The organism is Caviibacter abscessus (assembly GCF_001517835.1).
Taxonomy (GTDB): Bacteria; Fusobacteriota; Fusobacteriia; order Fusobacteriales; family Leptotrichiaceae; genus Caviibacter; species Caviibacter abscessus.
Genome location: NZ_LOQG01000027.1, coordinates 56,815 through 114,485 on the forward strand (window position 1 = coordinate 56,815; position 57,671 = coordinate 114,485).

Here is a 57,671-nt window from a genome sequence, read left to right on the forward strand (position 1 = left end):
TGCATCTTGATACAACAATAAAATGCTTGACTACAAACGAAATACATATAATAAACGCTATAGGTCAAGATAAAGTTACTATGAATGACTTAGCAGATAGACTTGATATAACAATGGGAACTATGTCTGTTTCGGTAAATAAATTAGAAAAAAAGAAGTTTATTTATCGTGAAAAATCTGTTGAAGACAAAAGAAAAATTTATGTAGCTTTAACTAAAAAAGGGGAAATTGCATATAATTTCAGCGGAGATTTTAATGCTTCTATTATAGAAAAAGCAGCTGAAAATATAAATAAAAAGGATTTGAAAATTTTTTACGATGTTTTTAAGAAAATGACTATAAATTTATATGAAATAAGAAGAAAATTACAACCGGAAACATTATATAAGTTTAAAGAAAAAGATATATTAATTATTGATGAAGTTCGTGGAAACGAAGTAATGATAAAATATTTTGCAGAAAAAGGTTTTACTATAGGTAAAAATATTACGGTTATTGAAAAGACAAAAAATTCAATGACTGTTGAAATTGACAAAAATTTAAAAACTATTGGAAGTGAAGATGCACAATTAGTTTATGTGATAAAAAAGGAAGTATAAAATGATATATTTAGATGGAATTGGATTTAGTTTTTTAATAAAGGAATTAAAAAATGAAATTCAAAATTCAAGAATTTCAAAAATTAATGTTTATGATACAAATTCATTTTCTATACAATTATTAAAGCACCATTTATATTTTGATAATAAAAACGAACCTATAGTATATTTAAGTTATAATAAAATGCAAAATACACAATATGAAAATCCGTTTGTTTTATCTCTTAGAAAATATATTTTAGGTGCGTTAATAAGAGATGTTTACGGATATAATCAAGATAGACTTATAATATTTGATATAGAAAAACTTAACATGCTTGGAATTATTGAAAAATATAAATTAATATTTGAGCTTTTTCCTAAATCATCTAATGTGATTTTAGTAGATGAAAATGATAATATTAAAGCAGTAATGTATGTAAATATTAAAATGAAAAGAAAACTTGTAACTAATGCTAAATATGAGTATCCTGAAAGTGTAAGTCCTTATGGAAAATTTATGAAAGAATTAAGTGATGAAAAAAGACAAGAATTTAGTACTAGTTATAAACCATTACTTTTTTCAAACAACGTTTTTACATATAATAAATTTTATAACTTAGATTATACTGAATTTAAAACTTTAAATGATGGTTTTAATGAATATTTTAAAAAAATAAATGAAGCAAGTTCTATACAAAATAAGAAAAGACCATTAGTAAAATTTGTAAATAAAAACTTAAAAAGACTTGAAAAAATACTTGAAAAAAATAAACAAGATATTGAAAATAACAAAGATTATGAAAAGTATAAAATAATGGGAGATTTACTTGCAGCAAATATATATAAAATAAAATATAAAGATGAAAATATCAGAGTTTTAAATTATTACACAAATGAGGAAATAACAATAGAGCTTGATAAAAATTTGTCAGCTTCTAAAAATGTTGAAAAAATGTACTCTAAATATGCGAAAGCAAAGAGAAGAGAAGAAAATTTAAATACCAGAACAAAAGATGTATTATCTGAAATTTCTTATTATAATGAACAATTACTTTTTATAGATAAAGAACAAGATTTAATAGGTCTTGAAGAAATAGAAAAAGAGTTAGGTTTGTTAAATAATAAGATAAAAGTTAATAAGGATAAAAAAAGAGAATTACAAAAAATTGAATACATGGGATATAACATATACATAGGAAGAAATAATATAGAAAATGATAAAATTACGTTTGAAATTGCCAATAATTTAGATTTATGGTTTCATGCAAAAGATGTTCCTGGCTCTCACGTAATTTTATCAGGTAAAAATCCAAGTAATGAAGTGATAATGTATGCTGCAACATTGGCAGCTAAGAATTCAAAGTCTGATGGAAATGTTTTGGTTGATTATTGTTTAAAAAAATATGTAAAAAAAATAGCACATGCAAAAAAAGGGCAAGTAATTTATGATAATTATAAAAGTATAAAAGTGTAATTAGCGAATATTTACACTTTTTTTTTATATAAATTTGAATAATGGTTCATTTTTAAAGTTGTTTATATTATTTTATGAATTTTAAATCTTTGATGCCCATAAATATTGACTTTAAGAAGTTTAGCTATATAATAGTATAAATTAGATTTTGTTGTTTTTTAGATAACATGCAATCATATCAATTACAATTAATAGCGGCAAAATTTTAGACGTTTTATTTGTAAATGAAGGTGCAGTTATAAAATAGTCTGAAAAATTTTTTAAAGGAGCAATTTCATTAGAACTAATACTCAAAATTGTTGCTTTATTTTTTTTAAATTTAGAGGCAATATCAATTATATCATGATTTTTTCCTGAAAGTGATAAACATATCAGTAAATTTTTATCATTATTAATTCCTGCTTTTAAATTTTGATTATATGTATCAGTTAAAGCTTCAACATTTGTTATATTGCAATTGTTTAATAAATAAGCAAATTCTATTGCTACAAGATTACTTGATCCTATACCTATTATGTATATTGAATGAAAACTATTAAATTTTTTTATAAGTTCTTTAATATTTGTAGTTAGGATATGAGTATTTGATATGGTTTTTAGGTAATTTGAATAAACAAAGCTATTGTTGATATTTATGTAATTGTTATTACTGTTTACATCATCTTGATTTATTTCATTTATTTTATATTTTAATTCACTAAAACCACTAAAGCCAAGTTTTTTTGAAAATCTTGTTATAGTAGCTTTAGATACATAAGAAATTTTTGCCATTTCTTCAATAGTGTAATTAAATTTAGTAAAATTTGTTTTTTCAATAAAAGATAAAAAAACAGTTTCATTTCCTGTAAGACAAATATTTTTTGTAATTATTATATTTTTTACCATTGATATAATATGCTTATTCATTATTACCTCCATATAATAGAATTATATCACAAGGAATATAGGAGGACAATATGTTAAAATTTCCGGATAATTTTTACTGGGGAAGTGCTACAAGTGCAACTCAAAGTGAAGGAACTTTTGAAGGCGATAATAAAACAGATAATATATGGGATTTTTGGTATAAGTTGGAACCGTTTAAGTTTCATAATGAAATAGGTACAAAGAAAACGAGTTCTGTTTATAAGTATTATAAAGAAGATGTAGAACTTATGAAACAAATCGGACATAATTCATTTAGAACTTCTATATCATGGTCAAGACTTTTTCCTACTAAAGATGGAAAAATTAATGAAAAAGCCGTATCATTTTACACTGATTACTTTAAAATGATAAAAGATGCAGGGATAAAGCTTTTTATTAATTTATATCATTTTGATATGCCCATGTATTTACAAGAACAAGGTGGTTTTGAAAGTAAGACGATTATAAATATTTATAAAAAATATGCAAAAACATGTTTTGAAATTTTTGGAAAATATGTTGATAGATGGTTTACTTTCAATGAACCTATAGTGCATGTTGAGTGTGGGTATTTGTATTTATATCATTATCCAATGGAAGTAAATCCTAAAAAAGCAGTACAAGTTGCATTTAATACAATGGTGTGCTCAGCAGCAGCAATAAGTGAATTTAGAAAACTTAATTTAAATAGTAAAATTGGAATTATATTGAATTTAACTCCAGCATATCCCAGATCAAATAATCCTTGTGATATAAAGGCAGCTAGAATAGCAGAATTATTTGCTAATAAAAGTTTTTTAAATCCATCAATTTTAGGAGAATATCCTAAAGAACTTATTGAAATAATAAAAAAACATGATTTAATGCCTTGTTATACACAAGAGGAATTAGATCTTATAAAAAACAATACAGTTGATTTTTTAGGTGTAAATTATTATCAACCGCTTAGAGTAAAGGCAAAAGAACATATTTATTCAGATACAGCTCCATTTATGCCTACGTATTATTATGATATATATGATATGCCAGGTAAAAAAATAAATCCTTATAGAGGTTGGGAAATATACCCTCAAGCAATTTATGATATTTGTGAAAATATTAGAAAAAATTATAAAAATATTGAATGGTTTATCTCAGAAAACGGTATGGGTGTTGAAAACGAAGAAAGATTTAGAAAAAATAATATAATTGAAGATGATTATAGAATAGATTTTATAAAATCACATCTTAAGTATTTACATAAGGGAATTGAAGAAGGTAGTAATTGTATAGGTTATCAAGTTTGGACTTTTATTGATTGTTGGTCTTGGCTTAACTCATATAAAAATAGATACGGGTTAGTAGAGCTAGATTTAAATACTAATAAAAGAATAATAAAAAAATCAGGATATTGGTTTAAAAATTTAAGTGATAATAATGGATTTAAGGAGTGATAGTATGTTAAACATATTACTTGTATGTACTGCTGGTATGTCAACAAGTGTTTTAGTAGAAAAGATGAAAAGCAAGGCTGAACAAATCGGAAAAAAAGTCAATATAAAGGCAATAGGTGATACAGCTTTATCAGAACATGTAAATGATTATGATGTTGTTTTATTAGGACCTCAAATTAAGTTTTTATATTCAAAAATAAGAAATGAAGTTCCTGCTGAAAAACCTGTAGAAGTTATTAATATGATGGATTATGGGACTATGAATGCAGAAAAAATATTAGAAAGAGCATTTGAAATAACAAAATAGGAGGATATATAGTTTATGAGTTTTAAAAGTTTTATGTCATGGATAGAGGAAAAATTTGTTCCTGTAGCTGCTAAAATAGGTTCTCAAAGACATTTAGTAGCTGTAAGAGATTCATTTATTGCAATTATGCCGATAACAATGGTTGGTTCGATAGCAGTATTATTAAATGTATTTTTAAGAGATTTACCAAATAATTATGGATTACCTGAGTTTGCAAAATTTATGAGTCCCATTATTAATATAAATGGTAATGTTTGGTTTGGTTCAATAGCAATATTATCATTAGTTTTTGTATTTGCATTAGGTTACAATATTGCACAAGATTATAAGACAAATCCTATTGCTGGAGGTTTAGTTGCGTTTGCTTCTTATGTAGTTTTCTTACCTCAACAAGCATCGTTTGAAGCTGAAATAAATGGAGTTAAAGGGATAGTTGAAAATTGGGGATTTATTAATGTAAATTATCTTGGAGCATCAGGACTATTTACAGCTTTAATAACAGGTATGATTTCAACATTAATATATGTTAAATTAATGAATAAAAAAGTAACAATAAAATTACCTGATAGCGTTCCGCCTGCTGTAAATAAAGCGTTTGCTTCTATAATTCCAGGAGTTGTAGCTATTTATTTTGCAGCAATAGTATCATATTTAATATCAAGATATGCTAACACTACATTAAATGATTTAATACAAACATATATACAATTACCACTTTTAGGACTTTCACAAGGAATATTTTCAGTAATATTGCTTTCATTTTTAGTACAATTATTCTGGTTTTTTGGATTACACGGTCACAATGTGTTAGCTCCAATACTTGATGGTATATATCAACCAGCATTAATACAAAATATAGATCATTTCACAAAAGGAGGTTCTGTAGATACATTACCATATTTATGGACTAGAGGTTCTTTTGATGCATTCTCTCAAATGGGAGGTTCAGGAGTAACAATAGCTTTAATAATAGCGATATTCTTATTTTCTAAAAAAGAACAACCTAGAGCGGTTGCAAAATTAGGGGTATCAATGGGTGTATTTAATATAAATGAACCTGTTATATTTGGAATGCCTATAGTATTAAATCCTATTTATATAATACCATTTTTAATAATACCTCCAATTTGTTGCATTATCGGATATGTAGCAACAGCTTTAGGTATTATTCCACCTGTATTTGTTGCAGTTCCTTGGGTATTACCTCCAGGTATATATGCTTTCTTTGCAACAGGTGGAAGCATTATGGCAGCGATCATTTCTTTACTTAATGTATTTATTGCTTTCTTAATATGGACACCATTTGTTTTAATTGCAAATAGAATGAAGGAGAATTAAAATGAGTGAAGAAATGGAAGAAGTTTGCTTTTCACTTATTAGCACTGTGGGAATGGCAAAGTCATTATTTATAGAAGCAATTAATGATGCAAGAAAAGGTGAATATGAACTTGCTAAAGAGAAAATAGAAGAAGGAGAGCAAATATTTTCGAAAGGGCATGATATTCATTTAAATTTGGTTCAAAAAGAAGCACAAGGTAAAAATGTAGAAGTATCGCTACTTTTAATTCATGCACAAGATCAACTTATGAATGCAGAAACATTTAAGATATTAGCGTATGAGTTTATAGAATTATATAAAAAGGTTAATGAAAATAATGAAAAATAAATGGGCAATTATGTTAGTATCAATAGGTGGACTACTTATATGTACATCTCCTTTATTAAATAAACAAATAATAAATATTTTAATGGGATTAACATTTATAATTTTAGGTTTTATATTATCACAAAGAGGTAAATAAATGAAAATACAAAGACATTTAGAAGTAACTCCGCAAGAATTTTTTGATGTATTGAGTTTTTCAATTACTCATGATATAAAAGAAAACGGTAAATTAGGTGAAATAAAAAAAGGATTTTGTTATACAAAGAAAATTTCAAATGGAATAACAGCTGATATTGAAATATTAAATTATAAATATCCTACTTTATATGAAGTTAAGATAAGTACATATATGGGTTCTAACATAATAAAATATGAAATAAAGGATAAAGAAATAATATATACGGAATGTTATTATCCCAAAAATTTATTATACAAATTAAATTATTTTTTAACATATTTATTCTTATATTTAAGAAATAAGAAAAATATTAATATGCAAATAACGCAAATGCAAGAGTATATTAAGCAAAATAGAATATGATATAAAGGCGGATTAATGTCCGTCTTTTATTTTGCATTTTTTTGTTTTAAATAGCACTTTACTTCTTTTTTTATCAATGAATATGTGGTATTATTTAATATAAATTACATAAAGAGGAATAATTATGCTAAAAAAACAAATAACTGATGATTTGAGTATAAAAATAAATTCGTTACTAGACGAAATGGGAGCTAAAGTTGATTTAGATTTACCAGAAGTTGATAAAAATAAGACTTTAGAAAATTTACTTAAACATTTAGAGATTGAAGGAGAAGAAAAAATGAGAAAAGCTGGAATATTACTTCATCCAACATCATTACCTGGAAAGTATAGAGTAGGAACTTTAGGAAAAGAATGCAAAAAGTTTATTGATTTTTTAGAAAAATCAAAACAAAGCTTATGGCAAGTTTTTCCACTTGGTCCAACTGGTTATGGTGATTCACCATATCAATGTTTTTCAGCATTTGCAGGAAATCCTTATTTAATAGACTTAGAAAATCTTGTAGAATTAGGATTACTTAGTGAAGAGGATATTAAGGTATGTTATAGTGAAGATGATAACTACGTAGATTACGGGAAATTATATGAAATAAAAAATCCTTTACTTGAAAAAGCTTATGACAAACACGAACTTTTAAATGATGAGTTTGTTGAATTTAAGAAAGAAAACAGTTCTTGGCTTGATAACTACACACTATTTATTTCAATAAAAAATTATAATCAAGGAGCTTCTTGGGACGTTTGGGATAAGGATATTAAATTTAGAGAACCTAAAGCTATTGAAAAATATGAAAAATTATTAGCTGAACAAATAGATAAACAAAAGTTTATACAATTTTTATTCTTTAAACAATGGAAAGAGATTAAAAAGTATGCAAATAGCAAAAATATACAAATAATAGGAGATATACCTATTTTTGTTGCTTTTGATTCTGCTGATGCTTGGGCAAATACAGATATATTCTTATTTGATAATGATTTAAAACCATGCTGTGTTGCCGGAGTTCCGCCTGATTATTTCAGTGCAACTGGGCAATTGTGGGGAAACCCTTTATACAACTGGGATAAAATGAGAGAGACAGGATATAAATGGTGGATTGAAAGAATAGGTGCAAACTTATCAGTTTGTGATATTATTAGAATAGACCATTTTAGAGGATTTGAATCATATTGGGAAATACCTTATGGTGAGCAAACAGCAATTAATGGTAAATGGGTAAAAGGTCCTGGCATTGATTTTTTCAATAAATTAAAAGAGACTTTTGGTGAATTGAATATAATAGCAGAAGATTTAGGTATACTTACAGATGAAGTTGTAAAATTAAAAGAAAGTGCTGGATTACCAGGTATGAAGATTTTACAATTTGCATTTGATGGAGATATGACAAATGACTATCTTCCACATAATTTTGAACAAAATTGTGTAGTTTATACAGGAACACATGATAATGATACAACTCAAGGATGGTATAATTCATTAAATGATGAAGAGCGTAATAGAGTAAAAAGTTATATAAATAACTGGGACGACGCAGGTATAGTTTGGAATTTAATAAGACTCACACATAACAGTATTGCAAAATTTAGCATAATACCTATGCAAGATTATTTATGTTTAGATAGTAGAGCAAGAATAAATACTCCAGGAGTTTCATCAGGAAACTGGATGTTTAGAATAAAAGAAAATGCAATGTCAGATGAACTTGCAAATTCAATAGCAGATCTTACAAAAAATTCTGGTAGATAATATGGAACAATTAGGATTTTTTTCAAGTGAGAAAAATAAACCTTTGGCTTATAAATATAGACCCAAGGTTTTTGCTGACTTTATAGGGCAAGAAAAAGCTATATCAGTTTTGAAAAAGTTAATAGAAAATAATGAGATGATTAATACCATAATTTTTGGACCACCAGGTGTTGGTAAAACAACTTTTGCAAAACTTATAGCAAATCAAATAGATTATAATTTTGAATATTTAAATGCTATAAAGTCAGGAGTTTCAGATATTAAAGAAATATCTAGAAAAGCAAAAGAAGAACTTTTATTAACAGGCAAAAAGACTATACTTTTATTTGATGAAATTCATAAATTTAATAAATCGCAACAGGATTCTTTGCTTCAAGATTTAGAAGACGGGAATATAATATTAATTGGAAGTACTACTGAAAATCCTTATTATAGTTTAAATAAAGCTATTATATCTCGTTGTCTTGTGGTTGAATTTAAAAAATTAAGTAAAGAAAATATTGAAAATATAATAAAAAGAATAGCAAAACTTGAAAATATAAATATAGATGATGAAATAATGGAATATATACACAGTGTTTGTGCAGGAGATGCCAGATCTGCAATAAATATATTGGAAGTTTTAGCAAAAACAGATATAGATGCTGTAAAACAAGGTCTAACAATTGCAAGAGCGTATGATGACAGTGATAAATATGATAGAATATCAGCGATGATAAAAAGTATAAGAGGTAGTGATGAAAATAGTGCTGTATATTGGTTAAGTTCAATGCTAATTGATGGAGAAGATCCGATGTATATTGCAAGAAGACTTGTAATATCAGCATCAGAAGATATTGGACTTGCAAATCCTAATGCACTTAAGTTGGCAGTTGCAGCAATGCAAGCTGTTGAAAAGATAGGAATGCCAGAATGTAGAATAATACTTTCTCAATGTGCTATATATCTTGCATTATCTCCCAAAAGTAATAGTGCATATTTAGCGGTAAATAAGGCATTTGAGAATATAAATACAGAAGGCGTTCAAAAAGTACCTTTTCATTTAACAAAAGCAGGAGCTACTAAATACAAATATCCACACGATTATGAAAATCATTATGTTAATCAAAAATATATGGAAAAAGAAATAAAATTATACGAGCCTTGTAATAATAAGATTGAAAAGGCGTTAAAGGAGAATAAATATGGGAAATAATATAATATATCCGTTACTTGCAATAGTAGCAGGGATATCTGTAACTCTTCAAGGTCCAATAAATACGAGCCTTGGGAAAAGTTTGAAAAGTCCTGATTTGGCTACTTTTTGGGCATTTTTTGGAGGAACAGTTTTAATTGGGATATATCTTTTGGCAAAAAAAGAACCAGTACCTGATTTAGCACAAATAAAAGAAATACCAGTTTGGTCTTATTTAGGTGCAGTAACAGGAATAATATATGTTGCTTTAGTAATACTTGTAACTCCTAAACTTGGAGTTGGGACAACAACAGTTCTTTTACTTTTAGCACAAATAATTACGGCTTTAGTTTTAGATCATTTTGGAGTTTTTGGATTTATTGCAAAACCGATAAATTTAGTAAAAGTTGCTGGAGTAGTACTAATGACAGGAGGAGTGTTTTTAATAAGTAAATGATGAAAAAAATAAGTATAGCCCCTATGGTAGACAGAACAACAAATCATTTTAGAGATTTTATAAGACTAATAAATAAAGATGTTACGTTATATACCGAAATGATTACAGATAAGGCAATTATTAACGGAGATGAAAAAAAATTGCTTGAATTTAATGAAAAACAGCAACCTCTTGTTTTACAAATTGCTACAAGCAGTGAAAAAGACATTTCTCTTGCTATGAAAAAAATTAACAAATATGATTATAGTGAAATAGATGTTAATGCGGGTTGCCCATCAAATAGGGTTTCTGACAATAAAATGGGAGCTTATTTAATGTCAGATATTGAGTTTCTTTGTAAAATAGTTAGAGAAATAAAAAATAATACAGATAAACCTGTTACAGTAAAACACCGAATAGGAATAGATGGTACCGGAATACTTAAAAATGATAAAAAAATAGTTAGTTATGAAGAGCTTTTATATTTTATAGATAAGCTAAATGAACAAGGAGTTAATAAATTTATAATTCATAGCAGAATAGCTATATTAAAAGGTCTTACTCCAGATGAAAATAGAAAAATACCAAAACTTGATTATGGTATGGTCTATAAAGTAAAAAAAGATAGACCGCATCTTAATATTGAAATAAATGGTGGAATTAAAACAATGGAAGAAGTACATGAACATTTAAAGTACGTAGATTCTGTTATGATAGGTCGTGCTGCATATGATAATCCAATGTTACTTAATGTGAAACAAATTAGTTATGAACAGATTTTAGAAGGAATTATTAGGGATATTTCAAATTTAAAAGGAAAGCCATATCATTATTTAATGCACACTTTAGGTTTATTTTATGGCACGAAATACAGTAAATTATGGAAAAATTGTGTTGCAAGAACAGATGTTTGTGAAAAAAATGTACAAAATTTCCTTAAAACCTATTTTAAAAATTAAAAAATATGATATAATGTAAGTGTAAAAAGTAAAGTTATATATGGAGGTTATTTCATGAAAGTTGTTGTAGTAGGAGCAAACCACGCGGGGACAGCTGCTATAAATACTATGCTAGACAATTATACAAATGTAGAAGTTACAGTATTTGATAAAAATTCAAATATAAGTTTTCTTGGTTGTGGAATGGCATTATGGATTGGTGGTCAAATATCAGGACCTGAAGGATTATTTTATTCTTCAAAAGAAAAGTTAGAATCTAAAGGTGCAAATATACATATGGAAACAGAAGTACAAGAAATAGATATTAACAATAAAATTGTATATGCTAAAGGAAAAGATGGTAAGGAGTATAAAGAATCTTATGATAAATTAATACTTTCAACAGGTTCATTACCAATAGATTTACCTGTAAAAGGAAAAGAATTAGAAAATGTACAATTTGTAAAATTATATCAAAATGCAGCAGAAGTAATTGATAAATTAAAAAACACAGAAATTAAACATGTAACTGTTGTCGGAGCTGGATATATTGGTGTTGAACTTGCAGAAGCATTTAAGAGAAATGGAAAAGAGGTTACTCTTATAGATGCTTGTGGAGATTGCTTATCTTCATATTATGATGCAGAATTTAGAGCTGAAATATCAAAAGTGTTGGCAGAAAATGGAATAGAGTTAAAATTTGGAGAAAGATTACAAGAGATAAAAGGAACAACAAAAGTAGAATCTATTGTAACTGATAAGGGTGAAATATCAACAGATATGGTAATACTTTGTGCAGGATTTAGACCTAATACGGATTTATTAAAAGATAAATTGGAATTATATAAAAATGCTTACAAAGTAAACAGAAAACAAGAAACATCTGTTAAAGATGTATATGCAATAGGAGATTGTGCTACTTTATATGATAATTCAATTAAAAATATAAATTACATAGCACTTGCAACAAATGCAGTAAGATCAGGAATTATAGCTGCCCATAATGCTTGTGGAACAGAAATAGAATCAATTGGTGTTCAAGGATCAAATGGAATATCAATATATGGACTTAACATGGTTTCAACAGGTATAACTGAAGAAAATGCAAAAATCCTAGGTATGGACGTACTATCAACAAGTTTTAAAGATTTACAAAAACCTGCGTTTATAACTTACAACAATGATAATGTTATGATAAAAATAGTTTATGAAAAAGAAAGTAGAAGAATAGTTGGTGCACAAATAGCTTCAACTCAAGATATTTCAATGGGGATACACTTATTCTCACTTGCAATACAAGAAGAAGTCACTATTGATAAATTTAAATTACTTGATATATTCTTCTTACCACATTTCAATCAACCGTATAATTATATAACAATGGCTGCGTTATCAGCTAAATAAGGAGGAAAACTATGAGCAAAGTAATATATTATGGTGGAGAAAATAAAGTAGATGTTATGTTAGAATCAGTTGTAGCAAAGGAAGGTTTTACTTTAGTAAACTTTTTTGCAACTTGGTGTGGACCTTGTAAATCTTTAGCACCGGTTCTTGAAGAATTATCTGAAGAAGTTAATTACAGTATTATTAAAATTGATGTAGATCAATATACTGATTTAGCTGCTTTTTATGGTGTAAGAAGTATACCAACTACTATAATTTTTAAAGATGGAAAACCTGTGGAAACTTTAATTGGTGGAAGATCAAAAGAAACTCTTGTTAAAGAAATGCAAGAAATAATGAGTAAATAAATAAAAAGGAACAATCCAAAATATTTGGAAAGTTCCTTTTTTATATAAACTATCTATTCATAAGATTTTTGTGACATTTAATTAATGCTTTTTTTATTTCTTCTTCATCAATACAAGTTATTTTCCCGTTTTCCATTACAATATTACCGTTAATAATACTTGTAACAACTTCAAATCCGCTTACAGAATAACTCAACATTGAAATTAAATTGTTTTTAGGAAGCAGATGAGTTTTGTTTATATCAATTAAGATTAAATCTGCTAATTTATTAGCTTCAAGTGTTCCTAATTTATCTTCCATTTTTATAGCTTTTGCTCCGTTTAATGTTGCCATTTTTAATGCATCAAATGCACATATAGCTTTTGGATCATTTTCAACAGCTTTATTTAAGATACTTGCAAGATGAATTTCACGAAACATATTAAGACTATTATTTGAGGCAGCACCATCTGTACCTAAGCTAACATTTATACCCATATTTTTCATGTCAAAAACTCTTGCAAAGCCACTTGCTAGTTTAAGATTACTTGTAGGATTATTTAAAACATTTACATTTTTTTCTTTTAGTATTTTTAAATCTTCATCAGAAGTATTAGCACAATGAGCTGCTAAAGTATTAACTTCAAACATTCCTAATTCATTAACATATTGAATTGGAGACAAGCCGTTTTCTTCTATAGAGTTCTTAACTTCTGATTTTGATTCATTAAGGTGTATATGAATAGATAAATTGTTTTTCTTTGCAGCATTTATACATTTAGTCAAAAAGTCTTTATTACAAGTATATACAGCATGTGGAGCTATCATAATTTGTAGCATATCATTATTTTTATATTTTTTTGAAAGTTCAATCACTTCATTTAAGTTATTTTCAGCATTTTCTCCACTTGTAAGTCCTCTGCAAATCGCAGCTCTCATTGGCAATTTTTCTAATGCTTTTATTGTTTGGTCTACAAAAAAATACATATCTACAAAGGTTGTTGTTCCTGTTTTAATCATTTCAATCATAGCAAGCAATGAGGCATAGTATATATCTTCAGGAATAAGCTTGTTTTCAATAGGGAAAATATTATTAAATAACCAATCTTCCAAATTTACATCATCTGCATAATTTCTCATTAATACCATTGATATATGTGTATGTGTATTTATTAGTCCTGGAAGAGCTAATAAATTTTCACCATCTATAATTTTATCGGCGACAAAATCACTTAGTTCATCACCAATATGTGTTATATATTTTCCTTTAATGTAGATATTGGAGTTATTTAAAATTTCGTTTTCGTTTCTCATTGTTACAATAGAAACATTTTTTATCAGAATATTCAAATTCCCACCTTCTTTTTTTTGGTCCTATGATATCACATTTTTTTTCAATTATCTACTATAAATCTAAAAAAAGACTTGACATATAAATTTGATTGCTGTATTATATATCTATAATAGCAATTAATGAAGGAGGGTTTTATGGAATATGATAAAAGAATACCAATATACATTCAAATATCAGATTTAATTGTTTCAGAAATATTAAATGGATATTTGAAAGCAGGAGATCCTGTAATTTCAGTAAGAGATGCCTCTAAAAAATATCAAGTAAATCCAAACACTATATTAAATGCTTATAAAGAACTTGAAAATAGAGGACTTCTTTATACTAAAAGAGGAATTGGTTTTTTTGTTACAGAAGAACAAGGACAATTGGAAGAGCTGAAGAAATACAAATTTGAAAAAATCGTTGAAGATTTTCTTACTACTCTATATAATATGGGTTATAGTAATAATGATTTAACAAAAACTCTTATTGAAAGGGGGATAATAAATGAATAATATCCTTGAAATAAAAAATCTTAATAAAAAAATATACAAAAAAGAAATTTTAAAAAACATTAATCTTACTTTAAGTGAAGGAAAAATAATGGCTTTATTAGGACCTAACGGTTCAGGTAAAACATCACTTCTTAAGATTATAGCATCACTTTCTCATCAAAATTCTGGAGAAATACTTATAAATGGTGAAAAACCTGGATTAAATACAAAAAAATATGTTAGTTTCTTATCAGATATGGAGATTTTACCTACTCAATTAAATATTAAACAAGCTATAAATTTATATAAATCATTTTTTGAAGATTTTGATGTAGAAAAATCAAATAAATTATTAAATGACCTTAACTTAGATATGAATCAAGAAATTTCTACATTATCAAAGGGAATGAAAGAAAAATTTTATTTAATACTTTGTCTTTCAAGAAATGCTAAATTATATATATTAGACGAGCCGATAGCAGGTGTTGATATATTAACCAGAGAAGAAATATTAAATATTATAATAGAAAATATACATGAAAATGCAGGTGTGATTATAACAACGCATTTAATTGATGATATAGAACATATATTTGATGAAATAGCATTTATAAATGATGGAAATATAATAGGTGTTCATAACGCAGAAGATATAAGAATAAAAGAAAAGATGACAGTATCAGAGTTTTATAAAAAAGTGTTTAGAAATGGAGGGAATTTAGATGTTTAAATATTTTAAATATGAATACCTTTCTCAATTAAAGTTTAATTTATATATATTTATTAGTGTAGTTATAATAAATGTATTATTAGTAGCAAAAGTTGGTAATATCTTGGGATTTGATTATAATGCAGCATTTAGTTTTGATGTATTTTTTGGATTATGTCTTGCAGGTGTGCATGGAATATTTTTCTATAATTGCATAAAATCATTTATAACAGATTTATACGATGGAAGAGCATATTTAGTATTTTCTTTTCCTGTAAGTGTATATAAGATAGTTATTACAAAAATAGCAGTGGCAACTATAAATTCATTTACATTGTTTTTATGCTATGTATTAGTACAGTATTCTAATGTTAAGGATTTCATAATATTGTTCAATTCACCTAATATGCTGGAAGTGATACTTAATACTTTCTTATTTACGGTATGGATGTTTTCAATAATTTATTTTTCTATAATTGTAGTACATACTATTACAAAAAGTAGAAAATTTATACCACTATTTGTAATACTTACTATAATAATATTTTGGACAGTTGAAACTATAGTATCTTATATATTTCATTTTATACCTGTAAATCATGCAGAAATGTTTACACAAGTATTCGCAGTAATACAAATAATATTGTTTATGTTGTTTAGTGGATATATACTTGATAAAAAATTAGAATTATAATAAAAATCCGTTGATAAATTTCAACGGTTTTTTTATTTAAAAAGTGTCAAAATTTTAATTTTGACACTAAATATATATATATTAATCACGAATAAACTATTTAACTTTGTATGATTTATTAAATAATAAATCTACTCCAATAGCAGGGAATATTACATTTTTTAGTTTAGCATTAACTAAATAATTTCTTCTTGGTTGATGTAAAACTCCTATAGGCATGTCTTCTTCGAGTATTTCTTCTGCTCTTTTCATAGCTTCAAATCTAACTTTTCTATCAGCTGTAGATTTAGCTATTTTTATAACTTTATCATATTCAGGATTTGAATATCCAGTATGATTATTTCCGCCATTAGTTACAAATAAATCTAAGAAAGTCATAGGATCTTGATAGTCAGCTCCCCAACCTGAAAGAACAATATCAAAATTATTATTAGACATTCTTGCAAGTCTTTCTTTAAATGCCATTAATTCAATTTTAATTTCAACACCTAAATTTTTTCTTATATATTCTTGGATAGCTTCACCAAATAATTTATTAGCACCACTATCATTTAATATTAATGAAACTACAGGAGCTTTTTCCATTCCTAGTTCTTTTAAACCTTCAGCAAGTAATTGTTTAGCTTTTTCAACATTAAATTTAGGAACTAAATCTCCAACTTCAGCAACGAAATCTCCACCATTTAATCCTGACATCCCGACATTTTTTGGAGTTAATGTATATGCTGGAATATTTATACCATGTGATACAATTTCATTAAATTCTTTTTTATCAATTGAAAGTAATAATGCTTTTCTAATTTTTTTGTTACTTAAGAATTTATTATTTACGTTATATTCTAAATACCAAGTAGTTGCAAGTAATACTTGCTTTACTCTTTCATCATTTTTAAATTCTTGGTATTGAGCAGGTGTTAATTTAGCAATATCTATTTCTTCATTTTTAAAAGCATTAAGTTCAGCAGAAGAATCTTTTATAAATTTAATATTAACAGTTTCTAATTTAATATCATCTTTGTCATAATAATTTTCATTTTTTACAAGTACCATATTTGAATTATGAGTCCATGATTTTACTGAAAATGGACCTGATGAAAGAATTTTGTCAGCTTCTAATGCATAATTTTCTCCTTGTTCTGTAACAAATTTTTCATTTGCTGGAGTATAAGTTATAAATGCTACTAATGAATCAAAATAAGGTGTAGGAGCAAATAAAGTAACTTTTAATGTTAAATCGTCCAAAACTTCAATTCCAACCTCTTCAGCCTTTACTTTACCTGCATTGTATTCTTCAGCATTTTTTATAGGAAATAACATATATGCATATTCAGAAGCAGTCTCAGGCTTTAAGGCTCTTAACCAAGCAAATTTGAAATCATGTGCTGTTAATTTATCTCCATTTGACCATTTTAAATTTTCTTTTAAATGAAAAGTCCAAGTAAGTCCGTCTTCACTAATATCCCACGATTTAGCAAGAGCTGGAACAGGTTTTAAATGTTCATCTAATTTAGATAGTCCTTCTTGTAAGAATGAAAGTATTTGTATGCTACTTTGAGATGTAGCTAATTGTTGATCTAAAGTTTTGCCTTCCTCACTTGCGTTATAATTTAATGTAGTAAGATCTGAGCTATTACTGTCACCGCAAGATATAAGCATAAAAGCTAAAAATATTGCAGTCATCAATTTTTTTATCATATTTAATTCTCCTTCTAAATTTATATCATTATTTTTTATCAGCTTTTAAAAAATGAATATCTATTCCTATTGATCCTATTTTTATACCACTTACATTTTCATTTACTAAGTGTAATTGAGTATCTTTATAAATAGGGATTATAGGGTATTCTTTTGCCAGTAGTTTTTCTGCATTTTGTAATGCTTTAACTCTTCTTGCTTTATCAGTTGATGATAAAGCTAATTTTATATAATCATCATATTCTTTTGATTTATATGCCGGATGGTTATTACCGCTTGTAGATGTAAATAAATCTAGGAAAGTTATAGGATCTTGATAATCTGCTCCCCAACCATCAACTACAATATCAAATTCTCTTGAAGTAATTCTTTTTAGTCTTTCCTTAAATGTAATAACTTCAACTTTAACATCAATGCCTAAGTTAATTCTGAATTGTTCTTGTAAAGCTTCAGCAAGTTTATTATTAAGTCTTATTTCATCTGCAAGTAAAACTATATTCGGGAATTTGTCAATTCCTAATTCTTTTAATCCTTGTTGAAGTGCAGCTTTTGCTTCATCTTGATTAAAAGTTTTAAATGTATTTCCCATTTCTTCTACAAAATCATTTTTAAGTCCTAACATACCTACATTTTTAGGTGTAACAGTATAAGCAGCTAATTTAGTGTTATCAAAAACACCTTTAATTATCTCATCTTTATTTATTGAAAGAGACAAAGCTTTTCTTATATTTTGATTTTTAAAGATATCTTTATCAAGATTAAATGATAAAAAACTTGTTCTGGCAAGTGAATTTTTTTGAAGTGTTTTATCATTTACAAACTCTTTATATTGACTTGCCTCTAATTTAACAATATCAAGTTCTCCATTTTTGTAAGCATTTAATGCAGCAGTAGGATCAGCAATATATTTGATAATATATTTATCTATTTTAAGTTTGTCATAATCATAATAATTTTCATTTTTCACTAAAATCATTTCTGAATTATGTTTCCAGTCTTGTACTTTATATGGTCCTGAATAAAGAATAGTATCAGCTTCTAAAGCATAAGAATCTCCTTTAGATTCAACAAATTCTTTATTTGCAGGCATATAAGTTACAAATGATACTAGTGAACCAAAATATGGTGTAACATTTTCCAATTTAACTTCAATGGTTTTATCATCTATTGCCCTAAATCCGACTTCTTCTAATGAAACTTCAGATTTTGTGTATTTTTCTGCATTTTTTATAGGAAATAACATATAAGCATATTCAGAAGCAACTTTTGGATCTAATGCTCTACTCCAACCATAAATAAAATCATTTGCAGTTAAAGGTCTACCGTCTGACCATTTTAAATTATCTCTTAAATGAAATGTCCAAGTAAGTCCGTCTTTACTAATATCCCAAGATTTTGCAAGAGCAGGTATAACTTCTCCATTTTCTTTGGTGTAAGTAAGACCTCTTGAAACAAGTCCATGTATTGTCATTGTTTTTCCATCGTTTAGTATTTGTGGATCAAACGAAATACCTTCTGTTTCAGCATTCCAAGAAATTATTTTTTCACCAGATTTATTGGTAACATTGCACGATATTAAAAATATGGCTAATAACAAAGAGTAAAGTATTTTTTTAATCATAAAGTACCTCCAATAATACTTTTTTTCAGTTTATAAAGTTTCTAAATAGTTTTTTTCAACATAGTGTCCTTCACTATATTCTACAAGTCCTGAATCTTCTTGAATATTAGGGATTTCATCATAAGTTCCTATAGGACTTCTAAGATACGATTCATCAAGTTTAACTTTTTCTTTTTTTACATATTCTGGATCAGGGATTGGCACCGCAGAAATTAGGGATTTAGTGTAAGTATGTACCGGATTGTTGTAAACAACATCAGGATTCCCTAATTCTACGATTTTACCTCTAAACATTACCGCAACTCTGTCAGAGATATATTTAACCATTGACAAATCATGAGCTATAAATAGCAAAGTAAGTTTTCTTTCTTTTTGTAATTTTTTTAGTAAATTTACAACTTGAGCTTGTATAGACACATCAAGTGCTGAAATTGGTTCATCACAAATTAACATTTTAGGATCAACTGCTAAAGCTCTAGCAATTCCTATTCTTTGTCTTTGTCCTCCTGAAAATTCGTGTGGAAATCTATTTGCATGCTCCCTATTAAGTCCTACAATTTCAAGTAATTCATAGATTTTTTCTTGTCTTTCTTTTCTTGTTTTATATGTTTTATGTATATCCATACCCTCAGCTATAATATCACCAACTGTCATTCTTGGATTTAGTGATGCTTGTGGGTCTTGAAATATCATTTGTATGTCTTTTGTAAGCTCTGATTTAGGTATAGTTTCTAGCTCTTTACCATTATATTTTATACTTCCAAAAGTTTTATTATATAGTTTACATATAGTTCTTCCTAAAGTAGTTTTACCAGAACCTGATTCTCCAACTAAACTTAGTATTTCACCTTTATAAATATCTAATGTTACATCATCAACAGCTTTTAATACTGAATTTGATTGTAGAGGAAAATATTTTTTTAGGTGTTTTATTTCCATAAGTTTTTCCATTAATTATCCTCCTTGATATTTGTAAATTTCTTACCTTCTTTAGACATTTGTGTTTTTATGATTTTTTCCTCTCCATTATCAAATCTCATTCTTATATCACCATCAGGTAAAAACTTAATATCAGGTGCACCGTCAACGTAAGCCCAAGATTTTACAAAATGGTTATTTGGAAGCTCTATCATAGGTGGTTTCTTTTCATATTCAATTTTTAGTGCAAATTCAGATCTTGCAGCAAATGGATCTCCTTGTGGAGGATTTAATAAATCAGGTGGAGTTCCTTCTATTGAAAATAGTGCTTCATTTGCATTTGTATCAAGTCTTGGCAATGATTTAAGAAGCCCCCAAGTATAAGCATGTTTAGGATCTTTAAATAGTTCTTTTACTGGAGCTTCTTCTAATTTTTCCCCAGCATACATTACTATAACCTTATCAGCAGTTTCAGCAACTACTCCTAAATCATGTGTTATTAATATTACTCCTATGTTTAAGTCTTTTTTTAGTTCATTTATTAAATCAAGTATTTGTGCTTGAATTGTAACATCAAGTGCTGTTGTTGGTTCATCACAGATTAATAAATCTGGTTCACAAGCAAGAGCTATAGCTATAACAACTCTTTGACGCATACCTCCTGAAAATTGATGTGGATATTGTTCAAATCTCTCTTCAGGTTTAGGAATACCTACTTTTCTTAACATTTCAATTGCAAGTTCTTTAGCCTTAGCTTTTGAAACATTTTTATGTATCATTATTCCTTCCATTATTTGTTTACCGATTTTAATTACAGGGTTAAGCGATGTCATCGGATCTTGAAATATCATTCCGATTTTTCCACCTCTGTATTTTCTCATTTCTTTATCAGAAAGTTTTAACAGGTCAACACCATCAAAAAGTATTTCTCCGCTTTTTATTTCTCCTGGTGGCATAGGTATTAATCTCATTATTGTTTGAACAGTAACAGATTTACCTGAACCTGACTCTCCTACTATTGCAAGTGTTTCTCCTCTTTTAACTGAAAAATTAATATCTCTTAATGCTTTAACTTCTCCTGCATAGGTATTAAAAGAAACACTTAAATTTTTAACTTCTAAAATATTTTTAGTTTCCATTTTAATCCTTTCTATTAATCTCTTAGTTTAGGGTTTAGAGCATCGCTTAGAGCGTCTCCTATAATATTAAATGATAATGTAATAAGTGAAATAGTTACAGCAGGTATCATAAATAAGTACATGTATGAATTAATTTCTTTAAATCCGTCAGCTACTAAATTACCCAATGAAGCTGCGGGAATTGGAACACCAAGTCCTATGAAACTTAAGAAAGCTTCAGAGAATATTATTGATGGAATATCCATAGTCAACTTAACTATTATTACACTTAATGTATTAGGAATTAAGTGCTTTCTTATTATCCACCAGAAATTTGCTCCAAGTGCAGCCGAAGCCATAACATATTCGTTTTCTTTTATTTTTAATACTTCTCCTCTAACAAGTAGAGCATATCCTAACCAACGAGTAAGAGAAAGTGCGATTATTATTGTTTTTATACTGTTACCAAGGATAACCATAAGTAAAATTATATATATCATTGATGGGATAGATATGATTATTTCGATAAATCTAACCATTATCATATCAATATATCCGCCAAAATATGCAGCTATTGAACCGTAAATTGTTCCTATAATTACACAAATTGCTGCAACTATTACTGCAAGTTGCATTGAAACACGTATACCTTGAGCTATTCTTGCAAATAAATCACGCCCAAGAGAATCTGTTCCTAATATGTGACCTGATGAAAATCCTTTTATGGGATTTAAAAATCTCATTGATGTATTTTGTTCAAAAAATGTATATTTTGAAAAAAATTGACCAAATAATGCTATAAATAATCCAAAACCTAAAAATATTAAGAAAGCCATTGCAAGTTTGTTCTTTTTAAGCCTTCTAAACGCATCTTGCCAATATGTGATACTTGGTTTAAATATTGTTTCACTTTTGGCTCTGTCAGGACCTACGAAAGTAAAGTCTTCAGGACTTGTTTTATATTTTTCTCTGTCATATATTGCACCAAATCTGTTTTCCATTAGTTATTACCTCCTCCAAGTTTAATTTTAGGATCAACCAATGCGTAAACAAGATCCATAACAAGTATCATAAATATTAAGAATGCAGAGTAGAATACTGTTACTCCAAGAACCATAGTGTAATCTCTGTCAATTATACTACCTATGTAGTATTTACCAAGACCTGGTATACCAAACATCGTTTCAATAACGAAAGATCCTGTAAGTACTCCGGCAATTGATGGAGTTATTGTTGTAACAATAGGAAGTATTGCATTTCTTAATGCATGTTTTATTATTATATTAATTGGACTTACACCTTTTGCAATTGCAAGTCTTATATAGTCTTGTTCCATTATTTCTATCATTTTACTTCTCATAAGTCTTGCTATTTGTGCTACTGAGAAAAATCCTAGAGCTATAACAGGTAAAATTTTCTTTGATGGACTATCCCAACCTGTAAGTAATATTCTTCCAAGAGGTAATCCTAATTTATCTATTAAAATTCCTTTATGAACATTTACAACATAAAGTTGAAGAAGTCCTGCTATTACAAAACTTGGAACAGAAATACCAAGTACAGCTACGACCATAGAAGCGTGATCTGCTTTTTTACCTCTGTTAAGAGCAGAGGTAATTCCTAAGGGAATACCAACTATAAGACCGAATAATAAAGCTCTTGCTCCCAAATCTGCGGAAGTTGGGAAACTGTTTTTTATTACTGAGTTTATTGTTCTTCCTTTTTCTTTCATTGACAGGCCTAAATCACCTTTACTTAGTTGTTTTAGATATGTAATGTATTGGATACTTAATGGTTTATCTAAATTGTATTTTGCCATTAAATTTGCTTTTACCTGCGGTGGTATAGCTTTTTCACTTTGAAACGGATCGCCCGGTAATTGATGTAGCAGCAAGAAAGTAAGTGATATTACTAATAGTAAAGTAATAAAACTGGCAAAAAGCCTTTTAAAAATGAATTTTATAACATTTTTCATGATTTATCCTTTCTAATTATTTTTTAAATAATGATTAATTGTTTCTTCGATATTCGAAAATTATATATTATATATATGTAAAAAGCAAGCAAGCATATTTTTAGTAAATTAAAATAAAAATTAAAATTAGATTAAAAAATATACGGTAATTTTTTAGATGAATTAAGAAAAATAGCATATATTTTTTTATATGTGCATTTAAAGATTAGTTTTATTAATATAAAGATAAGTAAATATTATTGATAAATTTATTTTGTATATGATAAAATGCAAGTGGTGATATAGATGTATAAAAATGAAAAAATTAATTTATGGCAATTGTTTATTACCATATATACTATTAACGCTTTTACTTTTGGAGGTGGTTATACAATAGTTCCAATAATAAAAGATAAATTTGTAAAAGATTTGAAAGTAATAGATGAAAATGAAATGATGAATATTGTGTCAATAGGACAGTCAGTTCCTGGAGCAATGGCAATATCAACATCATTTTTAGTAGGATATAAGATAAAAGGGTTTATAGGGGGATTAATTGCTGTAATTGCAGCGGTTTTACCTTGTATATTAATTATTACAATTATTTCATTTGCATATATTGCTTTTATAAATAATATATATATTAAAGCTGCATTAAAAGGAATTGGTGCAGTTGTTAGTGCAGTGCTTTTAGTGACTGTTGGAAAAATGATTATAAAATTAGTTAAACATAATAAAAGAGTATTTTATATCACTTTATTTTTCGCTTCTTTTATTTTAAGTTATTTTTTTTATTGGCATATAGCACTTATACTTATCATTTCAGCAGGGGCAGGTTTGCTATATAATAGAGGTGATAAAGTATGATGGTTTATGTACAACTTTATTTTGTATTTTTACAAATAGGAATACTATCATTTGGTGGAGGATATGCAACTTTACCACTTATTGAAAAATTTATTGTTAAAGAATATCACTGGATAGATTTAAATACAATGCTTGATGTTGTATCAATTTCACAAATGACACCAGGACCTATTGCAATAAATAGTGCAACTTTTGTTGGAACAAAAATAGCCGGAATTTTTGGTTCAATTGTTGCAACTGCTGGAGTTATTACTCCACAAATAGTTATACTTACTATATTTTTAAGATTTATAGGGACGAAGAATAAGTATATGGTCAAAATGCTTGATGGTATAAACAGCTCAATAGTAGCCCTTATATTCATAGCTACTATATCACTTATTAAATCTGCGGTAATTGTTTCATTTTCACCGCTTATACTTGCTATATTTTTGTTAAGCTTTGTTTTATATATCAAAGGAATAAGTTTAATTAAGTTAATAATGGGTGGTGCAATTATAGGAGTTTTAGGTTTATTTATATAATAAAAAGGATGGAATGATATGAAACAATATTTGGATTTAGTAGATTATGTATTAAAAAATGGAGTTAGAAAAGAAAATAGAACAGGTGTTGCAACTATATCTTGTTTCGCATATTCGTATAGAGTTGATTTAGCAAAGGGGTATCCTCTACTTACAACTAAAAAGATGTATTTTAAATCAATGTTACATGAACTATTTTGGTATTTAAGTGGAGAAGAGCATATAAAAGAATTTAGAACAAAAAGTAAGATATGGGACGCTTGGGCTGATGAAGATGGACTTTTAGCAACTGCTTACGGTAGATACTGGAGAAGATATCCTGTGCCTGAAAATCATTTGCTTGGTGAGGTTTTTGTTGATGAGAATAATCCTTTTGTAAAAAAAGAAGATGATGGTACATTAATTTTTGACCAAATCGGATATATAATACAAACATTAAAGGAAATGAAAACAAATCCTAATCATAAAAATGGAAGAAGACTTATAGTTTTAGCTTGGCACCCTGCGAATGCAAGTATTAGTAAGTTACCTCCATGCCATTATACTTTTGCTTTTAATGTATTGGGAAATAAACTTAATTGTCATTTAACACAAAGAAGCGGAGATATAGCATTAGGAATACCATTTAATTTAGCATGTTATTCATTACTTACTATGATGATAGCAAAAGAATGTGGTTATGAACTTGGAGAGTTTGCTCATACAATAATAGATGCACATATTTATGAAAATCATATAGAAGGTTTAAAAGAACAATTAAAAAGAACTCCTAAAAAATTACCTGAAATTAAAATAGCTGATAAGCCATTTAATGAACTTAAATTTGATGATATTACATTAGAAAATTATGAATCAGATGCAGTTATAAAATTTGATGTTGCAGTTTAAAGGAGACAATTGTGTTAAGTATAGTAGTAGCCGTAGGTAAAAATTTAGAAATAGGTAAAGATAATAAATTATTGTGGCACATACCTGAGGATTTAAAGCATTTTAAACAACTTACAAATGGAAAAACTATTATTATGGGGAAAAATGCATATCTTAGTATAGGTAGACCTTTACCTAACAGAAAAAATATAGTTTTAACAGATGATGACAGTTTGGATAATGAAAAAGGTATTGTAGTTTATAATGATATAAAAAAATGTATAAGTGAGAACTCTGATGCTTTTGTAATAGGTGGGGCAAGTATATATAGTCAAATGATAAAATATTGTGATGAGCTTCATATAAGTCATGTGGATAGAGAGTTTTTAGATGCTGATACATATTTTCCTCAATTTATAGAAGAATTTGAAAAAGTCTATGAAAAACAATTTGAAAATTTTGTATACAGGGTTTATAAAAGAAAAAATAAAAGCTAACATATAACAAACTTAGTATACATGGTATTTGACAATTATAATAAAAAAGAATATAATTAACGAATAATTAAAGCAAGAGGGTGATTTTATCACTCTTTTATTTTGAAAGGAATAAGTATGAAAAGTACAGTTGAACTAATAAGTTATTTAGTTGATAAAAGTGTGGAAAAAGCAAATAAAAAAATATTGAAATTAGCTTTACTTAGTTTTATGGCAGGAGCATTCATTTCCTTAGGATCTGTTGGAAATATAGTTGCATCGGCAGATTTATATAAGACAAATGCTGGGCTTGCAAAATTTGTAGGAGCAAGTATATTTCCTGTAGGACTTATAGCTATAGTATTGCTTGGATATGAGTTATTTACAAGTAATTGTATGGTAATATCTGCTGCATATGATAAGAAAATATCTTATGCCTCATATTTTAAAAACATTTTACTTGTCTTATTTTTTAATTTTATAGGTTGTTTATTCATTGCATACATAACTGTTAGAACACATACATTATCACATACAGGGAAAGAATTACTATTTTCTATGGCAGAGCATAAAGTACATGCTAGTGAATATGAAATTTTTCTAAAAGGTATACTTTGTAATGTTCTTGTTTGTGGAGCAACGCTTTTAGCATATAGTGTAAAAGATGGAATAAGTAAAATATTTGCAATCTGGTTTCCGATAATGCTGTTTATAGTATTAGGATATGACCATATTGTAGCTAATATGCTATACTTACCGGCTGCATATATGTTACATGCAGGGATAACTATTAGTGAAATAATACATAATTTCATATTTGCAGGATTAGGAAATTTTGTAGGAGGTGCATTTATGATGTTAACTCCTTTATACATAGCAGCAAAAAGAAATGGGGAAAATAATGCAACACATTAAAAATATAGCAATAATAGCTCACGTAGATCACGGGAAAACAACGCTTGTAGATGCACTTTTAAGACAATCAGGAACTTTTTCTAGTCATCAAAAAGTAGAAGATAGAGTTATGGATAGCAATGATATAGAAAAAGAAAGAGGAATAACTATATTTTCTAAAAATGCTTCTATAAAATATGAAGATTATAAAATAAATATAGTTGATACACCGGGACACGCAGACTTTGGTGGAGAAGTGCAACGTATTTTGAAAATGGTAGATTCTGTGCTTCTTTTAGTAGATGCTTTTGAAGGAGTAATGCCTCAAACAAAATATGTATTAAAGCAAGCACTAGAACATGGCTTACAACCTATAGTTGTAATAAATAAAATTGATAGACCAAATTCTGATCCTGAGCAAATAGTGGATAATGTTTTTGATTTGTTTGTAGAACTTGGTGCAAATGAATTGCAACTTGATTTTCCTGTTGTATATGCAAGTGCAAAAGGAGGATATGCAAAGCTATCTTTAGAAGATAAAGACGAAAATATGAAACCGCTTTTTGACCTTATACTTGAAAAGGTTGCAGATCCTATAGGAGATGAGGATAAACCTTTACAGATGCAAATAATGAATACTGAATATGATGAATATGTAGGTAAACTTGGAACAGGAAGAATATATAACGGAAGTATCACAAGAAATGAAGAAGTTGCTTTAATAAAAAGAGATGGGCAAATAATAAAATCAAAAATAGGCAGAATTTATTTATATGAAGGTCTTAAAAGAGTAGAAGTAGAAAAAGCTGTAGCAGGGGATATTGTTACAATATCAGGAATTGATAAAATTGATATAGGAGAAACTTTGTCTGATAAAGATGAAATAAAAGCATTACCTCTTATTGCTATAGATGAACCTACTTTATCTATGACTTTTATGGTAAATTCATCTCCTTTTGCAGGTAAAGACGGTAAATATGTAACATCAAGAAACATACTTGAAAGGCTTGAAAAAGAAGTTAGTCATAATGTAAGTATGAGACTTGAGCCTACAAATTCACCTGATGCTTTCATAGTAAAAGGTAGAGGAGAACTTCAATTATCTATATTACTTGAAAATATGAGAAGAGAAGGTTATGAAATTGCAGTTTCAAGACCTGAAGTAATATTTAAAATGGAAGATGGAATAAAAAAAGAACCTATAGAACATGTAACTATTGATGTTGCTGATGAATTTACAGGAACTGTAATTGAAAAATTAGGTCAAAGAAAAGGTGAAATGCTTAGCATGGTTCAAGGGACGGATGGATATACTAGACTTGAATTTAAAGCACCATCTAGAGGACTTTTAGGATTTACAAATGAATTTTTAACTGAAACAAGAGGAACAGGTATACTAAATCATACATTTTTAGATTATGAAAAATATAAAGGAGATATCACAACAGGTAAAAAAGGTGCTTTAATAGCAATGGAAAGTGGAACTTGTTTAGGATATGCTTTAAATAATTTACAACCAAGAGGTATACTATTTGTTGAACCTGGAGATGAAGTATATGAGGGTATGATAGTAGGAGAGCATGCAAAAGATAATGATTTAGTTGTAAATACATGTAAAGGAAAAAAACTTACAAATATGAGAGCGGCAGGTTCAGATGATAATATTAAACTTGCTCCAGCTAAAAAATTCACTTTAGAACTTGCATTAGAGTATATTTCTGATGATGAATTGGTAGAAATAACGCCTAATTATTTAAGACTTAGAAAAAAATATCTTTCAGAATTAGATAGAAAAAAACTAAGAAACCAAATTGAAAAGAATTAATATATGCCGTTACTTGCTTATAGCAGGTAACGCTTTTTATTTGTATACGAGTTTTCTATAAATTTAAAAAATCAAGTTATTTTTCATTAAGATGCTAGATGTAGTAAAAGCAAATATAAAATAAGAAATTGTAAAAAAGCGTTTCATATTTTGAAACAAAACGAACAAATGCAAGTTAATAAAATAACTTGAATTAATGAAGTTATATTTCATCGGCGTTTGTGAGCTTGTGAAAAATATATTATTTGATTAATACAAAAGTAGATGTACACTAATATATATAGGATATAAAAAGTCTTGGAGGTAGATGATGAAAGAATTATCAAAGGAAATTTTATTAGGAATGTACTTTAAAATGCAAAATGCAAGAAATTTTGATATGAAAATAAATCAACTTGTAAGAAGAGGGTTTGTACAAGGTATGACACACTTTTCAGTTGGAGAAGAAGCAGCAGGAATAGGTTTAACAGAGCATATGAGTAAAAACGATATACTTTTTACAACACATAGAGGACATGCACAATGTATAGGTAAAGGTATGAATATAGACAAAATGATGGCTGAACTTGCAGGAAAAGTAACAGGAGTCTCAAGAGGTAAAGGTGGTTCAATGCACCTTGCAGATATTGAAAATGGGAATTATGGAACTAATGGTATAGTTGGTGGTGGATTTGCTCTTGGAGTAGGAGCTGCACTTACACAACAAATGAAAGAAACAGAAAATTTTGTTGTAGTAGTAGCAGGAGATGGTGCTACAAATGAAGGTTCATTTCATGAATCTGTAAATTTAGCGGCTACTTGGAAATTACCTGTAATATTTTACATAATAAATAACAAATATGGTATAAGTATGGATATAAGAAAAGCAACAAATACAGAGCATCTATATACCAGAGCAGCGGCATATGATATTTTAGGACTTTATGTTCCTGATGGTAATGATATAATTGCTGTATATAATGAAGTTGAAAAAGCGGTAGAACATGTTAAATCAGGTAAAGGACCTGTTTTAATTGAAGTTGAATCATATAGATGGTTTGGTCATTCAACTGCTGATGCAGGGGTTTACAGAACAAAAGAAGAAGTTGATGAATGGAAGAAAAGAGATCCGCTTAAAAAGTTTTCAACTTATTTATTAGAAAATAAGATTGCAGACGAAAATGAATTACAAGAAATTGAAGAAAAATCTAAGAAAATAATAGAAAACGCTGTTGAATATGCTAAAAATAGTCCAGATCCAACACTTGATGTTGCATTTGAGGACATTTTCGCTTAGGGAGGAATATAAATGGAAACAAAATTAATGTCATATAGAGATGCAATAAATCTTGCAATGAGTGAGGAAATGAGAAGAGATGAAAACGTATTCTTAATGGGTGAAGATGTTGGTATCTATGGTGGAGATTTCGGAACATCTGTTGGAATGATAAAGGAATTTGGAGAAAAAAGAGTAAGAGATACTCCTATATCAGAAGCAGCTATTGCAGGTTCTGCTATTGGAGCAGCTATAACAGGTATGAGACCTATAGTTGATTTAACTTTTATGGATTTTATTACAATAGCTTTAGATTCAATAGTAAATCAAGGTGCGAAGTTAAGATATATGTTTGGAGGTCAAGGTGTTAAAGTGCCTGTAACATTTAGATGTGCTGCCGGTTCAGGTATAGGATCAGCTTCACAACATTCTCAATCTCTTGAATCTTGGTTATGCCATATACCGGGTATAAAAGTTGTTGCACCAGGAACAGTTGCAGAAGCAAAAGGACTGTTAAAAAGTGCTATAAGAGAAGACAATATAGTTGTGTATTTGGAATATAAGGCACAATTTAATACTAAAGGAGAAGTGCCGCTAGATCCTGATTATGTTATTCCTATAGGAAAAGCTGATATAAAAAGAGTTGGTAAAGACTTAACAGTAGTAACGTATGGAAGAATGCTTGAAAGAGTTTTACAAGCAGCTGAAGAAGTATCTAAAGATGGTATAAGTGTAGAAGTTGTAGACCTTAGAACTTTAGTACCGCTTGATAAAGAAGCTGTAATAGATTCTGTTAAAAAGACAGGTAAATTATTACTTGTAAATGATGCATATAAGACAAACGGATTTATAGGTGAAGTATCTGCAATGGTTTCTGAAAGTGACGCATTTGATTATTTAGATGCCCCAATATTAAGACTTGCAGGAGAAGATGTGCCTGTTCCGTATGCAAGAAATTTAGAAACAGCAATGATACCTAGTGTAGAAGTAATAAAAAATACAATTCATAAAATGATAAATAAAAAATAGGAGAAATTTATGGAAGAAAAATTAAGAGCAACGCCCGCAGCAAGGGCATTAGCTAGAAAATTAGAAGTAGATCTTTCACTTGTTACTGGAAGCGGTGCAAATGGAAGAGTACATAAAGATGATGTAATAGCTTTTAATATAGAAAAAGAACCTAAAATTACTCCGTTAGCTAAGAAAATCGCAATTTCAAATAATATTGATTATACAAAGATGAATGGAAGTGGATTTAGAGGTAAAATCTTAAAAGAAGATATACTTCCCCTTATAACTCAAACAGATAATTTAGTTGTAGTAAATAAAGAAAGTGCTGAAACAAAAGTTTCAAATAAAGAAGAAAAAGTGTTAGTAGACACAGAAATAATACCAATGACTGCAATGAGAAAAGTTATATCAAAAAGAATGTCTGAGAGCTATTTCACTGCACCAACATTTACTTTAAATTATGAAATAGATATGACAGAAGTGAAAAAATTAAGAGCTGCATTATTAGATCCAATATTGCAAAAAACTGGTAATAAGATAACATATACAGATATAATCGCGATGGCGGTTATAAAAACACTTGAAAAACCAGAACATAAATACATAAACTCATCACTATCCGATGATGGTCAAAGTATAATAATTCATAATTACGTTAATTTATCAATGGCTGTAGGTTTTGATGAAGGTTTATTAACTCCTGTTTTAAAAGATGCACATAAAAAATCAATATCTGAGATAGTTGTAGGGCTTAAAGATTTAGCTAAAGGAGCATTGGCAATGAAGTTAAAACCGGATGAAATGACAGGAAGTACATTTACTATAAGTAATTTAGGTATGTATGGAGTTAAAAACTTTAACCCTATAATAAACCAACCTAATTCAGCAATATTAGGTATAAGTGCTATGGTAGATAAACCTGTTGTTATAAACTCTGAAATAGTTATAAGACCTATAATGGAATTATCTTTAACAATAGATCATAGAGTAGTTGATGGATTAGCAGGAGCTAAATTTATGCAAGACTTAAAAGGATTGATAGAAAATCCTGTTACAATGCTTATATAAAGGAGAATAAAAAAATGGCAACAGAAGTAATAATGCCTAAACTTGGTGTAGATATGCAAGAGGGGCAAATATTGGAATGGAAGAAAAAAGAAGGAGACAGGGTTGAAGAGGGAGAAATTCTTCTTGAAATTATGTCTGATAAAACAAATATGGAGCTTGAAGCTGAAACATCAGGAGTGTTATTATCAATTTTAAAAGGCGATGGAGAAACTGTACCTGTAACAGAGGTAATAGCATATATAGGAGAGCAAGGAGAACAAATAGAAAAGACTTCTTCTGAAAAGGCAAGTGTTCAAGAAGATGTAAAAACTGAAAAAGTTTCAGAACAAAAAGTTGAAAATGATTATGATATAATAGTAATAGGTGGAGGACCTGCTGGATATTATAGTGCAATAAGAGCAGCTCAATTAGATGCGAAAGTATTAGTAATTGAAAAAAGTGTAGTAGGTGGAACATGTTTAAATAGAGGTTGTATACCAACTAAAACATATCTTAAAAATGCAGAAATGATAGATCATATAAATCACGCTAAAAGTAGGGGTATTATACTTGAAAGTGAAAATTATAAAATAGATATGAATAAAACAGTTGATGTTAAAAATGAGGTTGTAAAAACATTAACTAACGGTGTAAAAGGACTACTTAAAAGTTATGGAATAGACACAATATCAGGTGTAGGAAGTGTAGATAAAAATAAGGTAGTAAGTGTAAACGGTCAAAGCTTTAGAGCAAACAAAATAATAATAGCAACAGGTTCAAAAGTAGGAAAAATAAATATACCGGGAATTGAAAGCTCGTTAGTTATGACAAGTGATGATATTTTAGATTTAAGAATTGTGCCTGAAACTTTAGCTATAATCGGTGGTGGAGTTGTAGGGGTTGAACTTGGACAAGCATTTAGTTACTTTGGTTCAAAAGTTACTATAATTGAAATGTCTGACAGATTAGTTCCGGCAGCTGATGAAGAAGTATCTCAAGTACTTAGAAAATCTCTTGAATCAAAAGGTATTAAGGTATTAACATCAACTAAATTAAATGAGATAAAAGAACAAGGTGGAAGACTTACATTAAAATTAGAAGGTAAAGAAGATGTCATAGTTGATAAAGCACTGCTTTCAATAGGAAGAGTTCCTGATTTAAGTGGTTTATATACATTAGATTTAGAACTTGAAAAAGGAAAAATAAAAGTAAATGAATATATGGAAACAAGTATAGAAGGTATTTATGCTCCAGGGGATGTAAATGGTATAAAAATGCTTGCTCATGCAGCATTTAGAATGGGAGAAATAGCAGCTGAAAATGCAGTTAAAGGAAATCATAGAAAAGTGAAATTAGCATCAACGCCTGCTGCGGTGTATACAATGCCTGAAATAGGAATGGTAGGACTTACAGAAAGTGAAGCTCGTGCAAAATATGATATAAGTGTAGGTAAATTTAGCTTTGCAGCAAATGGTAGAGCTATTGCTTCAGGGGAAACAGCAGGATTTGTTAAAGTTATAGCTGATAGAAAATATGGAGAAATATTAGGGGTTCATATTATTGGACCAGCCGCTGCCGAGCTTATAAACGAAGCATCATCGCTTATAGAAATGGAAATTACAATAGAAGAAGTTGCTAAAACTATACATGGACATCCTACATACTCAGAAGCAATGTTTGAAGCTTGTATGGACGTTTTAGGGGAAGCGATACATTTACCTAAAAAAATAAATAAAAAATATTAAGAAAGAAGAAATAGTTAAATGAAATATATAATAAATAATTGTAATGACCCAACGTATAATATTGCATTAGAAGAATACTGTTTTAAAAATTTAAAAGAAGAAGAGATTTTTATACTTTGGATAAATAAACCTACAATAGTTATGGGAAAACACCAAAATGCTATAGAAGAAATTAATCCTGAGTACGTAAAAGACCATAATATAAATGTTGTTAGAAGAATATCAGGCGGTGGAGCAGTTTACCATGACTTAAATAATTTAAACTATACAATAATTTCATCTAAAACAGGTGAAGGAGCATTTGATTTCAAAACTTTTTCTCAACCTGTTATAAATGTTTTAACAAAATTAGGAGTAAATGCTAATTTTACAGGAAGAAATGATATAGAAATAAATGGTAAAAAAATATGTGGAAATGCACAAGCTTACTATAATGGAAGAATGATGCACCATGGCTGTTTATTATTTGATGTTAATTTATCAGTTTTATCACAAGCATTAAAAGTTTCAAAAGACAAGATAGAATCAAAAGGTGTTAAATCTGTTAGAAGTCGTGTTACAAATATTTTAGATGAATTGCCAAATAAAATAGATATAGAAACATTTAAACAAATGATATTTGATGAGATGAAACAAAATAATAAAGATTTTACAGAATATGTTCTATCAGATGAAGAAATTGAAATAATTAAGAAAAATAGAAATGAAAAACATGCAAATTGGGACTGGGTATATGGAAAAGCACCAGAGTTTAACATAAGAAGAGATACGAAATATCCGTCAGGTAAAATATCTGTTTTTGCAAATGTGGTAAACTCAAAAATAAATAGCATTAAAATCTACGGTGATTTTTTTGGAATAAAAGATGTAGACGATATTGAAAAAATGCTAATTGGTGTTAAATACACTTATGAAGATATATATAACATTTTAAAAGATGTAGATATATCTAAGTATTTTTTAGGTATAAATACAGAAGAAATAGCTAGATCAATCTCTAATATATAAAAGTATAATTGTAAAAAAGTGTCAATTTGGCACTTTTTTTTATGTAGGTGTTACAAAAAAGGCTTTTATGTTACAAACTGTGAAACTTTTAAAACATAAATTCATTTTTACATTTCATAAAATGCCTTAAAATCTAGGTTTGTAACATATCAATTTCAAATTTGATTGTATTTTTAGGCTCTATATAATATAATTATTATTAAAGCGTTATAAAAAATGGGAGAGAAACAATATATGAAGGGATACAAATTTAAAATAGCTTGTCTATTTTTTTTATTCACAATTTCTTTTGCACAGGAGAAAAAAGATGAAGATAAAGATTCGCAAAAACCTTTAAGTGATATAAATAAAATAGTAACAGTTTACTTTAAAGACGATAAAGATCAAAAAGAAAAAGATAAAAAAGAGATAGAAGAAAAGTTAAAAAAAGCAAAACATAATAATGAAAAAACAAATAAATCGCAAGGAAATAATAACGTCCAAAATGAACATAAAGATAAATTAAGATTAAAAAGTTTTAATGAACAAGGACAACCAGTCACCAATGTAATATCATATGGAAACAATGGATTTTCAGCAGGTGGAGGATTTGTATTAGTAGTTGATGCGGACGACAATACAAAAGAAAATAAAGAAGAAGAGGACACATTGTTAGGTAATATAGCAATAAAATTAATTAGTGAGCACAATAAGCATTATGAAGAAAATGCAGATTTAAAAAACGGTGAAAATTATGATTATCAAAAAGTGAAAAAGTATAACAATGATGGTACAATAGAAATGGATAGTACTGAAACTAATAAAGATTATTACTTTGCATCTAATATAAAACTAGTAAGATCAATAGCTATAGGATTTAGAAGTAGGGCATATAAGTCAGGAATAGCAATAGGAGATTATTCATTTGCGAAAAAAGGTGTAAGTATGGCTATAGGACATTACGCAGTAGCAAAAGAAAATTCGGCAATGGCTATAGGAGTGGGAGCATTAGCAAGTGGAGAAAAATCTTTAGCAATGATGAGGCAATCAGCTGCTCTTGGAAAATACTCTATATCTATAGGAACCGTATCTGCTGCAACAAAAGAAAAGTCAATAGCATTAGGTCATGGTGCGGTTACAAAACATGAAAATGCTATTTCATTAGGTGCAGATTCAGAGGATAAAGAATTTGTTGCAAAGCCATCATTAACATACAATGGTATTAACTATAAAGATTTTAAAGGTTCAGGTAATAATACTAATGTATTAAAGAAAAAAGCAGAAGACAATAATTCAAAAAATAGATCAGTTTTAAGTATAGGTAAAAAAGATTATGAAAGACAATTGGTTAATTTAGCACCTGGAGAGATAAGTGAAACAAGTACGGATGCAATAAATGGTTCGCAAATTTATTCAATATTAAAAAATGGTGGCTTTCATTTAAAAACAACAAATGTAGAAACTTCTAACACATCTAAAGATGGTTTTGTCAGATTTGGTGATAGTGTAAATGTTGAAGCAGGTTCCAATTTAAAATTGAAATTTGAAACTACAAATAATGGAAATGATCCTAAAAAATATAAATTAACTTATTCTTTAGATACTAAATTAAGTGGCATTGAAAGTATATCGGGACCTAAAAATGTTATTATTACATTTAAAGAAGATAGTTTGTCGTTAAATAATAAGAAGATCACAGATTTAGCAGATGGTGTAAATGATAAAGATGCTGTAAATAAGTCGCAATTAGATAAAATAGAGAAAGAATTAAAAGCTCTTATTGAAAGACCTATAACTATAAAAGCAGACAAAGGTACAGAATTAAAAGTTAAACTTGGTGATACAGTTACATTAGCAGGAGATAATAATATAATTTCAACTGAAACAAAAGAAGCTAAAAATGTTAGTTCATTAAAACATAGTTCAAAAACATTAAAAGGTGCGACAAATAGTTTTGCAGGAAGCGTTACTATTTCAGGAAATGAAGAAAAAATTAAAAAAATAGCGATAGATTCTGTAAAAGTTGTACAAGATGGGAATAATATAACAGTTACTCCTAAAAAAGAGAAAAATGATACTGAAATAACATATAAAGTTAAATTAAATGATAGTTTAAGAGATATGCAAAAAATATCATTTAAAGATTCAAAAGTTGAACTATCTACAACAGGGCTTGATTCAGGGAATAATCCGCTTATAAATGTTAAAAGTGAGCTTGCTTTAAATAGTGGTAAAACAGAACCGGTTGATGTAATTGCTAATTTACTTGGAACTGAAAGTAATGATAAATTATCATCAGCTGCAACAGTTGGGGATATAAAGACTGTGGCATTAGCAGGTTTAACATTTAAAGATGATAAAAATCAAACAGTACATAGAAAATTAAGTGAAACTTTATCTATACTAGGTGATGGAAATATTAATACTGAAGTTAATGGAAATTATGGTATAAAAATAAGTTTAGATAAGAGAATAACTGACAAAATAGAAGAGAATGCAAGAAATATAGTAAAAGCAACAGGTGGAATAGCGACATCAATGGCAATGGCAAATATTCCACAAGTAGGAGATAATAAGTTATTTAGTATAGGAGCAGGGGCGGCTTATTACAATAAACAAGGTGGATTTGCACTTGGAATAAGTGGAACAGAAACATCAAATACTTTTATATATAAATTAAGTGCAGGAATAGATACACAAAAGGGATTTGCAGTAGCAGCAGGATTTAATATTAATTTTATAAACAAAAAAAGTATAAGTAGTCCTTCAACAACAACTAAGACTGTGTATGTAAATGACCCGAAACTTCAAAATGAACTTAAAGCAATGAAAGAAAAAATAGCTGAATTAGAAAGAAAAGTAAATCAAAATACATCAAGTTTTAAGGAAAAATTATACATAATAGATCAGTTTATAAACGATAAATATATACCTACTAAAATGCAAATTGGTAAATTAAAAGCTATAGTTCAGGAAATAAATGAAAAATATTCAGACAGAATAATAGATATAACAGGACATACAGATATAAATGCAAATGAAAGATATAATTTGGCTTTAGGTCTTAAAAGAGCAAATAAAGTTTCAGAATTATTAGTAAATTTAGGACTTAAGAATATACAAAATATAAGGAAAATATCAAGTTTTGGATATAATAATCAAGTAAACAAAGGATTTTCATCAAATAGAAGAGTAGAAATAACAGTAAAATAATATAAAATGATAGATAAGGATATTAAATGACATAGTTTAATGTTCTTATCTAATTTATTTATTATATTATCAAATTAAAAAAAGTATGATATAATCTATTACAAAGTTGTTTATGGAAATTTAAAAAATAATGTTGACAGTACTAATGAAATATGGTAATATATTTATTGTTCAAAATATATCGGTGTGTAGCGCAGTTCGGTAGCGCACTTGCCTTGGGAGCAAGGGGTCGTAGGTTCAAATCCTGTCACACCGACCATTATGCGGGAATAGCTCAGATGGTAGAGCGTCAGCCTTCCAAGCTGAATGTCGCGAGTTCGACCCTCGTTTCCCGCTCCAAGTGGTGACCGTAGTTCAGTTGGTAGAGCGCCAGTTTGTGGATCTGGTTGTCGCGAGTTCAAGTCTCGTCGGTCACCCCACTTTAAAAATTTCATGCATGGGTGGCGAAATTGGTATACGCACTAGACTTAGGATCTAGCGCTTCGGCATGAGGGTTCGAGTCCCTCCTCGTGCACCATAAGTTAATAATATTTATTTTATATATTCCATATGGCAATTTGTTAAACATTTTGTTGTGTGGATTTTTTATTAAAGGAGTTGGATCAAATGAAAAAAGTTTTACTTTACATATTTACCCTTATTTTATTTATTTCTTGTGATGCACAAACTGCAAGAAAACAATTTGAAGCGGGTCAATATTTAAAAAGTGTGCAAACAACAGTTAAATATGTATCAAATGGTAAATTTTCAAAGTTGAAGTTAAAAGATCAAGATGAACTTATTTCAAGAATTAAAGTTATTGACAAATATTACAGAGATAATATTGAAGATCAAGAAGAAGGTGCTGACATTAAAACTTTATATGAATCATTTCATATATATGGTTTAATAAAAAAAGTTCCTGAATTACAATCTGAACTAAGATATCTAACTCAAAGCGTTGTAGATAATAATATTGAACTTGTTGTAGCAAAGCAAAATAAAGAATTAAGAACATTAGGAAGCAGAAGTAGTTCAGAAATAGAAAGAATCCTTAAAGGGTATAATGAAATTAAAGAACATATGCAAGACTACAAAATTGTAGGAACAAAATATGAAGATCATTATAAAGCATTTTCAAGAAACCTTGCTGATGGATATTTAATTCTTTCAAGAAAATTTGACTTAGATGAAAGTCAATATTTACAAGCATTAAAAAATGCATCGCAAGCATATAGTTACTATGATAAAGATTATAAAGGAAGTAAAACTCAATACGAAAAAGTAAAAAAAGAATTAGATCTTAAAAAAGCAGATGCGTATTTTGACGAAGGAAGAAGAAACTTATTCTTTGGAAATTACGATATAGCTTTAGATAAGTTAAATGAAGCGTATAATATATATAATAAATATTCATCAAATAAACGTTATGAAGTAAGAGACTACATTAATAAAGTAAAAGATGAAAAGAAAAAGAGAAATGCTGAAGAACATTACGGAAAAGCATTAAAATATTTAGTTCAAAATGATTATAAAAATGCTGTAAAAGAATTTTATGCAACAAGTAATATAATATATAATTATAGAGATAGTTATACTTTAGCTAAAAAATATGAAAAATATATAGGTTCAAATACACCTGACAATAATGATGCACCTAAAATAATTGATAAAACATTTTCTTTAAATCTAAATGGAGATGTAAGTAGAGAATTAATAATATCTGAACTTGAAAGATTAGGATTTAGATATACTAATCATAAACCATTTTATGTTATAGAAGTAGAAACTTTTGCTGATTATGATATATCTACTCAAGTGAAAAGAGAACCTTTATATGTAAATAATTATGGAGTTCCAAGTTATTATGAAAAAATAACTGAAACAGTTACTGAAGTAGTAAAATACGATCTTAAATTATCAACAAAATCTTATGAAAGATCAAAGAAATTAGAATTTAAGAATCAATATACAAAAGTATCATTTACAGGTAATATACCTGCAACTGAATCAGGAGAAAAATTTGAAGGTAGACAACTAGGAAAAGCTGCAATGATAGAAGAAAATTCATATAAAGTTGAAAGAGAATTAAGGGAATTAATACAAGATTTTGCAAGAACAGTTAGATAAAAGGGGAAAAGTGTGAAAAATATCAGTGATAAATTGAAAAAGAATAATATAAAGCCATCTTTGCAAAGAATCCAAATTTTTCAATACTTCTTACAAGCCAAGAATCACCCTAGTGTTGATATGATATATAGTGACTTGCATAATCAAATTCCAACTTTATCTAAAACAACTGTATATAATACCTTGAAAATTTTCACACAAAAAAAATTAGTTAATGAAATTGTTGAGGGAAAAGAAAACAGATATGACGCAATTTCTGAACCACATGGACATTTTAAATGTATGAAGTGTCAAGATATATACGATTTTGAATATGATTTTGAATTAAAAGAATTAAAAGATTTTGATATAGAGTTGATACAATTTTATGTTAAAGGTATATGTAAAAATTGTAAAAAGTAAAAAAACAGAGCCCTATCCCTAAATAAGTAGGGGTAGGGTATATTTTTAGGAGAGACATGAAGGCAAAAAGAAGATTTCTGCTTAGTGTATTTTTGATATTGATTTCATCTTTTACACAAGCGTATATTATACAATCAATAATGACACCTGCACATATATTGGCAAGTGGTTTTACAGGATTATCAATGCTGTTTAACCTGATTTTGTCAAAATTTAATATTAATATTTCAGTATCTTTTTTTATAATTATGTTTAACTTACCTGTAGCTATTATGTGTGCTAAAGGTATAAGCAAAAAATTTACATTTTTATCATTACTTCAAATAATAACCACATCAATACTACTTAAAATATTTCACTTTGAACCGGTGTTTAATAATGTCTTTTTAAGTGTTACGGTCGGAGCATTTGCTTATGGATTAGCTTTAGTTTTAGCACTTAGAACAGGAGGGTCAACCGGAGGAACAGATTTTATCGCTCTTTATATATCAAATAAAATAAATAAAACAATATGGGATTATATTTTAGTTTTTAACGCTGTAATTTTAATTATTTTTGGTTATTTATCAGGTTGGGATAGAGCAGGTTATTCTATATTGTTTCAATATATATTGACTAAAACTATATCTACTTTTTATCATAGATATCATCGTGTAACTTTACAAATTATTACAAAAAAACCTGATGAAATTATAGAAGGGTATATAAGTCAATATAGACACGGTATAACAAAAACGTGTGGGGAAGGTGGATACACAAAACAACCTATATTTATATTATACACTGTAATTTCCAGCTATGAATTAAACGATACAGTAAGGCTTGTAAAAGAAATAGATGAAAAAGTAATAATAAATGTTTTTAAGACAGAAGATTTTTACGGCAGTTTTTATATGTTACCAATTTAAAAAAATGTAATTAATATGATATAATATAAGGTAAAGGAAAGATTTATATGAAAGAAAGAGTAACTGCTGATATGAATATAATGGAAGCGGTAGAAAAATATCCTATTGTAGCTGAAATTCTCATGAGATATGGACTTGGTTGTACAGGTTGTTTCATATCAGAAGCTGAGAGTTTATATGACGGAATAGCAGTACATGGATTAGATCCGGATATAATAATAGAAGAAGTAAATATGATATTAGAAATGGAAGAAGAGGATAATAATGAAAACAACGGGTCAGATTTTAGTTAAATATATACCTAAAAAGACACCTAGGCAAGATTTAGCTAACATTTTAGGAGTTGTCCCCCAATATTTAAGCAATATTTTAAATGATAAAAAATCACCATCTAAAAAATTTTTATCAAAAATTTATGAATGTTTAAGTGTTAGTAATGAGGATAAAAAGGCAATAGAAAATTACGAAATTTTCAGAAAAACTCCTAAACAGTTTCAATCTGAACTACTTGAATTAAGATCTCTTGTTAAAAGTAATTTTAATAAATATGAAACTGTCCCTATAAATTATATGGGGATTTTTAAAGATAGTGGATTTTTGCAGTCAAAAAATGATATTGAAATGATAATTTCAAATACAGGATATATTTTTGAATTTATTGAAGAAGGAACATTTTTTGTAAGAATAGACAGCGATAATTATGAACCTTTTAAAAATAGAGAATTAGTTTTTTTTGAACCTTATTCTGAATTTATAGGGGAAATAAATGATAAATATTGTATGGTTGAATACAAGAATAAAAAAGAAATATATATAGTAAATAAAATAGATAAGCATTTAATATTAAAAGCTGTAAATAAAAACGCAAAATCTTATGTTTTGACTAAAAATGATAATAAAAATGTAAAAATATTAGGTATTTTATTTGGAACTTTCAATAAATTTAAGGGGTTAGATACAAAATGAGTAGAAAATATTTCGGTACAGATGGCATTAGAGGAGTAGCTAATAAAGATTTAAGCTTAGATTTAGTTACAAGACTTGGATTAGCACTAGGATATTATTTGAACAAAAAAAATGAAGACAAAAGCAAAAAGCCTAGAATTGTACTTGGTACAGATACAAGAATATCTGGGTATATGATAAGATCTGCACTTTCAGCAGGACTTACAGCTATGGGTATAAATATAGATTTTGTTGGGGTTTTACCTACACCGGGTGTAAGTTATCTTACAAGAATAAAAAATGCTAATGCAGGAGTTATGATTTCAGCATCACATAATCCAATAAAAGATAACGGTATCAAAATTTTTAGCAGCAATGGATATAAGTTACCAGATGAAGTAGAAGAAGAGATAGAAGGTTATATGGAAGATTATGACTTTTTAAAAAGCAACTTAGCTGAGCCTGAAAGACTTGGAAGATATACATTTGTTGAAGATGATGTAAAATTATATAGAAGATTTTTAAGAAATACGTCAAACATTGAATTTACAGGATTTAAAGTTGTAATAGATACAGGAAATGGAGCTGCGTATCGTATAGCTGCAAAAGTATTTCAGAGTTTAGGTGCAGATGTTGTTGTAATAAATAATATTCCAAATGGTAAAAATATTAATGTAAAATGTGGATCAACTCATCCTGAACTATTACAAGAAATGGTTAAACTATATAAAGCAGATTGTGGACTTGCTTATGATGGAGATGCAGATAGACTTATAGCCGTTGATGAAAATGGAAATATAGTTGACGGAGATTTAATTATTGCAGTTATAGCAAATAATATGAATAAAAAAGGTCTACTTAACTCAAGTACAGTAGTTACAACTGTTCAAAGTAATATGGGATTTGAAAAATATCTTGAAACTAAAGGTATAAGATTAATAAGAGCAAATGTTGGAGACAGATATGTATTAGAAAAAATGCAACAACAATCTTTAAATTTAGGTGGAGAACAATCAGGGCATATAATAATGTTAGATCACAATACAACAGGAGATGGTGTATTATCATCAATACAATTTGTTTCAGCAATTATTGAATCAAAACAAAAAGTAAGTGAATTAGTTTCTAAAATTAAATTATGGCCTCAAAGACTTGAAAATATAGTTGTATCAAAGGAAAAAAAGAAAAATTGGCATGATAATAAGAATATTTTAGATGTAATACAAAAATGTCAAAAAGAAATAGAAGGAATTGGAAGAATTCTTGTTAGAGAATCAGGAACAGAAGCATTAATAAGAGTAATGGTTGAAGCTAAAACAGATGAAATAGTTAATAAATATGTAGATGAAATTTCAGATGTTATTAGAAAGGAATTAGTAGATGCATAAAAAATTTGCCTATGTCTATGATGAATTTACAAAAAATGTAGATTATGAAAGTTGGTTTAAATTTTTAAGAAGATATCTTAATAAAAAGGGTAAATTACTTGATATTGGTTGTGGTACAGCAAGTATTACAACTATGTTTAGAAAATATGGTTATGATACAACAGGTATTGATATATCACAGGATATGCTAGCTGTTGCCAGAAAAAAAGATGATAAAATCAAGTACTATAACCTTGATATTACAAAAGAGAAGTTAAATGAGAAATTTGACTATATAACTTGTAATTTTGACACGGTAAATTATTTTTCAGGTTATGAAGCATTAAATTCATTTATAGAAAATTGTAGTAGTATGCAATCTAAGGGCGGAATTTTAATTTTTGATCTTGTTGAGCTTGAAATTTTTGATGAAATGTTTGAAAATGATATATTCATTGATGAAGAAGTAAATTATACAGCAATATTTAGACATGAAGATTTAAAGGATAATAAGCATCTTGTTGAAATAACAGCATTTATTAAAAATGAAGATGAAAGCTACTCAAAATATATTGAAAAACATATTAAATATATATATGATATTAATAAAGTTATACAAATGTTGAATGATAAAGGGTATAATATATATGATATAGCTAAAAATGAGATGTATGGAGAAAGCAGACTTTTTATAATTGCAAATAAAATGAGGTAAATTATGAAAAAATCTAATTTTGATGAATTGCACAAACTAAAAGACAGTGAGTTTACAGAACTTGCTGAAAGTGTTTCTTTTAGTAATAAAAAAGAATTTAATAAAGATAAAGACGGAGATGAGTTAAAAAATATAGAGAAAAAACAAAAAGTAGATAAATCATTATCGAAATATTTGGTAGCAGCTACCAATTTTACATATATACTTATATCTCCGTTAATTTTGCTTTTAATACTATATTATTTTTTAACAAAATATGTATTATATAAAAGTTCTGTAATACTTTTAATTCTTTTTATTATTCTTGGAATAATAAGTGGTTATTGGTCTCTTTTTAAAGAAATCAGAGGTGGCAAAAAATGAAAAAAATATTTATTTTATTGTCTTTGGTGGCAATGATAAGCTATACAAATGAATTAAATTTACATCTTACAAATACAACACATAAAAGCGTAAATGCAGACAGTGCAAAATTATTTGTTACTTTAAAAGTGAAAGATAGAAATTTAAAAAAAGCAAGTGAGAGTATAAAAAATAAGAGTAAGTTATTTACCAATGAAATCCAAAATAGTAATTTAGCTACTGTAAATATAGCAGATTACAATTATTCTAAAAATAATGTCGTAACAAAAAATAAAGAAGTTAAATATAAGACAAGTATAGTATTTGCATCTAATGAGATGTCAAAATTTGCAGATAGTTCATATGTAACAACTAAAAATAATAAAAATGTATATAATTTAGTATTTTCAGAAATTTCAGAAAATATAGTATCTAATTTAGAAAAAATATATAAACGGGTTTCAAAAGTATCCAATCATCTTTCTTTTGTCAGTGCAAAAACAATACAGATTGATGACAATGTAACTGAAAAAGAGTATACAATATCACAAACATTTTTAATTGATTTAAGTAATATCAAAAATATTTCAAAGGTAGTATCAATAGCAAAAAAATATGAGATGGAAGTTGATAATCCCGATTTTTATGTTAAAAATATAGAATATAATACTTTAGATGAAATAAATAAATCTAAAAATATAGCAAAAATAATTTCTAAAAAATTGGGGTATAATCTAAAAGATGAATATATATTAAATTTTATTAAATCAAGTAATAATTCAAATTATATAAGACAAGACTACAAATCAAAGCCAATGAATTTGAGTATTGAAAAAATGGAAACTGATATACAAAGTCCAAATATGGAGGAAACAATCACATCAAGTACAAGTTTTAAAGCATATAATGACAGTAAGCTTAATTTAAAAAATAATATTACACTAGAAATTAATGCAAGTGTTGAAGCAAAAGATAAACTTGCAAAAATTAGTATAAGTGTAGATGATGATAAAAAGGTTTCAAAATTAAAAAGTATTTTAAATAAAATAGGAATATTACATAAATTATCTACAAAAACTTATTATAGCTCATCAGTTGAAAAAGAAATTCCTGTGTATAATAAAGAGCAATATATAAGTTTTATGGTCAATTTATTAAATATAGATAAAAATAATTTCAGATATATATTAAACAAATATCCGGATATTAATGGAAATAAAATAGAAATAAAAGCAGATACATATGAAAAAGCTATGCAAATATTTAAAAATATTGAAACGGACTTAAAAAAGCATGGCGTAGCTGTTAATGTTGATAGTTATGAAAATATATCTAAAGAAATTTTAGTATCTAATAAAAAAGTTAAAGAAAATATATTAAATCATAATCTTGAAATAGAGACACAAGATTTAAAAAATACAGGGCTTATTATATCTATATGTCAAGAACTAGGAATAAATATATCACATATAACTTTTGAAGCTGATAAAGAGCAATTAGAAGAGTCGTTGTATACTAAGGCAATTGAAAAATTTAAAGATGAAATAAAAAGTTTTGGTAAATATGAAGTTCAAAGTATAGTTCAAGATAACGTAGATAATGATTATTCATATGAATATTATCCAAATATGAATAATAATAAAAAAGAATTGCCAAAAATAAGTGATGAAAAAATAATAGAAAATGCAATAACAAACTATATTTATGTTCCAAATAGAACACTTAAAATATATAAAAATTTAACAATAAAAGCTAAGGTGGAAAAATAAATGTCGAAAGTTCAAAAATATGGAGGTTCATCTGTTTCAACTACTGATAAAATAAAAGCAATAGCAAATCACTTAAAGACACTAAAAGAAAGTGGAGATGACCTTGTAGTAGTGGTATCTGCTATGGGAAAAACTACGAATAGTTTAATAGCACTTGCAGGAGAAATAACAAATAATCCTAATGTAAGAGAATTAGATAGACTTATGTCTACCGGTGAAAATCAAACTATAGCGTTACTTGCAATAGCATTAAACAATATTGGTGTTAAAGCTATATCGTTTACTGGAGAACAAATAGAATTAAAAACAAGTGGAGTTCATACAAAAAGTAGAATAAAAAGTATAAATACTGAAAAAATAAAAAAACATTTAAAAGATGGATATATAGTAGTAATTGCAGGATTTCAGGGAATAGATGAGTTAGGAGATGTAACTACTTTAGGTAGAGGAGGTTCTGATACTTCAGCAGTTGCTCTTGCTTGTAGTTTAAATGCAATGTGTGAAATATATACAGACGTTGATGGAATATATGGAATTGACCCAAGAGTGTATGAGAATGCGAAAAAAATAAATGAAATTTCATATGAAGAAATGATGGAATTGGCATATCTAGGAGCAGGAGTTATGGAGCCTCGTGCAATAGAACTTGGATACAAATATAAAATACCAATTTATGTTGGAAAAACTCTTGGAGAAAAAAATGGAACTTTAATTAAGGAGAAAAAAATGGAAGAGCATAGAATAAAGGGTATATCTATAAATGAAAATACACTTATGGTTACAGTTGACAATATACCTACATATGCCAAAAATCTTGAACCAATATTTACTAAGGCTGTAGAATTAGGTATTAATATAGATTTAATAAGCCATAATGATGTAATATCAGAAAACGGAAGTATAGCATTTACAACACCAAGAACTGATAAAGCAATGGTTGAAAACTTATTTAAAGATTTAAATTTAGAAGGTGTAAGTGTAGTTTTAAATAGTGAAGTTGTAAGAGTATCTCTGGTGGGTATAGGAATAGTTACACATATAGGAGTAATATCAAGAATATTTAAGGTTCTTTCAGAACATAATTTAAGTTTTCATCAAATATCAACATCTGAAATAAGTATTTCTTTGGTTGTTGATGAAAAAAATGGAAAAGAAATAGCAAGATTACTTGCAAAAGAGTTTGAATTGTAGTAGGAGGTGTATTGTAAATGAAACTTAAAGGAGCATATGTAGCAATAATAACCCCATTTAAAGAAGATTTATCTGTTGATTATGATAAATTGGAAGAATTGGTTGAGTTTCAAATTTCAAATGGTATTTCAGGTATAGTTGTTTGTGGAACAACAGGTGAAACGCCAACTTTAAATGAAATTGAATATGAACATGTTATAAAAACAGTTGTTAATAAAGTAAATAAAAGAGTTGTAGTAATAGCTGGAGCAGGAGCAAATAATACACAAAAAGCTGTAGAATTAACTAGAAAATGTAAGGACATAGGAGCAGATTATGTTTTAAGTACTTGTCCTTATTACAATAAACCTACACAAAAAGGAATAATTGCTCATTATAGTGAAATAGCAAAAGTTGGTATACCTATAATAATATATAATGTTCCGGGAAGGGTTGGAGTTAATATTACACCAACAACTATATTTGAATTATCAAAAATCCCTAATATTATTGGACTTAAAGAAGCAAGTGGTAATATAGAACAAATGATAGAAGTAAAGAAATTATGCAAAGATAGTTTAGAATTATTATCAGGAGACGATCCTTTAATATTACCTGCAAGAGTACTTGGATTTGAAGGAGTAATTTCAGTTGTTGCAAATGTGATACCTGATAAAATTTCTATGTTTTATAACACTCCATTAGATAAAGCCTACGAAATTCATGAGTATTTATATGATATAAGTAAAAATATGTTTATTGAAGGAAATCCTGTAACTATTAAAGAAGCTATGGATATTCTAGGGCTTGCGAAAAATACATTAAGATTACCTTTAGTAAAAGCAAGTGAAGATACAAGACAAAGACTTATTGAATTATTCAGGGAAAAAGGACTTTTAATATGATAAAATTTTCAAAATATAACGGTTTGGGTAATGATTTCATAATAACAGATGAAAAAGTAAGTCAAGATGATGTGAAAAAATTATGTGACAGGCATTTTGGAATAGGTGCAGACGGTTTAATCATAAATGAAACAAAAAATGGTTTGCCATTTATGAGATTTTTTAATGCTGACGGAAGTATTGCTAAAATGTGTGGAAATGGTATTAGATGTTTTGCAAAATATCTTGATTTAAATGGTGATGATTACTCTAAAATTGATACTTTAGCAGGAATAAAACAAGTTGAAAAAATAGAAGATAAATATAAAGTGTGTTTAGGGGAAGCAAAAATTAATTTTTTAGATAAAGAAATAGAATTAAAAGGAAAAACAATAAAATTAAATTTTGTTGATACCGGAACAGATCATTGTTGCATAATAGATAATGATATAGATTTTGAATTTTTAGAAAAATACGGTAAATTAATAGAGAAAAATTATAGTATTTTTCCAAATGGTACAAATGTAAATTTAGTACACATAGTTTCGGAAAATGAAATTAATGTGTATACTTGGGAACGTGGTGTAGGAATAACTCTTGCTTGCGGTACAGGTGCAGGGGCCTCAGTTTATGTTGCTAATTTACAAGGAAAAGTAAACAAAGATTGCAGGGTAAATTTACTTGGTGGAGCAGTTAATATTAATGTTGTAAACGGTAATATATATATGACAGGAACAGCAACAAAAGTATTTGACGGTTATACTTATTAAGAATGTGAGATGATAAAATGAAACAAAACGTGGCAGTAGTCGGAGCAACAGGACTTGTTGGACAAACAATGTTAAAAGTTTTAAAAGAAAGAAATTTTCCAATAAAAAACTTATATCTTTATGCTTCGGCAAGATCTAAAGGTAAGAAAATAGTATATGACAACGTAGAATATGAAATAATAGAGCTAAAAGAAGAAAATATAAAAGATGATATTGATATTGCCCTATTTTCAGCAGGAGCTGAGATATCAAAAGAATTTGCTCCAAAATTTGCAAATAAAGGAGCTATTGTAATAGATAATAGTAGTTGTTTTAGAATGGATGACAATATACCTTTAGTTGTACCTGAGGTAAATCCTGAAAAGATAACATTAAATGGAATAATAGCAAATCCTAATTGTTCTACAATTACAGTTATACCTGCATTAAAATATATAAACGATACGTATGGTATAAAAAGAATAGTTTATTCAACTTATCAATCTGTATCAGGAGCTGGGCAAAAAGGCTTAGAAGACCTAGATAATAATTTAAAAGGAGAATCAAGTAAAAAATTTAGCAGCCAAATAGCGTTTAATTTAATTCCTTTTATAGATAAATTTGATGAAAGTGGCTATACAAAAGAAGAGTTAAAAATGATAAATGAAACAAGAAAAATTTTATCAGAACCAAATATTAAAATAACAGCAACTTGTATAAGAGTCCCTGTAAGATATTCTCATGCAGTTAGTGTAAACCTTGAATTATCAAAAGATTTTGATCTTGAAGAATTAAAAGAAGGACTTTCAAAAGCAGAAGGTGTTATTTTAAAAGATCTTGCAATGCCAATAGAAGTTGAAGGTAAAGATGAAACTTATGTTGGTAGAATAAGACGTGATTTCTCATTAGAAAATGGACTGAATTTATGGATAGTAGCAGATAATATTAGAAAAGGAGCAGCAACAAACGCAGTTCAGATAGCACAAAAAATCGTAGATATAAAGGAGGTTGAATAGTTAAATGGTAGAAGCAATAGAAAGAATAAAAATAGCGGAAGAAGAAGCTTTTCAAATAATTCAAAAAGCAAATACTGACGCTGCCGGTATTGTAGAAAGTGCAGATATTTGTGCAAAGCAAAAATATGAAAATACAATATTAGAAACGAAGGAACATTTAAAAGTAAAACTTTCGGAAAAATTTAAAGAAGTTGAAAATGAATTGTCGAGTGAAATTGAAGAAGCCAAAAAAAATGGTGAAAATTTAAAAGCAAATGCTTCTTCAAAAAGTGCTGAAGTAATACAAAAACTATTAGAAGACTTAATAAAATGAGGATAAATGTATGGCAATATTAAGAATGAGTAAATTCAGCTTAATAATATTTAGTCATGATAAAAAAGAAATTCTAAGTGCTATGCAAAATTTTAAGGAAGTAGATTTTAGGCAAACTAAAATTGAAGACTACGGTTATAGTAATTTTGTATCAGAAAACCAAGAAGATATTGACGATAATATTTATAAACTGGATTTAACTATAAAAAAATTAAGAAAGTATGCAAAAGCAAAAGGTGCTATTCAAAGTCTTAAAGAGGGAAATAAAGAATTTACTTATGAAGATTTATTTACATTTGCTAAAAATAGTAATTATAAAGAAATAATAGAAAAAGTAAATAATTGTTTTACTGAATATGATTCAAATATTAAGACTATTGAAAATGCTAAAAACAAAATAGTAGAGTATAAACCATACTCTAAATTGGACATAAGTTTAAGCAATGTAAAAAGTTTAAAACAAGCATTTATTACAATTGGAACTTTACCAACAAAAAATTACGAAAGTATGCTTGATGATTTAAAAGAGTATGATGTATATATCGAAATATTAAATGAAACAAATAAAGAAAAAACTTTAGCAATGATGTTTTTAGAAAAACAGGAAAAAGAAATTTTAGAAATTGCAAGAAAATATGGATATAATAGATCAAATATAAGTATTGATAAAAAGCCTTTAGAATATATACATAAATATGAAGATGATATTAGAGATGCAAAAACACAAAACGAAATAATTGAGGTAACTTTATCAGAACTTGCAAAAGATATAGAAACATTAGAAGTATGCTATGAATACTTTAAAAACGAAAAATTAAAAGAAACAGTCAGTGAAACTTTTGGTCAAACTCAAAATCTTTCTGTTATAACAGGATATGTTCCAGACATTAAACTGAAAGAATTTGAAAAAGTTATAAAAAATGTATGTACAAATTATTATTATTTAAAAACTGAAGAGGCAGCAAATGACGATGGAGATGTGCCGATTAAGTTTAAGAATAACGGATTTTCAGATGCATTTGAAGGACTTGTTAAAACATATTCAATGCCACGTTATAGCGAAATTGACCCGACACCTGTTGTTGCACCATTTTATTGGTTGTTTTTCGGAATGATGGTTGCAGATGTAGGGTATGGAGTATTAATGGCAATACTTACAGGACTGGTTTTAGCAACTTGTAAATTATCTGAATCATTAAAGAAAAATGTTAAATTCTTCTTTTATTTAAGTTTTTCAATTATGATTTGGGGAGCAATTTATGGTTCATATTTCAGTTTACCTATAAATGTGCCGCATATTATAGACCCTGCAAAAGATTATAATACAATACTTGCAATGTCGATAGTTATAGGTGTTATTCATATATTTGTAGCTTTAGGTGTTAAAGCTTATGTATATATTAAAAATGGTAAGATTTTAGATGCTGTATATGATGTATTATTCTGGTATATACTACTTTCAACTGTCATAATTATGATAGGTGGAAACAGTTTAGGCGTACCTGAAACTTTTGTAACAATATCTAAGTATTTAATGATATTATCTATGATAGGTATAGTTTTAACTGGTGGAAGAGAAGTTAAAAATGCTGGAGGACGTATAGGACTTGGAGTATATGCATTATATGGAATATCAGGGTATATAGGAGATTTCATATCATATGCAAGACTTATGGCACTTGGACTTTCAGGTGGATTTATAGCTCAATCAGTAAATCAAATTTGTACTATGATAGGATTTAAACTACTTACTATAATTTTTACAATTTTAATATTTATAGTAGGTCAAACGTTTAACATGTTGCTTGCTTTACTTGGAGCATATGTACACTCTGCAAGATTAATATATGTAGAATTTTTCGGTAAATTCTATGAAGGCGGAGGAAAAGAATTTAAAGACTTCAAAATTGAAGAAAAATATATAAATATAAAAGAGAAAAATAATTAGGAGGATATAAAGATATGTTAGAAATGTTTAAAAACACAGGATTAATTTTTGCTGTAATAGGAATAGCGTTAGCAGTAATTTTACCAGGAATTGGATCAGCTAAAGGTGTAGGAATGGTTGGGGAAGCAGCAACTGCTGTTGTTATAGATGAACCTGAAAAATTTGCTAAATCACTTATATTACAACTATTACCTGGATCACAAGGATTATATGGATTTGCAATAGGATTACTTGCACTTGGTAAAGTAACAGCGTTAAACCCTGAAGCAACTATGATGACTACTCAACAAGGTATATATTTATTAGCAGCTTGTTTACCTATAGCATTTGTTGGTCTTTATTCAGCTATATCACAAGCAAAAGTATCAACAGCAAGTATAACTATCTTAATTAAAAACGAAAGTCAACAAGTAAAAGGTATAATATATGCCGTAATGGTTGAAATTTATGCACTACTTGCCTTTGTTATTTCTTTCATTCTTTTAGGTGCTGTTGCATTTTAAGGAGGAAGAATGGAAAATTTAGAAAGAATCGTAGCTAAAATAGTAGAAGAAGCTAATGAAAAAGCGAAATTCATTCTAAGTGAAGCTAATGAAAAAGCTGGTTATTCTAAAAAGCAATATGAAGATAAGGCATTAAAAGAAGTTGAAAAATTAAAAGTTGAATATGAAATACAAGAAAATTCAGGCATAGAAAAAATAAAGTCATCAACTAAATTAAAAGCTAGAAACATTATTTTAGATGCTAAACAAAATGCAATAAGCAATATATTTGATAAACTAAATGAGGAAATAAAAAATATTTCTTCTGATAAAATTTTATCATATATTCATAAAATATTAGATAATAGGCAATTAGCAGAGAATGAAAATATAATATTACCTAAAGCATATGAAAATATGAATTTAGGGTTAGAAAACGTTAAATTTAGCGATAAAATAAATACAGGGTTTATGATAGAAAAAAACGGTATTTTTGAAAATTACAGTTTAGAAGCCCTAATAAGTTATAATAAAGATGAAATAATATCAAAAATAAAACAGTATTTATTTGACTAAGGAGGGTAGCTTATGATAGATAAAATGGAATATGTCCAAGCTGCGGCTTTAGTTAAGGTTGCTGAAAAGAAATTATTAAATTCGGCTAAACTTATGCGTATGATAGATGCTAATACAGCATTAGATATATTAAAAATTTTAAGTGAAACAGACTATAGTAAAAGTATGGCTGGAGTAGTTAAAGAAGAAGATTACGAAGAAATTTTATCAAACGAGATAAAAAAAGTATATTCATTTGCTAGAACTCTTGCTAAAAAACATCAAGAGATAGTTGATATATTAGCATTAAAATATGAATTTCAAAATTTAAAGTTAAGACTTAAAGCAAGCATGAAAAATAAGAATGTAGATCAGTATTTTGTAAAATTATCAAACATAGATTTGGAAAATGAATACAAAAAAGCTTATGAAATGCTTGAAAAAACAAATGATATTTCACAAGCGGTTATATATATTGATAAAATGTATTATGAAAAATTAAAAATAGAATGTGAAAAAACAGGATTAGAAATATTTTCTAAATACTATAATTTACTTATTGATTCATATAATCTACTAACATTTTTAAGACTTAAAAATCAAAATAGAAGTATTAAATATGCAAATTACTGTATATTTGATAATGAAGCTTTACTTAATATTTATGAAAAAGATTCATATATGGAAGACTTGCGTAAAATGTTTGATGATAAGTCTATGTGGGAAAAATTTGCAAAAACAGGTAAAATATCTGTGATTGAAAAAGAACTAGATAACTTACAAATAAGTCTTATAAAGCAATATAAAGATGTTAATTATGGAGTTGAACCTATTATAACTTATATTCTAGCAAAAGAATATGAAATGAAAGCCATACGCCTTATAATGACAGGAAAAATTAATAAGATTAACACTAATATAATAAAAGAAAGGATGAGGGAAATTTATGTATAAATTAGCAATAGTTGGCGATAAAGATTTAATCAGTCCTTTTAAAGTATTGGGTGTTGATGTTTATCCAATAGAATTTAGTGAAAATGAAGAAGAGTTATCATCAAAAGTAAAAAAAGTTATAGAGCATCTTGCTACTAAAGATTATGGTATCATATTCATAACTGAAGAATATGCAAATGCTTCAAAAGATGTAATTGATAGATTCAAAACAAGTACCTTACCTATGATTACTTTAATACCAAGTAATAGAGGAAGTCTTAATATTGGAATGAACAAAATTGATGAAAATATTGAAAAAGCGATAGGTACAAATATATTTTAGGAGGATTAACTTGAAAGTTGGTAGAATAATAAAAGTTTCTGGTCCACTTGTTGTTGCTGAAAATATGGATGAAGCAAATGTCTATGACGTTGTAAAAGTTGGAGACAAGAAACTTATAGGTGAAATAATAGAAATGAGAGATGATAAGGCATCAATCCAAGTTTATGAAGAAACTTCTGGAATAGGACCTGGAGAGCCTGTTATTTCAACTGGAGAACCACTATCTGTTGAATTAGGACCTGGATTACTTGAAAACATGTTTGACGGTATACAAAGACCACTAGATATGATAAGACAACAAATAGGTGATTTTTTAGAAAAAGGTGTTGAAGTAAAAGCTCTTAATAGAGAAAAAAAATGGAAGTTTGAACCTAGAAAAAAAGTTGGGGATAATGTAAGTGTTGGAGACATTTTAGGAGTAGTTCAAGAAACATCATTAATAGAACATAAAATAATGGTTCCATATGGAGTCAGCGGAACTATTGAAAGCATAAATGAAGGTGAATTTACAGTAGAAGAAACTGTTGCTGTAGTTTCAGGTATACAAATTAATATGATACAAAAATGGCCTGTACGTCGTGGTAGAAAATATAAGGAAAAAATAAATCCTAATGAACCACTTATTACAGGACAAAGAGTAATAGATACATTCTTTCCTGTAACTAAAGGAGGAACAGCTTGTGTTCCAGGACCTTTCGGATCTGGTAAAACTGTAGTTCAACATCAATTTGCTAAATGGGGAGATGCTCAAATAGTTGTTTATGTTGGTTGTGGAGAACGTGGAAATGAAATGACGGATGTTTTAATGGAATTTCCAGAAATAATAGATCCTAAAACAGGACAATCTCTTATGAAAAGAACAGTATTAATTGCAAATACTTCAAATATGCCGGTTGCAGCCAGAGAAGCTTCAATTTACACAGGTATAACTATTGCAGAATATTTTAGAGATATGGGATACTCAGTTTCAATAATGGCAGATTCAACATCAAGATGGGCTGAAGCATTAAGAGAAATGTCAGGGCGTCTTGAAGAAATGCCAGGAGATGAAGGATATCCTGCTTATTTATCATCAAGAGCAGCGGAATTTTATGAAAGAGCAGGTAAGGTTGTTTGCTTTGGAGACGATAATAGAGTAGGAGCATTAACAGTTATAGGTGCAGTTTCTCCTCCGGGTGGAGATATATCAGAACCTGTTTCACAAGCAACGCTTAGAATAGTTAAAGTATTCTGGGGTCTTGATTCTTCTCTTGCATATAGAAGACATTTCCCAGCTATTAACTGGTTAAATTCATATTCACTTTATCAAACAAAAGTTGATGAATGGATGGATGAAAATGTTGAAAATACATTCTCGGCAAGAAGAACTCAAGCAATGAGATTACTTCAAGAAGAATCAAATCTTCAAGAAATAGTAAGACTTGTAGGAAAAGATACACTTTCTTATGAAGATCAGTTAAAACTTGAAGCAGCTAAGAGTATAAGAGAAGATTTCTTACAACAAAATGCGTTCCATGAACAAGACACATTTACATCACTTGATAAACAAAACAAAATGCTTACTATGGTATTATCTTTCTATAATGAAGCAGTAAAAGCTCTTAAAGAAGGAGTTTTCTTAGGAGATTTATTAAATTTACCTATTAGAGAAAGAATTGCCAGAGCAAAATATATAGATGAAAAAGATATATCACAAATAGTAGATATTACAAATGATATACCTGTACAAATAAATGAATTAATTAAGGCAGTTAAGGAGGAACTTGTATGATAAAAGAATATCAAACAATTAAAGAAATAGTAGGTCCTTTAATGACTGTAACAGGTGTAGAAGGTGTAAAATATGAAGAATTAGTTGAAATTGAAACACAAACAGGAGAAATAAGACTTGGAAAAGTACTTGAAATTGATGGAGATAAAGCAATAGTTCAATTATTTGAGTCAGCTGCTGGAATTAATATGACTAATTCAAAAGTTAGATTTTTAGCAAAACCGTTGACACTTAAAGTATCGGAAGATATGATAGGTAGAGTATTTAATGGTCTTGGTGAAGAAATGGATAATGGACCTAAGATAATTGCTGAAAAAAGATTAGATATAAATGGAATGGCATTAAATCCTGTATCAAGAGATTATCCATCAGAATTTATACAAACTGGAGTTTCTGCAATAGATGGGTTAAATACACTTGTTAGAGGACAAAAACTTCCTATATTTTCTGGTTCAGGATTACCACATGCTGAACTTGCTGCACAAATAGCAAGACAAGCAAAAGTTTTAGGAAGTGGAGAAAAATTTGCGGTTGTATTTGCTGCTGTAGGTATAACTTATGAAGAAGCTGAATTTTTCATTGAAGATTTTAAAAGGACAGGTTCAATAGATAGAGCTGTTCTATTTATTAATCTTGCAAATGACCCTGCTGTAGAACGTATAGCAACTCCAAGAATGGCACTTACTTGTGCAGAATATTTAGCATTTGAAAAAGGAATGCACGTATTAACAATAATAACAGACTTAACAAATTATTGTGAAGCTTT

At 27.9% G+C, this 57,671-nt stretch carries 58 protein-coding genes and 4 tRNA genes (2 of these 62 only partly in view); 54 read left to right on the forward strand and 8 right to left on the reverse strand.

Features of this window, described 5'->3' with window-relative positions; translation table 11 throughout:
- Together AWT63_RS03630 and AWT63_RS03635 are read left to right on the forward strand one after the other, a co-directional pair.
- Positions 1-599, forward strand: the 3' portion of a protein-coding gene (locus AWT63_RS03630) for a MarR family transcriptional regulator (protein ID WP_068268464.1). Its footprint begins 64 nt before the window's first position; only the last 599 of its 663 coding nucleotides appear in the window; its start codon lies off the left edge, out of view; the stop codon is at positions 597-599.
- A 1-nt stretch (position 600) separates the two neighbouring features.
- Positions 601-2,055 (forward strand): Rqc2 family fibronectin-binding protein, encoded by a 1,455-nt coding sequence (locus tag AWT63_RS03635; RefSeq protein WP_068268465.1) that lies wholly within the window; start codon positions 601-603, stop codon positions 2,053-2,055.
- Positions 2,056-2,196: 141 nt separating this feature from the next.
- On the opposite strand, the gene AWT63_RS03640 is transcribed toward AWT63_RS03635, so the two are convergent.
- Complete coding sequence (locus tag AWT63_RS03640; RefSeq protein WP_068268466.1) at positions 2,197-2,961, reverse strand: MurR/RpiR family transcriptional regulator; 765 nt, start codon at positions 2,959-2,961, stop codon at positions 2,197-2,199.
- Between the two features lie 50 nt (positions 2,962-3,011).
- Here AWT63_RS03640 and AWT63_RS03645 point away from each other — a divergent pair, with 50 nt between their 5' ends.
- From AWT63_RS03645 to trxA, 12 genes are all read left to right on the forward strand, one after another.
- Entirely contained in the window at positions 3,012-4,394 is a 1,383-nt protein-coding gene (locus tag AWT63_RS03645) for a glycoside hydrolase family 1 protein (RefSeq protein WP_068268467.1), read from the forward strand.
- Positions 4,395-4,398: 4 nt separating this feature from the next.
- The gene (locus AWT63_RS03650; protein WP_068268468.1) at positions 4,399-4,701 is read left to right on the forward strand and encodes a PTS sugar transporter subunit IIB; all 303 of its coding nucleotides are present in this window, start codon (positions 4,399-4,401) and stop codon (positions 4,699-4,701) included.
- 15 nt (positions 4,702-4,716) lie between these two features.
- Positions 4,717-6,039 carry a PTS sugar transporter subunit IIC gene (locus AWT63_RS03655; RefSeq protein WP_231723217.1) on the forward strand — a complete coding sequence of 441 codons (1,323 nt, stop codon included), beginning with the start codon at positions 4,717-4,719 and terminating at the stop codon, positions 6,037-6,039.
- 1 nt (position 6,040) lies between these two features.
- Positions 6,041-6,367, forward strand: coding sequence for a PTS lactose/cellobiose transporter subunit IIA (locus AWT63_RS03660; RefSeq protein WP_068268469.1), 327 nt, complete (start codon positions 6,041-6,043; stop codon positions 6,365-6,367).
- Complete coding sequence (locus AWT63_RS06235; RefSeq protein WP_156414501.1) at positions 6,357-6,503, forward strand: hypothetical protein; 147 nt, start codon at positions 6,357-6,359, stop codon at positions 6,501-6,503. The genes AWT63_RS03660 and AWT63_RS06235 overlap by 11 nt, the downstream gene beginning before the upstream one ends.
- Complete coding sequence (locus tag AWT63_RS03665; RefSeq protein ID WP_068268470.1) at positions 6,504-6,908, forward strand: DUF3284 domain-containing protein; 405 nt, start codon at positions 6,504-6,506, stop codon at positions 6,906-6,908. It abuts the gene before it with no gap.
- 124 nt (positions 6,909-7,032) lie between these two features.
- Complete coding sequence (gene malQ / locus AWT63_RS03670; RefSeq protein WP_306459966.1) at positions 7,033-8,655, forward strand: 4-alpha-glucanotransferase; 1,623 nt, start codon at positions 7,033-7,035, stop codon at positions 8,653-8,655.
- 1 nt (position 8,656) lies between these two features.
- The gene (locus tag AWT63_RS03675) at positions 8,657-9,850 is read left to right on the forward strand and encodes a replication-associated recombination protein A (protein ID WP_068268471.1); all 1,194 of its coding nucleotides are present in this window, start codon (positions 8,657-8,659) and stop codon (positions 9,848-9,850) included.
- A complete protein-coding gene (locus AWT63_RS03680; protein ID WP_068268472.1) occupies positions 9,840-10,286 on the forward strand; it encodes a DMT family transporter in 447 nt (148 codons plus the stop codon). The genes AWT63_RS03675 and AWT63_RS03680 overlap by 11 nt, the downstream gene beginning before the upstream one ends.
- Positions 10,286-11,224: a tRNA dihydrouridine(20/20a) synthase DusA gene (gene dusA, locus AWT63_RS03685; RefSeq protein WP_068268473.1), complete on the forward strand. Its 939-nt coding sequence runs from the start codon at positions 10,286-10,288 to the stop codon at positions 11,222-11,224. Before AWT63_RS03680 ends, dusA begins: the two co-directional genes overlap by 1 nt.
- A gap of 54 nt (positions 11,225-11,278) precedes the next feature.
- Positions 11,279-12,607 carry a H2O-forming NADH oxidase gene (gene nox, locus AWT63_RS03690; RefSeq protein WP_068268474.1) on the forward strand — a complete coding sequence of 443 codons (1,329 nt, stop codon included), beginning with the start codon at positions 11,279-11,281 and terminating at the stop codon, positions 12,605-12,607.
- An 11-nt stretch (positions 12,608-12,618) separates the two neighbouring features.
- A complete protein-coding gene (gene trxA / locus AWT63_RS03695) occupies positions 12,619-12,954 on the forward strand; it encodes a thioredoxin (protein ID WP_068268475.1) in 336 nt (111 codons plus the stop codon).
- 49 nt (positions 12,955-13,003) lie between these two features.
- On the opposite strand, the gene AWT63_RS03700 is transcribed toward trxA, so the two are convergent.
- The gene (locus AWT63_RS03700; protein WP_068268476.1) at positions 13,004-14,284 is read right to left on the reverse strand and encodes an amidohydrolase; all 1,281 of its coding nucleotides are present in this window, start codon (positions 14,282-14,284) and stop codon (positions 13,004-13,006) included.
- Positions 14,285-14,422: 138 nt separating this feature from the next.
- Here AWT63_RS03700 and AWT63_RS03705 point away from each other — a divergent pair, with 138 nt between their 5' ends.
- Genes AWT63_RS03705 through AWT63_RS03715 form a run of 3 tightly spaced genes read left to right on the forward strand, consistent with a single transcriptional unit; the run spans position 14,423 to position 16,167 of the window.
- A complete protein-coding gene (locus AWT63_RS03705; protein ID WP_068268477.1) occupies positions 14,423-14,785 on the forward strand; it encodes a GntR family transcriptional regulator in 363 nt (120 codons plus the stop codon).
- Positions 14,778-15,494, forward strand: coding sequence for an ATP-binding cassette domain-containing protein (locus tag AWT63_RS03710; RefSeq protein ID WP_068268478.1), 717 nt, complete (start codon positions 14,778-14,780; stop codon positions 15,492-15,494). Before AWT63_RS03705 ends, AWT63_RS03710 begins: the two co-directional genes overlap by 8 nt.
- A complete protein-coding gene (locus tag AWT63_RS03715) occupies positions 15,487-16,167 on the forward strand; it encodes a hypothetical protein (RefSeq protein ID WP_068268479.1) in 681 nt (226 codons plus the stop codon). The genes AWT63_RS03710 and AWT63_RS03715 overlap by 8 nt, the downstream gene beginning before the upstream one ends.
- Before the next feature lie 96 nt (positions 16,168-16,263).
- Here AWT63_RS03715 and AWT63_RS03720 read toward each other — a convergent pair whose 3' ends face one another.
- From AWT63_RS03720 to AWT63_RS03745, 6 genes are read right to left on the reverse strand one after another with little or no spacing between them, the layout of a single operon-like run.
- A complete protein-coding gene (locus tag AWT63_RS03720; protein WP_068268480.1) occupies positions 16,264-17,862 on the reverse strand; it encodes a peptide ABC transporter substrate-binding protein in 1,599 nt (532 codons plus the stop codon).
- Between the two features lie 28 nt (positions 17,863-17,890).
- On the reverse strand, positions 17,891-19,483 hold the full coding sequence (locus AWT63_RS03725) for a peptide ABC transporter substrate-binding protein (RefSeq protein WP_068268481.1): 1,593 nt from the start codon (positions 19,481-19,483) through the stop codon (positions 17,891-17,893).
- Between the two features lie 30 nt (positions 19,484-19,513).
- Positions 19,514-20,434 (reverse strand): ABC transporter ATP-binding protein, encoded by a 921-nt coding sequence (locus AWT63_RS03730; protein ID WP_068268482.1) that lies wholly within the window; start codon positions 20,432-20,434, stop codon positions 19,514-19,516.
- Positions 20,434-21,540, reverse strand: a complete 1,107-nt coding sequence (locus AWT63_RS03735; RefSeq protein ID WP_068268483.1) for an ABC transporter ATP-binding protein — start codon at positions 21,538-21,540, stop codon at positions 20,434-20,436. The genes AWT63_RS03730 and AWT63_RS03735 overlap by 1 nt, the downstream gene beginning before the upstream one ends.
- A gap of 14 nt (positions 21,541-21,554) precedes the next feature.
- Complete coding sequence (locus tag AWT63_RS03740; protein WP_068268484.1) at positions 21,555-22,520, reverse strand: ABC transporter permease; 966 nt, start codon at positions 22,518-22,520, stop codon at positions 21,555-21,557.
- Positions 22,520-23,494, reverse strand: coding sequence for an ABC transporter permease (locus tag AWT63_RS03745; protein ID WP_068268485.1), 975 nt, complete (start codon positions 23,492-23,494; stop codon positions 22,520-22,522). The genes AWT63_RS03740 and AWT63_RS03745 overlap by 1 nt, the downstream gene beginning before the upstream one ends.
- Positions 23,495-23,779: 285 nt before the next feature.
- Between AWT63_RS03745 and AWT63_RS03750 the strand changes: the two genes are divergently transcribed.
- The 37 genes from AWT63_RS03750 to AWT63_RS03930 all read left to right on the forward strand — a co-directional run.
- Positions 23,780-24,340 (forward strand): chromate transporter, encoded by a 561-nt coding sequence (locus AWT63_RS03750; RefSeq protein ID WP_068268486.1) that lies wholly within the window; start codon positions 23,780-23,782, stop codon positions 24,338-24,340.
- Complete coding sequence (locus AWT63_RS03755; RefSeq protein ID WP_068268487.1) at positions 24,337-24,864, forward strand: chromate transporter; 528 nt, start codon at positions 24,337-24,339, stop codon at positions 24,862-24,864. The genes AWT63_RS03750 and AWT63_RS03755 overlap by 4 nt, the downstream gene beginning before the upstream one ends.
- 18 nt (positions 24,865-24,882) lie before the next feature.
- Positions 24,883-25,752: a thymidylate synthase gene (gene thyA, locus AWT63_RS03760; protein WP_068268488.1), complete on the forward strand. Its 870-nt coding sequence runs from the start codon at positions 24,883-24,885 to the stop codon at positions 25,750-25,752.
- A gap of 11 nt (positions 25,753-25,763) precedes the next feature.
- Positions 25,764-26,228: a dihydrofolate reductase gene (locus AWT63_RS03765; RefSeq protein WP_068268489.1), complete on the forward strand. Its 465-nt coding sequence runs from the start codon at positions 25,764-25,766 to the stop codon at positions 26,226-26,228.
- Positions 26,229-26,345: 117 nt separating this feature from the next.
- Positions 26,346-27,122 carry a formate/nitrite transporter family protein gene (locus AWT63_RS03770; protein WP_068268490.1) on the forward strand — a complete coding sequence of 259 codons (777 nt, stop codon included), beginning with the start codon at positions 26,346-26,348 and terminating at the stop codon, positions 27,120-27,122.
- A complete protein-coding gene (gene typA, locus AWT63_RS03775; protein ID WP_068268491.1) occupies positions 27,109-28,926 on the forward strand; it encodes a translational GTPase TypA in 1,818 nt (605 codons plus the stop codon). Before AWT63_RS03770 ends, typA begins: the two co-directional genes overlap by 14 nt.
- Positions 28,927-29,236: 310 nt before the next feature.
- Positions 29,237-30,202: a thiamine pyrophosphate-dependent dehydrogenase E1 component subunit alpha gene (locus AWT63_RS03780; RefSeq protein WP_068268492.1), complete on the forward strand. Its 966-nt coding sequence runs from the start codon at positions 29,237-29,239 to the stop codon at positions 30,200-30,202.
- Positions 30,203-30,214: 12 nt separating this feature from the next.
- Positions 30,215-31,210, forward strand: a complete 996-nt coding sequence (locus AWT63_RS03785; RefSeq protein WP_068268493.1) for an alpha-ketoacid dehydrogenase subunit beta — start codon at positions 30,215-30,217, stop codon at positions 31,208-31,210.
- A gap of 9 nt (positions 31,211-31,219) precedes the next feature.
- Positions 31,220-32,260, forward strand: a complete 1,041-nt coding sequence (locus AWT63_RS03790; RefSeq protein WP_068268494.1) for a dihydrolipoamide acetyltransferase — start codon at positions 31,220-31,222, stop codon at positions 32,258-32,260.
- Between the two features lie 14 nt (positions 32,261-32,274).
- Positions 32,275-33,984 carry a dihydrolipoyl dehydrogenase gene (gene lpdA / locus AWT63_RS03795; protein WP_068268495.1) on the forward strand — a complete coding sequence of 570 codons (1,710 nt, stop codon included), beginning with the start codon at positions 32,275-32,277 and terminating at the stop codon, positions 33,982-33,984.
- A gap of 18 nt (positions 33,985-34,002) precedes the next feature.
- Positions 34,003-34,992 carry a lipoate--protein ligase gene (locus AWT63_RS03800; protein ID WP_068268496.1) on the forward strand — a complete coding sequence of 330 codons (990 nt, stop codon included), beginning with the start codon at positions 34,003-34,005 and terminating at the stop codon, positions 34,990-34,992.
- Between the two features lie 234 nt (positions 34,993-35,226).
- On the forward strand, positions 35,227-38,184 hold the full coding sequence (locus tag AWT63_RS03805) for an OmpA family protein (protein ID WP_068268497.1): 2,958 nt from the start codon (positions 35,227-35,229) through the stop codon (positions 38,182-38,184).
- 182 nt (positions 38,185-38,366) lie between these two features.
- Positions 38,367-38,443 (forward strand) — tRNA-Pro (locus AWT63_RS03810).
- Positions 38,444-38,447: 4 nt separating this feature from the next.
- Positions 38,448-38,523 (forward strand) — tRNA-Gly (locus AWT63_RS03815).
- 4 nt (positions 38,524-38,527) lie between these two features.
- Positions 38,528-38,603: transfer RNA gene (locus AWT63_RS03820), tRNA-His, on the forward strand.
- 15 nt (positions 38,604-38,618) lie between these two features.
- Positions 38,619-38,701: transfer RNA gene (locus tag AWT63_RS03825), tRNA-Leu, on the forward strand.
- Between the two features lie 89 nt (positions 38,702-38,790).
- Complete coding sequence (locus AWT63_RS03830) at positions 38,791-40,293, forward strand: hypothetical protein (protein WP_068268498.1); 1,503 nt, start codon at positions 38,791-38,793, stop codon at positions 40,291-40,293.
- Positions 40,294-40,305: 12 nt separating this feature from the next.
- A complete protein-coding gene (locus tag AWT63_RS03835) occupies positions 40,306-40,695 on the forward strand; it encodes a Fur family transcriptional regulator (protein ID WP_068268499.1) in 390 nt (129 codons plus the stop codon).
- Positions 40,696-40,751: 56 nt separating this feature from the next.
- On the forward strand, positions 40,752-41,603 hold the full coding sequence (locus AWT63_RS03840) for a YitT family protein (RefSeq protein WP_068268500.1): 852 nt from the start codon (positions 40,752-40,754) through the stop codon (positions 41,601-41,603).
- A 47-nt stretch (positions 41,604-41,650) separates the two neighbouring features.
- Positions 41,651-41,896, forward strand: coding sequence for a DUF1858 domain-containing protein (locus tag AWT63_RS03845; RefSeq protein ID WP_068268501.1), 246 nt, complete (start codon positions 41,651-41,653; stop codon positions 41,894-41,896).
- Complete coding sequence (locus tag AWT63_RS03850) at positions 41,868-42,569, forward strand: helix-turn-helix domain-containing protein (RefSeq protein WP_068268502.1); 702 nt, start codon at positions 41,868-41,870, stop codon at positions 42,567-42,569. The genes AWT63_RS03845 and AWT63_RS03850 overlap by 29 nt, the downstream gene beginning before the upstream one ends.
- Positions 42,566-43,936, forward strand: a complete 1,371-nt coding sequence (gene glmM, locus AWT63_RS03855) for a phosphoglucosamine mutase (RefSeq protein ID WP_068268503.1) — start codon at positions 42,566-42,568, stop codon at positions 43,934-43,936. Before AWT63_RS03850 ends, glmM begins: the two co-directional genes overlap by 4 nt.
- The gene (locus AWT63_RS03860; protein WP_068268504.1) at positions 43,929-44,630 is read left to right on the forward strand and encodes a class I SAM-dependent DNA methyltransferase; all 702 of its coding nucleotides are present in this window, start codon (positions 43,929-43,931) and stop codon (positions 44,628-44,630) included. The genes glmM and AWT63_RS03860 overlap by 8 nt, the downstream gene beginning before the upstream one ends.
- A gap of 3 nt (positions 44,631-44,633) precedes the next feature.
- Positions 44,634-44,993: an AtpZ/AtpI family protein gene (locus AWT63_RS03865; RefSeq protein ID WP_068268505.1), complete on the forward strand. Its 360-nt coding sequence runs from the start codon at positions 44,634-44,636 to the stop codon at positions 44,991-44,993.
- Positions 44,990-46,741, forward strand: a complete 1,752-nt coding sequence (locus AWT63_RS03870; protein WP_068268506.1) for a hypothetical protein — start codon at positions 44,990-44,992, stop codon at positions 46,739-46,741. The genes AWT63_RS03865 and AWT63_RS03870 overlap by 4 nt, the downstream gene beginning before the upstream one ends.
- Positions 46,742-47,932 carry an aspartate kinase gene (locus tag AWT63_RS03875; RefSeq protein WP_068268507.1) on the forward strand — a complete coding sequence of 397 codons (1,191 nt, stop codon included), beginning with the start codon at positions 46,742-46,744 and terminating at the stop codon, positions 47,930-47,932. It abuts the gene before it with no gap.
- A 17-nt stretch (positions 47,933-47,949) separates the two neighbouring features.
- Entirely contained in the window at positions 47,950-48,816 is an 867-nt protein-coding gene (dapA, locus tag AWT63_RS03880) for a 4-hydroxy-tetrahydrodipicolinate synthase (RefSeq protein ID WP_068268508.1), read from the forward strand.
- Positions 48,813-49,565, forward strand: coding sequence for a diaminopimelate epimerase (dapF, locus tag AWT63_RS03885; RefSeq protein ID WP_068268509.1), 753 nt, complete (start codon positions 48,813-48,815; stop codon positions 49,563-49,565). The genes dapA and dapF overlap by 4 nt, the downstream gene beginning before the upstream one ends.
- A 17-nt stretch (positions 49,566-49,582) precedes the next feature.
- Positions 49,583-50,560: an aspartate-semialdehyde dehydrogenase gene (locus AWT63_RS03890; RefSeq protein WP_068268510.1), complete on the forward strand. Its 978-nt coding sequence runs from the start codon at positions 49,583-49,585 to the stop codon at positions 50,558-50,560.
- 4 nt (positions 50,561-50,564) lie between these two features.
- Positions 50,565-50,873, forward strand: coding sequence for a hypothetical protein (locus AWT63_RS03895; RefSeq protein ID WP_068268511.1), 309 nt, complete (start codon positions 50,565-50,567; stop codon positions 50,871-50,873).
- Positions 50,874-50,883: 10 nt separating this feature from the next.
- Positions 50,884-52,821 carry a V-type ATP synthase subunit I gene (locus AWT63_RS03900; RefSeq protein ID WP_068268512.1) on the forward strand — a complete coding sequence of 646 codons (1,938 nt, stop codon included), beginning with the start codon at positions 50,884-50,886 and terminating at the stop codon, positions 52,819-52,821.
- Positions 52,822-52,835: 14 nt separating this feature from the next.
- Positions 52,836-53,324 (forward strand): V-type ATP synthase subunit K, encoded by a 489-nt coding sequence (locus tag AWT63_RS03905; protein ID WP_068268513.1) that lies wholly within the window; start codon positions 52,836-52,838, stop codon positions 53,322-53,324.
- A gap of 9 nt (positions 53,325-53,333) precedes the next feature.
- Entirely contained in the window at positions 53,334-53,879 is a 546-nt protein-coding gene (locus AWT63_RS03910) for a V-type ATP synthase subunit E (RefSeq protein ID WP_068268514.1), read from the forward strand.
- A gap of 12 nt (positions 53,880-53,891) precedes the next feature.
- Positions 53,892-54,812: a V-type ATPase subunit gene (locus AWT63_RS03915; protein ID WP_068268515.1), complete on the forward strand. Its 921-nt coding sequence runs from the start codon at positions 53,892-53,894 to the stop codon at positions 54,810-54,812.
- A complete protein-coding gene (locus tag AWT63_RS03920) occupies positions 54,805-55,134 on the forward strand; it encodes a V-type ATP synthase subunit F (RefSeq protein ID WP_068268516.1) in 330 nt (109 codons plus the stop codon). The genes AWT63_RS03915 and AWT63_RS03920 overlap by 8 nt, the downstream gene beginning before the upstream one ends.
- Before the next feature lie 10 nt (positions 55,135-55,144).
- Complete coding sequence (locus tag AWT63_RS03925; RefSeq protein WP_156414502.1) at positions 55,145-56,905, forward strand: V-type ATP synthase subunit A; 1,761 nt, start codon at positions 55,145-55,147, stop codon at positions 56,903-56,905.
- Positions 56,902-57,671, forward strand: the 5' portion of a protein-coding gene (locus AWT63_RS03930; protein ID WP_068268517.1) for a V-type ATP synthase subunit B. It continues 607 nt past the right edge of the window; only the first 770 of its 1,377 coding nucleotides appear in the window; it begins with the start codon at positions 56,902-56,904; the stop codon falls past the right edge of the window. Before AWT63_RS03925 ends, AWT63_RS03930 begins: the two co-directional genes overlap by 4 nt.

Bases quoted from the DNA above. Each gene is read 5' to 3' on its own strand.
- dapA (WP_068268508.1), top strand. From the start codon at position 47,950: ATGAAACTTAAAGGAGCATATGTAGCAATAATAACCCCATTTAAAGAA.
- AWT63_RS03845 (WP_068268501.1), top strand. From the start codon at position 41,651: ATGAAAGAAAGAGTAACTGCTGATATGAATATAATGGAAGCGGTAGAA.
- AWT63_RS03750 (WP_068268486.1), top strand. From the start codon at position 23,780: ATGTATAAAAATGAAAAAATTAATTTATGGCAATTGTTTATTACCATA.
- AWT63_RS03680 (WP_068268472.1), top strand. From the start codon at position 9,840: ATGGGAAATAATATAATATATCCGTTACTTGCAATAGTAGCAGGGATA.
- AWT63_RS03905 (WP_068268513.1), top strand. From the start codon at position 52,836: ATGTTAGAAATGTTTAAAAACACAGGATTAATTTTTGCTGTAATAGGA.
- dapF (WP_068268509.1), top strand. From the start codon at position 48,813: ATGATAAAATTTTCAAAATATAACGGTTTGGGTAATGATTTCATAATA.
- AWT63_RS03910 (WP_068268514.1), top strand. From the start codon at position 53,334: ATGGAAAATTTAGAAAGAATCGTAGCTAAAATAGTAGAAGAAGCTAAT.
- AWT63_RS03875 (WP_068268507.1), top strand. From the start codon at position 46,742: ATGTCGAAAGTTCAAAAATATGGAGGTTCATCTGTTTCAACTACTGAT.
- AWT63_RS03785 (WP_068268493.1), top strand. From the start codon at position 30,215: ATGGAAACAAAATTAATGTCATATAGAGATGCAATAAATCTTGCAATG.
- AWT63_RS03800 (WP_068268496.1), top strand. From the start codon at position 34,003: ATGAAATATATAATAAATAATTGTAATGACCCAACGTATAATATTGCA.
- AWT63_RS03790 (WP_068268494.1), top strand. From the start codon at position 31,220: ATGGAAGAAAAATTAAGAGCAACGCCCGCAGCAAGGGCATTAGCTAGA.
- AWT63_RS03900 (WP_068268512.1), top strand. From the start codon at position 50,884: ATGGCAATATTAAGAATGAGTAAATTCAGCTTAATAATATTTAGTCAT.
- AWT63_RS03830 (WP_068268498.1), top strand. From the start codon at position 38,791: ATGAAAAAAGTTTTACTTTACATATTTACCCTTATTTTATTTATTTCT.
- AWT63_RS03720 (WP_068268480.1), bottom strand. From the start codon at position 17,862: ATGATAAAAAAATTGATGACTGCAATATTTTTAGCTTTTATGCTTATA.
- AWT63_RS03745 (WP_068268485.1), bottom strand. From the start codon at position 23,494: ATGAAAAATGTTATAAAATTCATTTTTAAAAGGCTTTTTGCCAGTTTT.
- AWT63_RS03755 (WP_068268487.1), top strand. From the start codon at position 24,337: ATGATGGTTTATGTACAACTTTATTTTGTATTTTTACAAATAGGAATA.
- AWT63_RS03730 (WP_068268482.1), bottom strand. From the start codon at position 20,434: ATGGAAAAACTTATGGAAATAAAACACCTAAAAAAATATTTTCCTCTA.
- AWT63_RS03870 (WP_068268506.1), top strand. From the start codon at position 44,990: ATGAAAAAAATATTTATTTTATTGTCTTTGGTGGCAATGATAAGCTAT.
- AWT63_RS03660 (WP_068268469.1), top strand. From the start codon at position 6,041: ATGAGTGAAGAAATGGAAGAAGTTTGCTTTTCACTTATTAGCACTGTG.
- AWT63_RS03675 (WP_068268471.1), top strand. From the start codon at position 8,657: ATGGAACAATTAGGATTTTTTTCAAGTGAGAAAAATAAACCTTTGGCT.
- AWT63_RS03865 (WP_068268505.1), top strand. From the start codon at position 44,634: ATGAAAAAATCTAATTTTGATGAATTGCACAAACTAAAAGACAGTGAG.
- AWT63_RS03895 (WP_068268511.1), top strand. From the start codon at position 50,565: ATGGTAGAAGCAATAGAAAGAATAAAAATAGCGGAAGAAGAAGCTTTT.
- AWT63_RS03860 (WP_068268504.1), top strand. From the start codon at position 43,929: ATGCATAAAAAATTTGCCTATGTCTATGATGAATTTACAAAAAATGTA.
- AWT63_RS03850 (WP_068268502.1), top strand. From the start codon at position 41,868: ATGAAAACAACGGGTCAGATTTTAGTTAAATATATACCTAAAAAGACA.
- lpdA (WP_068268495.1), top strand. From the start codon at position 32,275: ATGGCAACAGAAGTAATAATGCCTAAACTTGGTGTAGATATGCAAGAG.
- AWT63_RS03705 (WP_068268477.1), top strand. From the start codon at position 14,423: ATGGAATATGATAAAAGAATACCAATATACATTCAAATATCAGATTTA.
- AWT63_RS03740 (WP_068268484.1), bottom strand. From the start codon at position 22,520: ATGGAAAACAGATTTGGTGCAATATATGACAGAGAAAAATATAAAACA.
- trxA (WP_068268475.1), top strand. From the start codon at position 12,619: ATGAGCAAAGTAATATATTATGGTGGAGAAAATAAAGTAGATGTTATG.
- AWT63_RS03650 (WP_068268468.1), top strand. From the start codon at position 4,399: ATGTTAAACATATTACTTGTATGTACTGCTGGTATGTCAACAAGTGTT.
- AWT63_RS03715 (WP_068268479.1), top strand. From the start codon at position 15,487: ATGTTTAAATATTTTAAATATGAATACCTTTCTCAATTAAAGTTTAAT.
- AWT63_RS03635 (WP_068268465.1), top strand. From the start codon at position 601: ATGATATATTTAGATGGAATTGGATTTAGTTTTTTAATAAAGGAATTA.
- malQ (WP_306459966.1), top strand. From the start codon at position 7,033: ATGCTAAAAAAACAAATAACTGATGATTTGAGTATAAAAATAAATTCG.
- AWT63_RS03645 (WP_068268467.1), top strand. From the start codon at position 3,012: ATGTTAAAATTTCCGGATAATTTTTACTGGGGAAGTGCTACAAGTGCA.
- dusA (WP_068268473.1), top strand. From the start codon at position 10,286: ATGAAAAAAATAAGTATAGCCCCTATGGTAGACAGAACAACAAATCAT.
- typA (WP_068268491.1), top strand. From the start codon at position 27,109: ATGCAACACATTAAAAATATAGCAATAATAGCTCACGTAGATCACGGG.
- nox (WP_068268474.1), top strand. From the start codon at position 11,279: ATGAAAGTTGTTGTAGTAGGAGCAAACCACGCGGGGACAGCTGCTATA.
- AWT63_RS03915 (WP_068268515.1), top strand. From the start codon at position 53,892: ATGATAGATAAAATGGAATATGTCCAAGCTGCGGCTTTAGTTAAGGTT.
- AWT63_RS03890 (WP_068268510.1), top strand. From the start codon at position 49,583: ATGAAACAAAACGTGGCAGTAGTCGGAGCAACAGGACTTGTTGGACAA.
- AWT63_RS03780 (WP_068268492.1), top strand. From the start codon at position 29,237: ATGAAAGAATTATCAAAGGAAATTTTATTAGGAATGTACTTTAAAATG.
- AWT63_RS03920 (WP_068268516.1), top strand. From the start codon at position 54,805: ATGTATAAATTAGCAATAGTTGGCGATAAAGATTTAATCAGTCCTTTT.
- thyA (WP_068268488.1), top strand. From the start codon at position 24,883: ATGAAACAATATTTGGATTTAGTAGATTATGTATTAAAAAATGGAGTT.
- AWT63_RS03735 (WP_068268483.1), bottom strand. From the start codon at position 21,540: ATGGAAACTAAAAATATTTTAGAAGTTAAAAATTTAAGTGTTTCTTTT.
- AWT63_RS03655 (WP_231723217.1), top strand. From the start codon at position 4,717: ATGAGTTTTAAAAGTTTTATGTCATGGATAGAGGAAAAATTTGTTCCT.
- AWT63_RS06235 (WP_156414501.1), top strand. From the start codon at position 6,357: ATGAAAAATAAATGGGCAATTATGTTAGTATCAATAGGTGGACTACTT.
- AWT63_RS03640 (WP_068268466.1), bottom strand. From the start codon at position 2,961: ATGAATAAGCATATTATATCAATGGTAAAAAATATAATAATTACAAAA.
- AWT63_RS03840 (WP_068268500.1), top strand. From the start codon at position 40,752: ATGAAGGCAAAAAGAAGATTTCTGCTTAGTGTATTTTTGATATTGATT.
- AWT63_RS03725 (WP_068268481.1), bottom strand. From the start codon at position 19,483: ATGATTAAAAAAATACTTTACTCTTTGTTATTAGCCATATTTTTAATA.
- AWT63_RS03665 (WP_068268470.1), top strand. From the start codon at position 6,504: ATGAAAATACAAAGACATTTAGAAGTAACTCCGCAAGAATTTTTTGAT.
- AWT63_RS03805 (WP_068268497.1), top strand. From the start codon at position 35,227: ATGAAGGGATACAAATTTAAAATAGCTTGTCTATTTTTTTTATTCACA.
- AWT63_RS03710 (WP_068268478.1), top strand. From the start codon at position 14,778: ATGAATAATATCCTTGAAATAAAAAATCTTAATAAAAAAATATACAAA.
- glmM (WP_068268503.1), top strand. From the start codon at position 42,566: ATGAGTAGAAAATATTTCGGTACAGATGGCATTAGAGGAGTAGCTAAT.
- AWT63_RS03770 (WP_068268490.1), top strand. From the start codon at position 26,346: ATGAAAAGTACAGTTGAACTAATAAGTTATTTAGTTGATAAAAGTGTG.